49 protein-coding genes and 2 pseudogenes (2 of these 51 only partly in view) are annotated in these 56,224 nt (G+C 72.3%); 21 read left to right on the top strand and 30 right to left on the bottom strand.

Annotated features, from left to right (window positions below):
• A protein-coding gene (locus tag K7C20_RS11245; RefSeq protein WP_078953025.1) for a DUF2000 family protein crosses the window boundary here: on the bottom strand, positions 1-175 show its start. It extends 308 nt beyond the left edge of the window; 175 of the gene's 483 nt are visible here — the first part of the coding sequence; its start codon is at positions 173-175; its stop codon lies off the left edge, out of view.
• A gap of 67 nt (positions 176-242) precedes the next feature.
• Between K7C20_RS11245 and K7C20_RS11240 the strand changes: the two genes are divergently transcribed.
• Both K7C20_RS11240 and K7C20_RS11235 read left to right on the top strand, forming a co-directional pair.
• Positions 243-1,094 carry an AraC family transcriptional regulator gene (locus tag K7C20_RS11240; RefSeq protein WP_030078219.1) on the top strand — a complete coding sequence of 284 codons (852 nt, stop codon included), beginning with the start codon at positions 243-245 and terminating at the stop codon, positions 1,092-1,094.
• 202 nt (positions 1,095-1,296) lie between these two features.
• Entirely contained in the window at positions 1,297-1,563 is a 267-nt protein-coding gene (locus K7C20_RS11235) for a hypothetical protein (protein ID WP_030078217.1), read from the top strand.
• A 334-nt stretch (positions 1,564-1,897) separates the two neighbouring features.
• On the opposite strand, the gene K7C20_RS11230 is transcribed toward K7C20_RS11235, so the two are convergent.
• The 4 genes from K7C20_RS11230 to K7C20_RS11215 all read right to left on the bottom strand — a co-directional run bounded on the left by K7C20_RS11230 (position 1,898) and on the right by K7C20_RS11215 (position 6,891).
• Positions 1,898-2,977, bottom strand: coding sequence for a DUF2330 domain-containing protein (locus K7C20_RS11230; RefSeq protein ID WP_030078215.1), 1,080 nt, complete (start codon positions 2,975-2,977; stop codon positions 1,898-1,900).
• A gap of 260 nt (positions 2,978-3,237) precedes the next feature.
• Entirely contained in the window at positions 3,238-4,749 is a 1,512-nt protein-coding gene (proP, locus tag K7C20_RS11225) for a glycine betaine/L-proline transporter ProP (RefSeq protein ID WP_048829024.1), read from the bottom strand.
• Between the two features lie 512 nt (positions 4,750-5,261).
• Positions 5,262-6,293 carry a CU044_5270 family protein gene (locus K7C20_RS11220; RefSeq protein WP_053208899.1) on the bottom strand — a complete coding sequence of 344 codons (1,032 nt, stop codon included), beginning with the start codon at positions 6,291-6,293 and terminating at the stop codon, positions 5,262-5,264.
• The gene (locus K7C20_RS11215) at positions 6,286-6,891 is read right to left on the bottom strand and encodes an RNA polymerase sigma factor (RefSeq protein ID WP_048829023.1); all 606 of its coding nucleotides are present in this window, start codon (positions 6,889-6,891) and stop codon (positions 6,286-6,288) included. Before K7C20_RS11215 ends, K7C20_RS11220 begins: the two co-directional genes overlap by 8 nt.
• A gap of 139 nt (positions 6,892-7,030) precedes the next feature.
• Here K7C20_RS11215 and ctaD point away from each other — a divergent pair.
• Together ctaD and K7C20_RS11205 are read left to right on the top strand one after the other, a co-directional pair.
• Positions 7,031-8,665 (top strand): annotated as a pseudogene (gene ctaD, locus K7C20_RS11210) (aa3-type cytochrome oxidase subunit I); the annotation flags it as partial.
• A 116-nt stretch (positions 8,666-8,781) separates the two neighbouring features.
• Entirely contained in the window at positions 8,782-9,147 is a 366-nt protein-coding gene (locus K7C20_RS11205; RefSeq protein WP_245170974.1) for a hypothetical protein, read from the top strand.
• Positions 9,148-9,224: 77 nt separating this feature from the next.
• Here K7C20_RS11205 and K7C20_RS11200 read toward each other — a convergent pair whose 3' ends face one another.
• The 4 genes from K7C20_RS11200 to K7C20_RS11185 all read right to left on the bottom strand — a co-directional run bounded on the left by K7C20_RS11200 (position 9,225) and on the right by K7C20_RS11185 (position 12,752).
• Entirely contained in the window at positions 9,225-9,923 is a 699-nt protein-coding gene (locus tag K7C20_RS11200; protein ID WP_053208663.1) for a hypothetical protein, read from the bottom strand.
• A gap of 145 nt (positions 9,924-10,068) precedes the next feature.
• A complete protein-coding gene (locus tag K7C20_RS11195; protein ID WP_053208662.1) occupies positions 10,069-10,524 on the bottom strand; it encodes a DUF6114 domain-containing protein in 456 nt (151 codons plus the stop codon).
• Complete coding sequence (locus tag K7C20_RS11190; protein WP_030088743.1) at positions 10,515-11,135, bottom strand: DUF6230 family protein; 621 nt, start codon at positions 11,133-11,135, stop codon at positions 10,515-10,517. The genes K7C20_RS11195 and K7C20_RS11190 overlap by 10 nt, the downstream gene beginning before the upstream one ends.
• 384 nt (positions 11,136-11,519) lie before the next feature.
• Entirely contained in the window at positions 11,520-12,752 is a 1,233-nt protein-coding gene (locus K7C20_RS11185; RefSeq protein WP_030088741.1) for a cytochrome P450, read from the bottom strand.
• Positions 12,753-12,987: 235 nt separating this feature from the next.
• Here K7C20_RS11185 and K7C20_RS11180 point away from each other — a divergent pair, with 235 nt between their 5' ends.
• Positions 12,988-14,157 (top strand): steroid 3-ketoacyl-CoA thiolase, encoded by a 1,170-nt coding sequence (locus tag K7C20_RS11180; RefSeq protein WP_030088739.1) that lies wholly within the window; start codon positions 12,988-12,990, stop codon positions 14,155-14,157.
• Between the two features lie 74 nt (positions 14,158-14,231).
• On the opposite strand, the gene K7C20_RS11175 is transcribed toward K7C20_RS11180, so the two are convergent.
• The 6 genes from K7C20_RS11175 to K7C20_RS11150 all read right to left on the bottom strand — a co-directional run bounded on the left by K7C20_RS11175 (position 14,232) and on the right by K7C20_RS11150 (position 21,552).
• The gene (locus K7C20_RS11175) at positions 14,232-15,125 is read right to left on the bottom strand and encodes an ECF transporter S component (RefSeq protein WP_053208661.1); all 894 of its coding nucleotides are present in this window, start codon (positions 15,123-15,125) and stop codon (positions 14,232-14,234) included.
• Positions 15,122-16,789 (bottom strand): ABC transporter ATP-binding protein, encoded by a 1,668-nt coding sequence (locus tag K7C20_RS11170; protein ID WP_030088735.1) that lies wholly within the window; start codon positions 16,787-16,789, stop codon positions 15,122-15,124. The genes K7C20_RS11175 and K7C20_RS11170 overlap by 4 nt, the downstream gene beginning before the upstream one ends.
• On the bottom strand, positions 16,786-17,979 hold the full coding sequence (locus K7C20_RS11165; RefSeq protein WP_053208664.1) for a CbiQ family ECF transporter T component: 1,194 nt from the start codon (positions 17,977-17,979) through the stop codon (positions 16,786-16,788). The genes K7C20_RS11170 and K7C20_RS11165 overlap by 4 nt, the downstream gene beginning before the upstream one ends.
• The gene (locus K7C20_RS11160) at positions 17,976-18,668 is read right to left on the bottom strand and encodes an SCO2322 family protein (protein ID WP_053208660.1); all 693 of its coding nucleotides are present in this window, start codon (positions 18,666-18,668) and stop codon (positions 17,976-17,978) included. Before K7C20_RS11160 ends, K7C20_RS11165 begins: the two co-directional genes overlap by 4 nt.
• Complete coding sequence (locus K7C20_RS11155; protein WP_053208659.1) at positions 18,668-19,999, bottom strand: prenyltransferase/squalene oxidase repeat-containing protein; 1,332 nt, start codon at positions 19,997-19,999, stop codon at positions 18,668-18,670. The genes K7C20_RS11160 and K7C20_RS11155 overlap by 1 nt, the downstream gene beginning before the upstream one ends.
• Before the next feature lie 458 nt (positions 20,000-20,457).
• Positions 20,458-21,552, bottom strand: a complete 1,095-nt coding sequence (locus K7C20_RS11150; protein WP_053208658.1) for an MBL fold metallo-hydrolase — start codon at positions 21,550-21,552, stop codon at positions 20,458-20,460.
• Between the two features lie 270 nt (positions 21,553-21,822).
• Between K7C20_RS11150 and K7C20_RS11145 the strand changes: the two genes are divergently transcribed.
• Complete coding sequence (locus K7C20_RS11145) at positions 21,823-23,274, top strand: aldehyde dehydrogenase (protein WP_030088724.1); 1,452 nt, start codon at positions 21,823-21,825, stop codon at positions 23,272-23,274.
• Complete coding sequence (locus tag K7C20_RS11140; RefSeq protein ID WP_030088723.1) at positions 23,274-23,507, top strand: ferredoxin; 234 nt, start codon at positions 23,274-23,276, stop codon at positions 23,505-23,507. The genes K7C20_RS11145 and K7C20_RS11140 overlap by 1 nt, the downstream gene beginning before the upstream one ends.
• Positions 23,508-23,694: 187 nt before the next feature.
• Here the strand turns inward: K7C20_RS11140 and K7C20_RS11135 are convergent, their stop codons facing one another.
• Positions 23,695-24,327 carry a TetR family transcriptional regulator gene (locus K7C20_RS11135; RefSeq protein WP_030088721.1) on the bottom strand — a complete coding sequence of 211 codons (633 nt, stop codon included), beginning with the start codon at positions 24,325-24,327 and terminating at the stop codon, positions 23,695-23,697.
• Between the two features lie 239 nt (positions 24,328-24,566).
• Between K7C20_RS11135 and K7C20_RS11130 the strand changes: the two genes are divergently transcribed.
• The 4 genes and pseudogenes from K7C20_RS11130 to K7C20_RS11115 all read left to right on the top strand — a co-directional run bounded on the left by K7C20_RS11130 (position 24,567) and on the right by K7C20_RS11115 (position 29,004).
• The gene (locus K7C20_RS11130; protein WP_053208683.1) at positions 24,567-25,979 is read left to right on the top strand and encodes a glycosyltransferase family 4 protein; all 1,413 of its coding nucleotides are present in this window, start codon (positions 24,567-24,569) and stop codon (positions 25,977-25,979) included.
• Positions 25,980-26,048: 69 nt separating this feature from the next.
• Positions 26,049-26,777, top strand: a pseudogene (locus K7C20_RS11125) (methyltransferase domain-containing protein); the annotation flags it as partial.
• Between the two features lie 275 nt (positions 26,778-27,052).
• On the top strand, positions 27,053-28,123 hold the full coding sequence (locus K7C20_RS11120; protein WP_053208685.1) for a prenyltransferase/squalene oxidase repeat-containing protein: 1,071 nt from the start codon (positions 27,053-27,055) through the stop codon (positions 28,121-28,123).
• A 77-nt stretch (positions 28,124-28,200) separates the two neighbouring features.
• Positions 28,201-29,004 carry a maleylpyruvate isomerase family mycothiol-dependent enzyme gene (locus K7C20_RS11115; protein ID WP_030088711.1) on the top strand — a complete coding sequence of 268 codons (804 nt, stop codon included), beginning with the start codon at positions 28,201-28,203 and terminating at the stop codon, positions 29,002-29,004.
• Between the two features lie 15 nt (positions 29,005-29,019).
• Here the strand turns inward: K7C20_RS11115 and K7C20_RS11110 are convergent, their stop codons facing one another.
• From K7C20_RS11110 to K7C20_RS11095, 4 genes are all read right to left on the bottom strand, one after another.
• The gene (locus K7C20_RS11110; RefSeq protein WP_030088710.1) at positions 29,020-30,030 is read right to left on the bottom strand and encodes an LLM class F420-dependent oxidoreductase; all 1,011 of its coding nucleotides are present in this window, start codon (positions 30,028-30,030) and stop codon (positions 29,020-29,022) included.
• 190 nt (positions 30,031-30,220) lie between these two features.
• Positions 30,221-31,093: a hypothetical protein gene (locus K7C20_RS11105; RefSeq protein ID WP_053208686.1), complete on the bottom strand. Its 873-nt coding sequence runs from the start codon at positions 31,091-31,093 to the stop codon at positions 30,221-30,223.
• Between the two features lie 201 nt (positions 31,094-31,294).
• Positions 31,295-32,224: an N-acetylmuramoyl-L-alanine amidase gene (locus K7C20_RS11100; RefSeq protein ID WP_053208687.1), complete on the bottom strand. Its 930-nt coding sequence runs from the start codon at positions 32,222-32,224 to the stop codon at positions 31,295-31,297.
• Positions 32,225-32,243: 19 nt separating this feature from the next.
• Positions 32,244-32,909 (bottom strand): class I SAM-dependent methyltransferase, encoded by a 666-nt coding sequence (locus K7C20_RS11095; protein WP_053208688.1) that lies wholly within the window; start codon positions 32,907-32,909, stop codon positions 32,244-32,246.
• Between the two features lie 642 nt (positions 32,910-33,551).
• On the opposite strand from K7C20_RS11095, the gene K7C20_RS11090 reads away from it, so the two are divergent.
• From K7C20_RS11090 to K7C20_RS11080, 3 genes are all read left to right on the top strand, one after another.
• Positions 33,552-35,735, top strand: a complete 2,184-nt coding sequence (locus tag K7C20_RS11090; protein WP_030088702.1) for an acyl-CoA dehydrogenase — start codon at positions 33,552-33,554, stop codon at positions 35,733-35,735.
• A 113-nt stretch (positions 35,736-35,848) separates the two neighbouring features.
• Positions 35,849-37,042 carry a lipid-transfer protein gene (locus K7C20_RS11085; RefSeq protein WP_053208689.1) on the top strand — a complete coding sequence of 398 codons (1,194 nt, stop codon included), beginning with the start codon at positions 35,849-35,851 and terminating at the stop codon, positions 37,040-37,042.
• A gap of 537 nt (positions 37,043-37,579) precedes the next feature.
• The gene (locus tag K7C20_RS11080) at positions 37,580-39,025 is read left to right on the top strand and encodes an MFS transporter (protein ID WP_030077003.1); all 1,446 of its coding nucleotides are present in this window, start codon (positions 37,580-37,582) and stop codon (positions 39,023-39,025) included.
• 35 nt (positions 39,026-39,060) lie between these two features.
• On the opposite strand, the gene K7C20_RS11075 is transcribed toward K7C20_RS11080, so the two are convergent.
• From K7C20_RS11075 to K7C20_RS11060, 4 genes are all read right to left on the bottom strand, one after another.
• A complete protein-coding gene (locus tag K7C20_RS11075) occupies positions 39,061-39,666 on the bottom strand; it encodes a response regulator transcription factor (protein ID WP_030077005.1) in 606 nt (201 codons plus the stop codon).
• Positions 39,663-40,991 carry a sensor histidine kinase gene (locus K7C20_RS11070; RefSeq protein WP_245171878.1) on the bottom strand — a complete coding sequence of 443 codons (1,329 nt, stop codon included), beginning with the start codon at positions 40,989-40,991 and terminating at the stop codon, positions 39,663-39,665. The genes K7C20_RS11075 and K7C20_RS11070 overlap by 4 nt, the downstream gene beginning before the upstream one ends.
• A gap of 174 nt (positions 40,992-41,165) precedes the next feature.
• Positions 41,166-41,894, bottom strand: coding sequence for an ABC transporter permease (locus tag K7C20_RS11065; RefSeq protein WP_030077008.1), 729 nt, complete (start codon positions 41,892-41,894; stop codon positions 41,166-41,168).
• Positions 41,894-42,880, bottom strand: coding sequence for an ABC transporter ATP-binding protein (locus tag K7C20_RS11060; protein WP_078953630.1), 987 nt, complete (start codon positions 42,878-42,880; stop codon positions 41,894-41,896). Before K7C20_RS11060 ends, K7C20_RS11065 begins: the two co-directional genes overlap by 1 nt.
• Before the next feature lie 567 nt (positions 42,881-43,447).
• Between K7C20_RS11060 and K7C20_RS11055 the strand changes: the two genes are divergently transcribed.
• The 3 genes from K7C20_RS11055 (at position 43,448) to K7C20_RS11045 (ending at position 46,479) form a co-directional block, all read left to right on the top strand.
• The gene (locus tag K7C20_RS11055) at positions 43,448-44,323 is read left to right on the top strand and encodes a MaoC/PaaZ C-terminal domain-containing protein (protein WP_030077012.1); all 876 of its coding nucleotides are present in this window, start codon (positions 43,448-43,450) and stop codon (positions 44,321-44,323) included.
• 89 nt (positions 44,324-44,412) lie between these two features.
• Positions 44,413-45,489, top strand: coding sequence for a Zn-dependent alcohol dehydrogenase (locus tag K7C20_RS11050; RefSeq protein ID WP_030077014.1), 1,077 nt, complete (start codon positions 44,413-44,415; stop codon positions 45,487-45,489).
• 30 nt (positions 45,490-45,519) lie between these two features.
• A complete protein-coding gene (locus tag K7C20_RS11045) occupies positions 45,520-46,479 on the top strand; it encodes a 3-oxoacyl-ACP reductase (RefSeq protein WP_053210451.1) in 960 nt (319 codons plus the stop codon).
• Between the two features lie 112 nt (positions 46,480-46,591).
• On the opposite strand, the gene K7C20_RS11040 is transcribed toward K7C20_RS11045, so the two are convergent.
• Together K7C20_RS11040 and K7C20_RS11035 are read right to left on the bottom strand one after the other, a co-directional pair.
• Entirely contained in the window at positions 46,592-46,759 is a 168-nt protein-coding gene (locus K7C20_RS11040; RefSeq protein ID WP_167352554.1) for a hypothetical protein, read from the bottom strand.
• A gap of 160 nt (positions 46,760-46,919) precedes the next feature.
• Positions 46,920-48,341: a hypothetical protein gene (locus K7C20_RS11035; protein WP_053210452.1), complete on the bottom strand. Its 1,422-nt coding sequence runs from the start codon at positions 48,339-48,341 to the stop codon at positions 46,920-46,922.
• A gap of 230 nt (positions 48,342-48,571) precedes the next feature.
• Here K7C20_RS11035 and K7C20_RS11030 point away from each other — a divergent pair, with 230 nt between their 5' ends.
• Genes K7C20_RS11030 through K7C20_RS11020 form a run of 3 tightly spaced genes read left to right on the top strand, consistent with a single transcriptional unit; the run spans position 48,572 to position 51,381 of the window.
• Entirely contained in the window at positions 48,572-49,447 is an 876-nt protein-coding gene (locus tag K7C20_RS11030) for a Nif3-like dinuclear metal center hexameric protein (protein ID WP_209444040.1), read from the top strand.
• Positions 49,444-50,187: a zinc ribbon domain-containing protein gene (locus K7C20_RS11025; RefSeq protein WP_209444041.1), complete on the top strand. Its 744-nt coding sequence runs from the start codon at positions 49,444-49,446 to the stop codon at positions 50,185-50,187. The genes K7C20_RS11030 and K7C20_RS11025 overlap by 4 nt, the downstream gene beginning before the upstream one ends.
• 3 nt (positions 50,188-50,190) lie before the next feature.
• On the top strand, positions 50,191-51,381 hold the full coding sequence (locus K7C20_RS11020) for a bifunctional RNase H/acid phosphatase (protein WP_030077020.1): 1,191 nt from the start codon (positions 50,191-50,193) through the stop codon (positions 51,379-51,381).
• A 124-nt stretch (positions 51,382-51,505) separates the two neighbouring features.
• Here the strand turns inward: K7C20_RS11020 and eda are convergent, their stop codons facing one another.
• Positions 51,506-52,249: a bifunctional 4-hydroxy-2-oxoglutarate aldolase/2-dehydro-3-deoxy-phosphogluconate aldolase gene (gene eda, locus K7C20_RS11015; RefSeq protein ID WP_078953628.1), complete on the bottom strand. Its 744-nt coding sequence runs from the start codon at positions 52,247-52,249 to the stop codon at positions 51,506-51,508.
• A 70-nt stretch (positions 52,250-52,319) separates the two neighbouring features.
• Positions 52,320-53,117, bottom strand: a complete 798-nt coding sequence (yaaA, locus tag K7C20_RS11010) for a peroxide stress protein YaaA (protein WP_030077024.1) — start codon at positions 53,115-53,117, stop codon at positions 52,320-52,322.
• A gap of 158 nt (positions 53,118-53,275) precedes the next feature.
• Between yaaA and K7C20_RS11005 the strand changes: the two genes are divergently transcribed.
• The gene (locus tag K7C20_RS11005; protein WP_053210453.1) at positions 53,276-54,760 is read left to right on the top strand and encodes an RNB domain-containing ribonuclease; all 1,485 of its coding nucleotides are present in this window, start codon (positions 53,276-53,278) and stop codon (positions 54,758-54,760) included.
• On the opposite strand, the gene K7C20_RS11000 is transcribed toward K7C20_RS11005, so the two are convergent.
• On the bottom strand, positions 54,747-55,418 hold the full coding sequence (locus K7C20_RS11000) for a hypothetical protein (protein ID WP_030077026.1): 672 nt from the start codon (positions 55,416-55,418) through the stop codon (positions 54,747-54,749). The two genes, K7C20_RS11005 and K7C20_RS11000, sit on opposite strands and share 14 nt — an antisense overlap.
• Positions 55,415-56,224, bottom strand: partial view of a MerR family transcriptional regulator gene (locus tag K7C20_RS10995; RefSeq protein WP_030077029.1) — the 3' portion only. The gene runs 3 nt beyond the window's last position; only the last 810 of its 813 coding nucleotides appear in the window; its start codon lies off the right edge, out of view; its stop codon occupies positions 55,415-55,417. The genes K7C20_RS11000 and K7C20_RS10995 overlap by 4 nt, the downstream gene beginning before the upstream one ends.

Raw genomic sequence — 56,224 nt, 5'->3', positions numbered from 1 at the left:
AGGCGTGTGCGATGCCGCTCGCGAGGAAGGCGGTGACGTTCAGCTTCTGCCAGACGGCGAGGTCGTCCCGGACGATCACGGCGATCTTGGTGTCGAAGCGGGGCGCGGCCGGGGCCGTGCAGGGGGGTGCGGTCGGTGCGGTCGGTGCAGTCGGTGCAGTTGGTGCAGTCGTCATAAGGGGAGTCTCGTCCGGCATCCGGACTGCCGTATTGAACGCTGGTGCGGCGCGGCAGACTGGGGTGATGAGCAGGCAGCAGGACGGGGACTGGGCGCGGTACTGGCGCGATCCGGACCGGCCCCTGGAGGCGATGCACGCGCACTTCGTCCGGCATGTCTTCCACCCGCACAGCCATGACGCCTATTCGTTCGCCGTGACGGAGACCGGCGCCCAGCGCTTCACCTGCCGCGGTGCGGGCCACACCAGCGCCGCCGGCATGGTGATGGCGTTCAACCCGGACGACCCGCACGACGGGGAGTCCGCCGTCGAACTCGGCTTCACCTACCGGATCATGCACATCGGCCCGGACGTCGTACGCGCCGTGCTCGACGATGTGACCGACGGCCGGGGCGCCATGCCGCTGTTCGACCGCCCGGTGGTCGACGATCCGGTGCTGGCCCGCGCCCTGCGCAGACTGCATCCGGCGCTCGTCGGCGGGGCGGATCCTCTCGTACGGGAGGAGCGGCTCACCGCGGCCGTCGAAGCCATGGTGCGGCGCAATGCGTCCCGCGGCGTCGCGAGTGCCGGGCTGCGCGAACTGCCCGTGGGCGCACAGGCCGGGGCGGCCCGCCGGGTGCGCGATCTGCTCAGGGCGGCCTACGACCAGCCGCTGACCGCCCAGGAACTCGCCGATGCCGCGGGGTGCAGCCGCTTCGCGCTCTACCGGGCGTTCCGGGCCGAGTACGGCATGGCGCCCAGCGACTTCCAGCGGCTGCTGAGGCTGCGCCGCGCCCGCGCCCTCCTCGTCGACGGCCGTGCCACGTCCGAAGCCGCCACCGAGGCGGGCTTCGCCGACCAGGCGCACTTCCACCGCTGGTTCGTGCGCTGCTTCGGCGTCACACCGGGGGCGTTCCGCCGGGCCGGTGCGCGGGTCTGACACGGGCGCGTCCGGCCCGGTCCGCGCCGCGTGTCTCCCTCTGGCCCTCCGCGGTGCCACCCTCCCCGGTGCCACCCTCTGCTACGGCAGCGTGCTACGACAGCCTGCTACGGCAGCGCGTTTACCGGGCTGGCGGCTGAGGGGGCGACGCCGGCGGGTACGGACCGGGGGCGCTGGACTGCTGCTGGTAGGGGCCCGGCGGGTGGAAACCCGGTGCGCCGGGCTGCTGTTGGTAGGGACCGCGCGGCTGCGGCACAAATCCGCCGGGGCCGCCGTAGCCACCGGAATTCCCCGGGGGCGGGCCCTGACGGCGGTTCTTCTTCGCGACCAGCAGGAGCACCACCAGGATGACGACGAGAACGACCACCGCACCGGCAACGATGCCGAGGGCTCGGTGTACCCCGTCTCGAAGGACATGTTCACCACCTTCGCGCCGTGGTCCACGGCGTACCTCAGCGGTTTGGCGTAGGAATCGTCTCTTCGTGCCCGCTGAACTCTGCCTCCTCGTCCTCGTCCGGGAAGTCCATGCCCACGGGAAGGATCTTGGCGTCGGGGCCAGGTCCTTCACGCCCCGGGGCCCCCGGGACCATGCCCGTGCCCGGCGATGAGCGAAGCCATGGCGGTGCCGTGTTGCCGTCTGCCGTCCGCCTGTTTGTCAGGCGCACCTCATGCGCGTCACGTCATGTCAGCAGGCCGACAGCGCAAGGCCACTGGCCGGATACCGCAGCGCCCCAGGCGCGGGACGGCCGGTGTCGCCATGAGGTCCGGGGACGCGCTACCCGTGAGCACGTACGCCGGCCCCGTCACCCCAGCGGCGGCGGCACCCGCCCCGCAGCAGGCCGCGGGGCGCCAGGGGACCGGCGTCCGCGCAGCCCGATCAGCAGCGCGGCAGCCGCGAGCAGCAGCACCTGGAGTCCGCCGGCCGCGAGTAGCCAGGCCGGGACACCGCCCACCACCAGCAGCGCATCCGTGTAAGTGATCCGCTGGTACGGGGTGTCCCCGGCGGTGCGGAGGAGTTCGTGGTCGCCGGTGATGCGATGGGGCTGCGGGAAACGCTGGTCGATGGCGGTCAGGAACGTCCGGCGCGGGCCGCTGAGGTCACGCAGCGCCCCCTCGGGTGTGATCCGTCCCGCGAAGAAGACCTCCGGCCTCGTCCCGCCGATGGCGCTGCGCGGCTCCATCCGATGGGGTGCGAGCACGTAAAGACCCAGCGACTGCGGTGTCTTGGCGAGGCGGGAGAGCCGCATGGGGTAGATGAGCTGGTCGCTGGCGAAGGACAGCCGCAACGGTTCGAGGGCCCCCGACAGCGGGCGGTGGGCTTCGGCCGGGGCGAGCCGGATGGCCACGTACTCCCATCGCTGCTGCACATACGGGCGCAGTGCGCTAGCAAGGGAGGCGGGGAGCTGGAAACCATGGGATTTGAGCCAGTTGCGCAACGCCGCCGGGTCGGTGGCGGTCAGCCGGGCGACGTCGAAGGGCCCCAGGCGCTCACGGCCGACCACGCCGACTCCCGGGCCACGGGCGCCGGGAGGGGGCGCCGCGGCGCCGTCGTACGTCCCCCCGAACGGCCAGTCGCCGCTGCGCGGCCAGAAGTAGTGGCGCTCCTCGACGACCGGTGCGGTCAGAGTGGTGAGCCGGTCGAACAGCTCGCGGTCGCCGAGCCGCACCGTGGCCCGGTGCGGGACCGGCATGATCCACGCGACGTCCGGCGCCGTGCCGTCCACCGTCAGGCTCATGACGATCTGCTCGGACTTCCCGTCCCAGTGCACCACCGAGGTCTCGCGGTTCACCGCCATGGTCGTCTTCGGGTCGTGCACCATGGCACCGCAACCACAGGCGTACGCCGGCCTGGCCAGCGACACCAGCTGCACGGCCAGCAGCATCAGCACCACCAGCAGCGCCCGGCGCCGCCCCGTAGTGGCACGCACCGCGGCAGCCGCGTCCGTCCCCCTGCCCCTCATTCGTCCCCCGATCAGCACTCGCCGCTCCACGTGGCCGGCAGCGACACAGACGGCGACGGCGGTACGGCTGGTTCCGCCCGGCCGTGACCCCCCTGAACTCCGCGCCGTGCCAGGGAAGAACGCCGAGGGCCCGGCCGGAAATATCCGGCCGGGCCCTCGTGTGCCCAAGGGAGTGCTGCGCGTCAGGCAGCCGAGTCGGCCGTGGCCGGACGGCGGGCCGCACTGCGGATCTCGCGCGCCTCCGCCTCGGTCTCGACGGCCGGCGGGGAGCCGGGCAGCGGCTTGCGGGCGCTCTCCGACATCAGCAGGACGGCGATGCCGCCGATCACGGCCGCCGCCATCATGTAGTAGGCGGGCATCATCTTGTTGCCGGTCGCGCCGATCAGGGCCGTGACCACCAGCGGCGTCGTACCGCCGAAGAGCGACACGGAGACGTTGAAGCCGATCGACAGGGAGCCGTAGCGGACCTTGGTCGGGAACAGCGCGGGCAGCGTGGACGGCATCGACGAGGTGAAGGTGACCAGCAGCAGTCCGAGCGCGGCCATGCCGAGCGCGATGGCCACCAGCGACCCCTGCCGGATCAGCAGCAGGGCGGGGACGGAGAGCACCAGGAAGCCGAGGCAGCCCGCGGCGATGACCGGGCGGCGGCCGAAGCGGTCGGTGAGCCGGCCCGCGAACGGCTGGACGCCCATCATCAGGACCATCACCGCCAGCACGACCAGCAGCCCGTGCGTCTCGTCGTACTTCAGCTCCGAGGTCAGATAGCTCGGCATGTACGACAGCAGCATGTAGTCGGTGACGTTGAAGACCAGGACCAGTCCGACGCACAGCAGCAGCGACCGCCACTGACCGAAGATCATCTCGCGGACGCCGATCCGCTTCTCGACCTCGCGGCGCGCCTTCTCCTTCGTCCGCGCCTCCTTCTCCAACTGGGCGAAGGCCGGGGTCTCTTCGAGCCGCATCCGCAGGTAGAGGCCGATGATGCCCATCGGTCCGGCGATCAGGAACGGGATGCGCCAGCCCCAGGAGTTCAGGTCCTCGGTGGACAGCAGCGCGGTCATCAGCGTGACCAGGCCGGCGCCGCCGACGTAACCGGCCAGGGTGCCGAACTCCAGCCAGCTGCCGAGGAATCCGCGCTTCTTGTCGGGCGCGTACTCGGCGATGAAGGTGGAGGCGCCGCCGTATTCGCCACCGGTGGAGAAGCCCTGTACCAGGCGGGCGGCGAGCAGCAGGATGGGCGCCCCGACGCCGATGGAGGCGTAGGACGGGATCAGGCCGATGGCGAAGGTGCCCGCCGCCATCATGATCATGGTGATCGCGAGGATCTTCTGCCGGCCGATCCGGTCACCGAGCGGCCCGAACACCATGCCGCCGATGGGGCGTACCAGGAACGCCGCCGCGAACGCTCCGAACGTCGACAGCAACTGCGCGGTCGGATTCCCGGACGGGAAGAAGACATGTCCGAGGGTGACCGCGATGTAGCTGTACACGCCGAAGTCGAACCACTCCATCGCATTGCCGAGCGCGGCCGCCGACACGGCGCGTTTGACCATCGCGGGGTCGACGACGGTCACCTCGCCCGATGTCTCGTATGCCGGATCCGCCTTCCGGTCCTCCTGGGGACCGGGTGCGGTATCGGCACGGCTGCCGACGGGATGACGGGGCCCGGGTGCGACGGGGGAATGCGTCGGCACGTGTTCGCTCGCCTGCGCTCTCTTTGGACGACAACATGACTTCGCCCGCCATGGGGTGGCGGGCCGCGGCCCGCCATGCGGCGGCGGGCAAAGGTCGACCATAGGGGCAGACCGGATCATCACGGACAGTGCGCGGTCGACCGCGCAGGTGGCCGTATACCCGCTCCTTGCAGGGGAAACGCCCTTTCGCGAAGCAATCCACGGCACTTATGTCTGTGATCCATATCGCGGTGATCCGCTGCAACCGTCGGACGATTGTGAGGTGTGTCACGGGGCCTGGGTGCTGGGGGCGCCGTGGGGCGGCCCGGAGGCGGGAGCGCCGCGGCAGGGCGCGGCCCGGGACGCGAAACGGCGCGGCGGCACAATCCTGACCGCCGCGCCGATGTGGATCGTCGCGTTCCCTCAAGGATCAGCCATGGCCGCCCGCCCCGCCACTCGGGGCGGGCGCGCGGGGCGGGGCCCGGCCGGGCCGTGGGGGCATCAGCCGACCGGGCTCGCGACCCTCCGCCGCCTCACGGCATCCACGCCTCGTACGACATCACCTCCCCCGACTTGATCTTGAACTCCGGCTCGTCCTTGGCGAAGGTCACCTCCAGCCCCAGGAGTTCGCCGGTGCGCGGATCGAAGATCACCATCTGGCGGGTGGAGTTCGTGGCGCCGTCGGGGCCGTCGTACACATAGGCCTGCCCGCGCCGGCCCAGCCGGTCGGTGACCACGCCCGCCTGCCGCAGTCCGCCCGCATCGGCCAGCATCCGGACGACGGCGGCCGTCTCCCGCGGGCCCGGGGTCCACTCCTGGCGGAAGGAGGAGAGCGCCGACAGGAGCTGCGGGGTCGTGCGGGTGCCGCCCGGCCCGCCGTACAGCCACGACAGCTGTTCGCGCAGCGCCGCGGGGTCGGTCGACGGCCTCGTACGGGAGGCGAGGCCGCTGTGCTGGGCTTCCGAGCCCGCCGGATAGGTCTTCCGGTGCAGGACCTTCCCGTCACTGACGGTCTGCCAGTGCCCGTCGTTGTCGTGGATCACCGGGCGGCCCGGATGCCGCGGGTCGGTGGCCACGACCAGCTCCGAGCCGCTGCCGTCGTCGTTCCAGTGGGTGATGCGTTCCTCGGGCACGGTGACGGGCGGCGCGGCGTCCGGGCCCGACTCCATGCTCATGTACCAGCTCTGGAGATGGCTGCCCCGGAGCGGGCCGTCCGCGGCACCGGCCGTGCGCGCCCTGGCCTCCGCCCTGCGGGCGAGGACGTCCAGCGAGACGGACGGCGCATCGGCGTGCAGCGGGAGGGCCACGGGCGCGGCGACGGCGGGGCTGCTGCCGGCGCCGGAAAAGGTGAGCGCCAAAGCGGCGGCGCCGGCCAGCGACGCGGCGGTCAGGCCCATCACCAGACGGCGCCGGCGCACCGGACGCGGACGGCTGACGGGGACGGCGTCGGACGTCAACGCCTCCAGACGGGCCTCGGCCCGCGCGGTCAGCGGACGGTCGCGCCAGGGCCCCTCGTCGGCGGAGACGGGGTCGGCCTGCCGCAGCAGCTCCAGTTCCTCAGTCATGGCGGCGGCCTCCCGCTCGGGTCGGTACGGGGTGGGGGAAAGCTCGGGGCGGATCGGACTGCGGCGGGTGCGCATCGGGTGGCCGGATATCGCCGCGCGGCCGCATCCGCTCGATCTGCGTACGGAGCCGGCCGCGCGCCCGGTGCAGCCGCATGGCCGCCGCGCTCCGACCGCACCCGAGGGTCACCGCCAGCTCCTCGATGGTGAGTTCCTCCCAGGCCGTCAGCCGCAGCACCTCCTGGTCGGCGGGGGAGAGCCGGGCCAAAGCGTCGTGCACCCAGGAGCCGGGCGGCTCCGCGTCCGGGCTGTCCACGGACTGCCGCTGCTGCGCCGCCTCGTGATTGCCGAGCCGGTGCAGCAGCCGCCGGTAGCGGCCCAGCCCCCGCACCGTATTGGCCAGACAGTTCCGTGCCACCCCGTACAGCCAGGGCAGCGGCGCGTCGGGGAGCTCGGTGCGGCGTCTCCAGGCTATGGAGAAGACCTCCGCCACCACTTCCTCGACCTCGTGGGCCTGCCCGTCCAGCCGCCGCGCCACAAAGCGGCTGACCGCCCAGTAGTGCGCGCGATAGGCCTCGGCGAAGGCGTCGTCCGTGCTCATGAACCGTTGGTGTCCGGCATGGCCCCGATCTTCACACCCTGCCGGGGTGAGACTTGCCACCGGTTGGCAGGGCCTGTTTTCCCTCGCCGGCGGTGACGTTCGTGGCGGCTCCGGACACCTACCGGGCATGACGTTTCCCGTGAAGTGGCTGACGACCACCGACCACAAGACGATCGGCACGCTCTACCTGGTCACCGCGTTCGCCTTCTTCTGCCTCGGCGGAGTGATGGCCCTGCTGATGCGCGCCGAACTGGCCCGCCCCGGCCACCAGATCATGTCGAACGAGCAGTTCAACCAGGCGTTCACGATGCACGGCACGATCATGCTGCTGATGTTCGCGACGCCGCTGTTCGCCGGTTTCGCGAACTGGATCATGCCGTTGCAGATCGGCGCGCCCGACGTGGCCTTTCCCCGGCTGAACATGTTCGCCTACTGGCTCTATCTCTTCGGTTCGCTGATTGCGGTGGGCGGGTTTCTGACGCCTCAAGGGGCGGCGGACTTCGGCTGGTTCGCGTATGCGCCGCTCTCCGATTCCGTGCGTTCCCCCGGTATCGGTGCCGATATGTGGATCATGGGTCTGGCCTTCTCGGGTTTCGGCACGATCCTCGGTTCGGTCAACTTCATCACGACGATCATCTGCATGCGGGCGCCCGGCATGACGATGTTCCGGATGCCGATCTTCACCTGGAACGTGCTGCTGACCGGTGTGCTGGTGCTGCTGGCCTTCCCGGTGCTGGCGGCGGCGCTGTTCGCGCTGGAGGCGGACCGTAAATTCGGTGCGCATGTCTTCGATGCGGCAAATGGCGGGGCGTTGCTCTGGCAGCATCTCTTCTGGTTCTTCGGCCATCCAGAGGTGTACATCATCGCGCTGCCGTTCTTCGGCATCATTTCCGAGGTCATTCCGGTGTTCTCCCGGAAGCCGATGTTCGGTTACATCGGTCTGATTGCGGCGACGATTTCGATTGCCGGTCTTTCGGTCACGGTGTGGGCGCACCACATGTATGTGACGGGCGGCGTGCTGTTGCCGTTCTTCTCGTTCATGACGTTCCTGATCGCGGTGCCGACCGGTGTGAAGTTCTTCAACTGGATCGGCACGATGTGGAAGGGCTCGCTGTCCTTCGAGACGCCGATGCTGTGGACGATCGGGTTCCTGATCACCTTCACGTTCGGTGGTCTGACCGGTGTCATCCTGGCCTCGCCGCCGATGGACTTCCATGTGTCCGACTCGTACTTCGTCGTGGCGCACTTCCACTACGTGGTCTTCGGCACGGTCGTCTTCGCGATGTTCGCCGGCTTCCACTTCTGGTGGCCGAAGTTCACCGGCAAGATGCTGGACGAGCGGCTCGGCAAGATCACTTTCTGGACGCTGTTCGTGGGCTTCCACGGCACCTTCCTCGTCCAGCACTGGCTGGGCGCCGAAGGTATGATCCGCCGCATTCCCGACTACCTCGCGGCCGACGGCTTCACCGCCCTGAACACCATCTCCAGCATCTTCTCCTTCCTCCTCGGGCTCTCCCTCCTGCCGTTCTTCTACAACGTCTGGAAGACGGCGAAGTACGGCGAGAAGATCGAGGTCGACGACCCGTGGGGCTACGGCCGCTCGCTGGAGTGGGCGACGTCCTGCCCGCCGCCGCGGCACAACTTCCGCACCCTGCCGCGTATTCGCTCCGAATCCCCGGCGTTCGACCTGCACCACCCGGAGATCGCCCGCGGAATCGAGGCCCCGGCGAATACCGAGGACGCGTCGGCCACCGGAATCGGAGCGCGCACATGAGCGAGGGCAGGCGCCGCGGCGAAGGAATGCGGAGGGGTAAGGGGATGGGGACGGCCGGGGAAATGCGGAGGGGCGGGGAAATCGGAACCGATACAAGAAGGGGGAGGAGTACCGACATGTGGATGGACCAGGACCAGGACCAGGACCACGACCATGACCAGGCCATCAACGAGATCGAGGGATTTCTCCTCTGGGAGGCGGAGAAGGACCGGGCCCGCACCCGCGCACAGGCCTTCTGTGCCGGTCTGCCCTGGCTCACCCATTCCCAGCGGCGGGACGTGGAGCTGCGCTACTGCCAGGACCAGCGTGACGCCTCGCGGGCCTATCTGGAGCGCATCGCGGTCCGCAGCGCCACTCTGCGGACCGAATACGAAGGCGTCTACCGGGCCCTGCGGCGACGGCTGGTCACCGGACTCCTGAGCGGCTCGGTGGCCGTTGCCGTGCTGCTGGCCATGGCGGCCATCGGCCTGACCGCGCGCTGAAGGCCAACGGCCCACCACGGGACGGGGAACGGGTGACGCCCGCGCGCGGCGGCCGTCACCCGTGGCGGGGCCACCGCTCAGCCGGTGACGGTGATCTGGGACGCGGGGTCGGTGGTGTCGCTGACCTGGTACGCGGCGTTGAACGTCGAGCTGGTCGAGCTGGTCGGGCAGCCGAAACCGCCTGTCACCTTCACCGGGACCGACGCGTTGGCGAAGGCGAGCGTGGACGGCGCGCCGTTGGTCCAGGTGCCGTTCACCGTCGCCGCCGAGGTGGGCGCCGCGGTCACCGTGCAGGACGCAAGACCGCTGGTCTTGAGCACGAACCCGCCGACGGGGATGGTCAGTCCGGCGGTCACCGGCGCCCCGTTCTGCATGGCCACGCCCCAGGTACCGCTCGTGGTGACGGTCGCGCTGACACCGGGCATGCTCGTCGTACAGGAGCCGTAGGTCGCCGGGGTGGTGGAACTGCTCACCGGGCCGTCCGGGTTGTGGTTGCCGGGCGCGTCGGGGACCTGCCCGCTGGAGGACGAGGTCGCACATGTCACGGTCACCGAACCGGCCTTGAAGGTGGCCTTGCCGCTGAGCGCGGCGGTGAAGCCGTGACCAGCGGGGCTCACGGTCGTGGCCGCCGCCGCGGCGGACGGCGTCCCGGCGGGCTGTGCCGTCGCCGCGGTCGTCATGGCGAGCGACAGGCCGAGGGCCGTGACGATCCCGGTGCCGGCGGTGAGTAAGGCGCGCTGACGGGGCGTACGCCGGGCGGGCTGCGTCATCGTCATCGTGGGTCTCCTTATGAGGGGTGGTGCCGGAGGAGTGGTGCGGCGGGTGGTGCGGGCAGCGCTCGGTCCCGTACGCGGACGAGGGTGTGGGGGTACGCGTACGGGCGGCGCCGCGCGACGGGCGGCAGGGACTACGGCCCGCCGGCTACGGCTCGCTGGGTGCGGGTGCGGGTGCGGGTGCGGGTGCGGGTGCGGGTGCGGGTGCGGGTGCGCCGGGCTCGGCGGCGGCCTCGGGTGTGGCTGCGGTTTCGGGTTCCGCGGGCACGACCGGCTGCCAGGCAAAGATCATCGAGCCGCCGAGAATCCCGATGACGGTGCCGATCAGAAAGCCGCCGAGGTTGGACATCACCAGCGCGGCCGCCGCGCACAGCACGGTGAGCACACCGGCGAGGCCCCGGTAGTGCGGCGCGAACCACGCCGAGAGCCCCATCACGATCATCACCAGCCCCATCAGCACCGACGGGATACCGGCGATGCCCTGCTGCAGCATGATCTTCAGCGGCGCCAGGGGGATGGCGCAGATCTCGGCGCCGGCGATGACGGCCGCCAGACCGCCCCAGAAGGGCCGCCCCCGCCGCCAGCGCCGCCAGGTCAGAAGCATTCCTTCTTGCCCTTGGAGATCTTCATGCTCAGGCCGGACAGTTTGAAGGTTCCCGCGTTGGTCGCCCAGGCGGTCTGCCGGAGATTGCTGATGTTGACGTCATCGGCCTGCTGGGCGAAGAGGTCCTGCATGCCCTGGGCGGTGTCCGGGCCCTTGTCGAGGGTGGAGGCGTCCCGGCCGATCTCGATGTTGTGGAAGGACGCATTGCCGGAGAGCTGGGTGGCGTCCACGAAAAGATCACTCGCCTCGACGGGCTTGCTGCCCGTTCCGGCGCTGAGGTTGAGCGAGATGTCGCCGATGACCGGCAGGTGGGTGACGACCGACTGGCACAGATGGTCCAGCTGGGCCGTCTTGATGGCGGTGACGGCGACCGGCAGGAGATCTCCCCTGGCGTTCGCGTCCACACCGCCGTACTGGGCGAATCCCTTGCCCGTGAGGCTGTCCGCGGAGACCTTGAACTGCTGTCCCGAGACGGCGAATGATGCCGCCAGCGCCCCGTTGGCCAGGGCGATGCCCAGGGCCGCGGTGCCGGCGAGAGCCGGGACGGACAGCACGGCGAACTTCCGCCAGCTGATGCGTCCCGTGACAGGTCTGCCGTGTGCGTCCTTCATAACGGTATGTCCCCTTCGAAGAGCGGTGGAGCGCACTGCCGAAACGTGTGGGGGAGTGCTGATGCGCAGGGTGCGCGTGGCACTGAAGACGCGCGGGGGAGCCGCCGTGTGCATACATGGGGGAGAACGTGCGGCTCGGGGGTGCGCGCCGCCGAGCTGTGCGCGAAAATGCCGAACTGCCGATTGTTACTGGCGAGTTGAATGTAAGTCTGCCCATGACAACTGGCAAGGTTGGCGGCGGAACCGTTTTCGGACATACCGCTGGTCCGGCTTTCGCCGCGCGTTGCTCGCCGTGCGGTCGCTCGCGGTTCGCTGCTCGCCGTGCGGCCGCTCGCCGCTCGCCGTGCCCCACGCGACGGCCCGGCCGCCCGGCTGTCCGGCCGGTCAACCGTAGTGAACCTGTAGCTCCTTGACGCCGTTGAGCCAGGCCGAGCGGAGCCGGCGCGGATCGCCCGCCAGGGAGATGCCGGGCGTCACCTCCGCCAGCGCGTTGAAGATCAGGTTGATCTCCAGGACGGCAAGGGACTTACCGAGGCAGAAGTGCGGTCCGCCGCCGCCGAACCCCAGGTGGGGGTTGGGGTCGCGGGTGATGTCGAAGACCTCGGGGCGGTCGAAGACCTCCGGGTCGTTGTTGGCAGAGGAGTAGAAGATCCCCACCCGCTGGCCCTTCTTGATCTTCGCACCGCCCAGTTCGGTGTCCTGGGTGGCGGTGCGCTGGAAGGAGACCACGGGCGTCGCCCACCGCACGATCTCCTCGGCCGCCGTCCCGGGGCGCTCGCGCTTGTAGAGCTCCCACTGGTCGGGGTGGGTGAGGAAGGCGTGCATCCCGTGGGTGATGGCGTTGCGCGTGGTCTCGTTGCCGGCCACCGCCAGCAGCAGCACGAAGAAGCCGAACTCGTCGGAGCCGAGATTGCCCTCGTGCTCCGCCGCCACCAGCTGGCTGACGATGTCCTTGGCCGGGCATTGCTTGCGTGCCGCGGCGAGGTTCATCGCGTACGAGATCAGCTCCATGGCGGCGTTGACGCCGACCTCTTCGGTGATCGCCAGTTCCGGATCGTCGTAGGCGACCATCTTGTTGGACCAGTCGAAGATCCGGGCCCGGTCGTCCTGGGGGATGCCGATGAGCTCCGCGATGGCCTGGAGGGGAAGTTCGCAGGCGACATCGGTGACGAAGTCCCCGGAGTCCTTCCGGCGGGCCTCGGCGACGATCTGCGCCGCCCGGTCGCGCAGCGCGTCCTCCAGGGCGCGGATCGAGCGCGGGGTGAAGCCGCGCTGCACGATCTGGCGGACCCTGGTGTGCTCGGGCGGGTCCATGTTCAGCATGATCAGTTTCTGTACGTCGATCTGGTCGCGGGTCATGGAGGCGTTGAAGCGGATGATCGAGGTGTTGAGGTTCGCGGAGAAGATGTCCGGTTTGGTGGACACCTCCTTGACGTCCTGATGGCGGGTGACTACCCAGTAGCCGTCGTCGCCGAAGCCGGCAATGCCGTGCGGCTGGGCGTTCCACCACACGGGCGCGGTCTGCCGCAGCTGCGCGAACTCGGGGAGCGGAACGCGGGACTGGTAGACGTCGGGGTCGGTGAAGTCGAACCCTTCGGGCAACGCGGGGCATGGCATCGGCGACTCCTGGTCCCTCGTCTGACGGCTCATCAGGTATGGGTCGCGGTGAAGGTAGTAACGAGTTCTACAAGAGGCAAGGGGTGTGGCGACTCCCGTTGCGGACAAGGGTGTTGCACGCCCCTTGCGCCCCGGGGAGCGGCTCATAAGACTGTTTGTAGAACTAGAACGCGTACTAGTTCTTCTTCCGTGGGTGCCGGGACGCCCGCGGACGTGAGGAGAGGACGAGTCAGTCATGGCCGCGGAACCCGTCATCGTCGAAGCAGTACGCACCCCCATCGGCAAGCGCGGAGGCGCGCTCGCCAATCTGCACCCCGCCTACCTCCTGGGCGAGACCTACCGCGAGCTCCTCGCCCGTACCGGCATCCAGCCCGACTGCATCGAACAGATCGTCGGCGGCACCGTCACCCACGCCGGTGAGCAGTCCATGAACCCCGCACGCAACGCCTGGCTGGCGATGGGTCTGCCGTACGAGACCGCCGCGACCACCGTGGACTGCCAGTGCGGCTCCTCCCAGCAGGCCAATCACCTGCTGGCCAACATGATCGCGGGCGGTGTCATCGACATCGGCATCGGGTGCGGCGTCGAGGCGATGTCCCGGGTGCCGCTCGGCAGCGGCTCCAAGCACGGCCCCGGCAAGCCCTGGCCCGACGAGTGGAACGTCGACCTGCCCAACCAGTTCGAAGCGGCCGAACGCATCGCCCGCAACCGGGGGCTGACCCGCGAGAACGTCGACTCGCTCGGCCTGATCTCACAGGAGCGGGCGGCCACCGCCTGGGCCGAGGAACGCTTCAAACGGGAGACCTTCGCCGTCCAGGTCCCCACCACCGAGGACGAACAGGCCGCGGGCCAGGGCATGTGGCGGCTGGTCGACCACGACGAAGGGCTGCGCGACACCAGCATGGAGGCGCTGGGCGGCCTCAAGCCCGTGATGCCGACCGCCGTCCACACGGCGGGCAACTCCTCGCAGATCTCCGACGGCGCGGCCGCGGTGATGTGGGCCTCCAAGCGCATGGCACGCGCCCTCAAACTCAAGCCGCGGGCCCGCATCGTGGCCCAGGCGCTGGTCGGCTCCGATCCGCACTTCCACCTGGACGGTCCCATCGACGCCACCCGCGCCGTGCTCGGCAAGGCCGGGATGTCCCTCAAGGACATCGATCTCGTCGAGATCAACGAAGCCTTCGCCGCCGTCGTCCTCTCCTGGGCGCAGGTCTTCGAGCAGGACCTGGAGAAGGTGAATGTGAACGGCGGCGCGATCGCCCTGGGTCATCCGGTCGGCGCCACCGGAGCCCGGCTGATCACCACCGCACTCCATGAACTCGAACGCAGGGACAAGGAATTCGCCCTGATCACCATGTGCGCGGGCGGGGCACTGGCAACGGGGACGATCATCCAGCGGCTGTAGCGGCTGTAGCGGCTGTAGCGGCTGTAGCGGCTGTAGCGGCTGTGGCGGCCGTGGCCACGGGCATCATGGCCCGGTCACGGGGCGGCGGCCCCTCGGGGCGGACCGGGAGTGAAGGAGACGGGGGCGTCGAAGGCCGCGCGGCGGGTGGCGCGGCGCAGGGCCTTGAGGACGGTGCCGCCCAGCGTGCAGGTGAGGACCACGGTGACCAGGGCCCGGGGGAGGTCCCAGCCGAGGGAGGTGGCGAGGCAGTAGGCGAGATAGCGGGCGAGGTTCTGGTCGAGCGGGTCGCCGGGGACGAAGGAGACCCCCGAGGCCATGCCGGCGATATAGGGCCAGCCCTGGAGGTTCATGATCAGACCGTAGAGGACGGCGGAGACGGCTCCATAGGCGGCGAGCACGGCCAGTTCACCGCGGCCGCGCAGCCGGTCGGGCCCCGGCAGCAGGCCGGCGCCCATCGACACCCACCCCATCGTCAGCATCTGGAACGGCATCCAGGGGCCGACCCCGCCGGTCAGCAGCGCGGACGCGAACATCGCCACGGAACCGAGCACGAACCCGAAGCCGGGGCCGAGCACGCGTCCCGACAACACCATCAGGAAGAACATCGGCTCGATACCGGCCGTCCCCGCGCCCAGCGGGCGCATCGCGGCCCCGGCCGCGGCCAGCACACCGAGCATGGCGATGGCCTTGGCGTCCAGGCCGGTGTCGGCGATGGTCGCCACGACGACGGCGAGCAGCATCGGCAGCAGCGCGGCGAACAGCCAGGGTGCGTCCTTGGAATGGGCGAGTCCGGAGGCGGAGTCGGCCAGCAACGGCCACCCGAAGGCCATCACACCGATGGCGGAGATGACAACCAGGGCGGCGACGGAGCGGGGACCGAGCCGTACGGCACGGACCTGGCGGCCGGGGCCGGCACCGGAGCCGGTGCGGGGCCCGTCGCCGTCCGTCCGGTGCGGGTGCGCGGTCATGCGGTGGCCTCCAGGGCGTCGGCCACCTGGGGAACGGTCAGCCAGGGCAGCGGCGCCAGGACCTTGGCGACCTGCGGGGCGAAGGAGGGGGAGGACACCACGACCTCCTCGGTGGGACCGTCGGCGACGATCTCGCCGTCGGCGAGGATGACGACACGATGGGCCAGTTCGGCGGCGAGTTCCACGTCATGGGTGGCCAGGATGATGGCGTGGCCCTCGGCGGCCAGTGTGCGCAGCACCTCGATCAGACGGGCCTTGGCGGCGTAGTCCAGGCCGCGGGTGGGCTCGTCGAGGAGAAGCAGCGGAGGACGGGCGGTCAGCACGACCGCGAGGGCGAGGGCGAGCCGTTGGCCCTCGGACAGGTCGCGGGGATGAACGGAGTCCGGGACATCCGGCAGCAGTTGCGTCACCAGGGCCCGGCAGCTGCCGGCGGCGGCGCCCGCGTCCTGGTCGGCCGCGGCGCATTCCGCGGCGACGGTGTCCGCGTACAGGAGGTCACGAGGTTCCTGGGGGACCAGGCCGACATGCCGCAGGAGGGTGCGGGGGCTGGTGCGGTGCGGTGTGGCGGCGCCGACCCGCACGGTGCCGGAGTCCGGTGGGTGCATGCCGACGAGGGTGGCCAGGAGGGTGGACTTCCCCGCACCGTTACGCCCCATCAGGGCAAGGGTCTCGCCGCGCCGCACGGTGAGATCCACCTGGTGCAGCGCCTCGATCCGCCCGCGGCGGACACTGAGCCCGGAGACGGCCGCGGCCATCTCGGCCGGGGAGCCTGCGACAGCAGGTGCCGGCGCCGTCAAAGCGTCCCCCCCGCCCCCACTCCCACCGAGCCCCGGCGCCTTGGGCCTGACCCCCGTCAGCCGTTCGCGCAGGGGTGCGGCCTTGCGGCGGGCATCGCGTACGGAGAGGGGGAGGGGGGACCACTGGGCGAGGCGGCCGAGGGCCACCACCGGGGGGTGGACGGGGGAGACGGCCATGATGTCGGCCGGGGTGCCCATGACGGGGGGCGCGCCGGGAGCGGGGAGCAGGATGACGTGGTCGGCGTATTGGACCACGCGCTCCAGGCGGTGTTCGGCCAGGAGCACCGTGGTGCCGAGGTCGTGGACCAGGCGCTGGAGTACGGAGAGGACCTCTTCGGCGGCGGCGGGGTCGAGTGCCGAGGTCGGCTCGTCGAGGACCAGGACCTTGGGGTGGGTGGTGAGGACCGACCCGATCGCCACCCGCTGCCGCTGGCCGCCCGAGAGGGTGGTGAGGGCGCGGCCGCGCAGGTCGGCCAGGCCCAGCAGGTCCAGGGTTTCCTCGACGCGGCGGCGCATCACGTCGGGGGCCAGGCCCAGCGACTCCATGCCGTAGGCGAGTTCGTCCTCGACGGTGTCGGTGACGAAGTGGGCCAGCGGGTCCTGGCCCACGGTGCCGACGACATCGGCCAGTTCGCGCGGCTTGTGGGTGCGGGTGTCCCGGCCGTCGACGGTGACCCGGCCGTGCAGGGTGCCGCCGGTGAAGTGCGGGACCAGGCCGCAGACGGCGTTCAGGACGGTGGACTTGCCGACGCCGGAGGGGCCGACCAAGAGGCACAGTTCGCCCTCGGGGACGGTCAGGTCGATGTCCTGGACGGCGGGCGCCGCGGCGTCGCCGTAGGTGACCGAGACCTGCTCGAACCGGATCACTGGGTGGGCTCCTTCATGCGCGGATCGACATCGTGGGCACGGCCACGGGACGCGGCCCGGTCCGCCCGGTCCGCCCGGTCGGCTCGGCCCGCACGGTCCGCACGGTCCGCGCCCGGCGGGAGCGGGGCGACGAACGCGGGCAGCAGCCCCACGAGCACGGAGACGGCCGGCCAGAGCGGGAGGACGGGGGCGGTGAGCGGGACGGCGGGCGGGTGGAGGGCGGCGGGCGCATAGTCGTTCGCCCAGATCATCAGGGCGGCGACGGCGATGCCGGAGCCCGCGACCAGCCAGGCGCGGACACCCCACCGGTCGGGCCGGTAGCGGCTGCGCACCGACCGGCGGCCGCCGAGCCACAGTCCGGCGAGCGCCGCCGCCAGCCCGGCGAGCAGCAGCGGCAGCCCGTAGCCGCCCCCGGTGTCGCCCAGCAGCCCGTACGTACCCGCGCAGATGCCGAGCAGCCCGCCGAGGGTGAGGACGGAGGTGAGGTGCCGTACGCCCGGCGGTACCTCGGCGCTACGGCCGTAGCCGCGCGCGTCCATGGCCGCTGCCAGCGCCACCGAGCGCTCCAGCGCGCCCTCCAGCACGGGCAGTCCGACCTGGAGGAGCGCCTTGACACCACGGTCGGGGCGGCCGCGCAGCCGCCGGGCGGCGCGCAGCCGCTGGACGTCGGCGACCAGGTTCGGTGCGAAGGTCATCGCGACGACGACCGCGACGCCCGCCTCGTAGAGCGCACCCGGCAGGGACTTCAGCAGCCGGGCAGGGTTGGCGAGCGCGTTGGCGGCGCCCACGCAGATGAGGAGGGTGGCCAGTTTCAGCCCGTCGTACAGCGCGAAGACCATGCCCTCCGCGGTGACCCGGCCGCCGATCCGGACGCCCTTCGCCCAGTCCGGCAGCGGTACTTCGGGCAGCGTGACAAGGGTGTGGGTACCGGGAATCGGCGAGCCGAGGAAGAAGGCGAAGGCCAGCCGGATGGCGATCACGACCAGGCCGAGCTTGACGAACGCGCCGTACGAACGCGCCCACGGCGCCTCCGTACGGCGGGCCGCGACGACATTTCCGGCCACACCCACCAGCAGCCCCAGCAGCAACGGATCGGTGGTGCGGGAGGCCGCGGTGGCCAGACCGAGCGCCCACAGCCACCAGGCGCCGGCGTGCAGCGCGGTGGTACGGGTCGCCTGCGGGGCGCTCATCCGCGTCGGCGGCGCGCCTGCCACACGGCCGCTGCGCCCAGTACGACGACGGCCGCGACACCGCCGACCAGCCCGGCGGACGGGCCGCCGTCACCCCCGCCGGTCGCGTCACCCCCGCCGGTCGCGTCGCCCTCGTCCGCCGCCGCGCCCGGAGACGGCGAAGCGGAGGACGCGGGCTCCTTCGCGCCCTTCACCTGGTCCGCGCACCCCGACTTCGGATAGCCGGCGATGGCGCACAGCAAGGCGTTGGAGTCATAGCGCAGCGGCCGGGCGACCGCCGCCAGCGCCTCCCCCGCCGAGGCGTCCTCGGCCACCTGGGCGCACGCCGTCCTGGCCTTCGGCGGCTGCTCGCCGCCGGGCGCGTCCGCCGCCGTGCCGAAGTCGATGGCGATGCCGATCCGCTTGCGGCCGTCCTTGGCGGGCGTGTCGTGGCAGATCGCGTCGAAACCGGCGGCCGCGCGGGGCTTGCCGGCCGCGGCGGAGTCGGCGCTGACGGCGAAGCGGAAGCCCTCCACCGCGCCGTCGGCCGGCCGCACGGTGGCGGGCCCCTCGGTGGCGTACGCCCAGGAGCTGCCCTTCCCGTCCCAGAAGGACCAGTAGCGGTACTCCTGCGCCTGGGCGGGCCCGGCGGCCAGACCGGTGACCGCACCGGCCAGCAGCACGGCTCCGGCGATCTGGGTACGCCGCATCAGAGCCGGCTCTTCTTACGGCTGCTGAGCAGGAAGCCGATGCCGGCGCCGATGGCGAGGCCGATGCCGATGACCCACACCACGCCCAGGCCGCCGCCGTCCTTGGAGCCGTCGGCGTCCTTGGTGTCCTGCTTCGCCGCGGCGGCCGGCTCGGGGCCGGTGGCGTTGAGCGCGGCCACCAGGTCGGTGCCGCCGAAGGAACGCGGGTCGGTGCCGGTGGCGTGCGCGACCAGCACCAGCTGGGCGTACGCGGCGGGGCCGCTCTGCTTCGCCCAGTCCGCCGAGTTCTTCTCCAGCCACTTCAGCGGCTTCGCGGCCGCGGCGCCGTGTGCGCCGGCCGCCAGCGCCACCACGGCGTCGGCGGTGTTGCCGACGTCGGGCTGCTCCTTCGCGCCCGGCATCGCGGAGAGCAGCTGCTGTCCGTTCTTGTCGAGCTGTGCGACGAGGTAGCCGTCGCCGGCCTCGGCAGCCTGTGCCGGGTCGTCGGCGCCCGCCTTCTTGTCCCCCTTGCCTTCCTTGTCCCCGTCCTTGCAGTTCAGCGGCTTGACCGGGGTGTCCGCGCCCTTGCCGGCCGGCTCGACGACGAAGCCTTTGCCGCGCGCTCCGGTCGCCGCGGCCGCGGTGGCGTCGGCGTTCGGGGCCGCTCCCTTGAGCTGGAAGGCGAACGCGCCGCGCCCGTCCCCCTTCGCCGCACAGCCGAGCTGGAAGGTGAGCAGCCCGTCGTAGGGGGTCTTGCCGCCCTTCTTCGACGTCACGGACTGCGGCTTCTCGCCCGCCGCCGCGAGCGCGCCGATGACCACGGAGGTGGAGTTGGCATCGCTGGCCGAGCCGGCCGTCGAGCTCCAGCCGCCGTCGTCGTTCTGCACCGACTTCAGCCAGCTCACGGCCTTCTTCACGGCGTCGCCGTGCCCGCCCAGTGCGGCCAGCGCCTGCACCGCGGCGGCCGTCGGGTTGGTGTCCCGCAGGGTCTTGGCGTCGCAGGGCTTGCCCGGTTCGGCGCGGAAGGCGGTGAACGAGCCGTCGGCGCACTGCTGACCGGCCAGCCACTTCACGGCGGACGCCGCGGGGCGCACGCCCACGGTGTCCTGGGCCAGCAGCGCGAGCGACTGCCGCCAGACCCCGTCGTACTGCGGGTCCTTGGAGCCGTACAGCCCCTCGGGCAGCTTCTTGGGCGACATGGACGGGGAGTCGGCGGAGTCGGCGTATGCGACGGGGGCAGCGGCCGCGCCCAGCACCAGCACGGCCGCCAGCGCCGTGGCGGCGCGGCGCGCCAGGAAGGCGACGGAAGGCGTCAAAGGGGCCTGGTGAGCCATGGAAGCCATGGGGGCCATCGGGTCGGTGCCTCTCGGGTCGGGTCGCGGCGGATGCTACGCAGCCGCGCTCGGCCGGCCACCCGCGCGCCGATCCATGGATCGGGCACGGTGGCACCGGGCTCAGCTCCGTATACCTCGACGGTGCCGCGCACCGGCCGTCCGCACGGGCGGCGGCTTCGGTGGCGGGAGCCTTGGTCGTGCCCGGTCGGGTGCTCCGGCTCGTACGGCCGTCCACGCCGGGCCAGGGGCGCGGTGCGCAGGGGCCGTCCTCACGGTTGCGGGTCAGCGCCGGATTTCCACCGGCTTCCCCCGATCGGGTACGGATGAAGTTGTCCCGCACACCTTAACCGGCGCCCGGCAGGGCACTCGCTCGCACGTACGAGCCGGCACCGCGCCGGTTCGGAAACCAGCCGCGCACGGGAACGAACCAGCGCTGCCCCGCCCCCAGGGCATGACCGAACCCCGCACCCCCGCCCTCACACCGCCTGGTACCGCACCGGATCCGACCCGGGCACCCGCTCCGCCTGCCCCTGCTTCACCAGACGGCGCAGATGGGCCTCCGCCTCCGAGACGGCGATAGTGCGGGAGGCGTAGGGGATCTGGTCCCAGGGGCGGTTCCACTCCATGGCCATGGCGAGCTGCCAGGGAGTGCGGGGCTCGCGGAGCAGCGCCCGCAGCTGGGAGAGCCGTGCTTCGTGGTGGGCGAGGAGCTCGCGGACACGTCCGCCGGCGTCGGTGAAGGCGTGCTGGTGGGCGGGCAGCACCTCGGCGGGGGCGAGCCGGCCGACGCGCGCGAGGGAGTCGAGGTAGTCGCCCAGGGGGTCGGTGGCACTCCCCGGGCTTGCACCTTCTCGCCCGCTCTCGGCGCCGTAGGGGGAACCCCCGTCGCCCTCCGGGTCCTCGTACAGGCCGATGTGCGGGGTGATGCCGGGGAGGAGATGGTCGCCGGAGAAGAGCCGGCCGAATCCGCGGGGCCCGCCCAAGGGGTGCTCCTCCTCCAGATGGAGGCACACATGCCCCGGGGTGTGCCCGGGTGTCCAGAGGGCGCGCACCCGGCGCCCCGGCAGACCGAGCAGCTCGCCGGGGCCGATGTCGCGGTCCGGCAGTGCGGCCCCCTGTCCGGGCAGCTTCCGGCCGCGCCCCTCGGCGCGCGCCTTCCGCAGTGGTGCCAGATGTCCGTCCGGTGCGCCCGCCGCCGCGAGCCGGGCGGTCAGACGGTCGAGCCACCGGCCGGGATCGGCTTCGCGGGTGCGGCGGACCACGGCGGTGTCCGCGGCGTGCATCGCGATCCAGGCGCCGGAGGCCTCCCGCACCTTGGCCGAGAGTCCGTGGTGGTCGGGGTGATGGTGCGTGATCAGGACGCCGTGGAGATCGGCGAGGGCGAAGCCGCAGGCGCCGATGCCGGCGACGAGGGTGTCCCAGGAGTCCGGGTCGTCCCAGCCGGTGTCGATGAGCACCGGCCCGCGGTCGGTCTCCAGGAGGTGGACGAGGGTGTGGCCGAGCGGGTTGTCCGGGATGGGGACGGCGATGCTCCACACCCCGCCCTTGTGGTCGGTCACCTGCGTCGTCATCCCGGTCCCCTCTCGGTGTGGCATACACCTGGTACCCGGCCCTCACTATAACTAGAACTGGTTTCATTGCGGCTCGAAGTACCCCTTCGCCTCTGGGGAGTTGGGATTCGGCCTGCGTCGTGGACTCCTCCAACTGGAACTGGTATCAGTTCTGCTGAGTGCGTGATCCTGATGCCACGTCAGGAACCGTCCCGGGGCCGACTCGTCGGGGAGCCCCAGGAACCGTCAGGGATCGCCGAACAGGCGGCCAACCCGCAGGAGGCGGCAGCGATGAGCGACCTCGTCGAGCACGGAAAGCTCTACATAGGCGGTGGGTGGGTCGATCCGGCCGGCCGGGACACGATCGAGGTCGTCTCGCCCCACACCGAGCAGGTCATCGGCCGGGTGCCGCACGCCTCGCGCGCCGATGTCGACCGCGCGGTGGCCGCGGCCCGTACGTCCTTCGACTCCGGGGTGTGGGCGAACGCCCCGTTGGCGGACCGGATCGCGGTGGTGACCCGTATCAAGGACGCCTTCGCCGCCCGCAGCGAGGAGATCGCCAAGGTCATCAGCTCCGAGAACGGCACGCCCTTCACCTCGGGCCTCATGGTGCAGTCGCTGGCCGCGATGCTGGTGTGGGACGCGGCGCTGACGGTGGCCCGTGACTTCCCCTTCGAGGAGCGGCGGAACGGGGTGCTGGGTCCGCTGCTGGTGCGGCGGGAGCCGGCCGGGGTGGTCGCGGCCGTGGTGCCGTGGAACGTCCCGCAGTTCACCGCCGCCGCCAAGCTCGCACCGGCGCTGCTGGCCGGCTGCTCGGTGGTGCTGAAGGTGTCCCCGGAGACCCCGTTGGACGCGTACCTCCTCGCGGAGATCGCGACGGAGGCCGGGCTGCCGGAGGGCGTGCTGTCGATCCTGCCCGCGGACCGTGAGGTGAGCGAGTACCTGGTCGGGCACCCCGGCGTGGACAAGGTGTCGTTCACCGGCTCCGTGGCGGCGGGCAAGCGGGTCATGGAGGTCGCGGCCCGCAATCTCAGCCGGGTCACGCTGGAGCTGGGCGGGAAGTCCGCGGCGGTGATCCTGCCGGACGCGGATCTGGACGCGGCGGTGGCCGGCATCGTGCCGTTCGCCTGGATGATCAACGGTCAGGCCTGTGTGGCCCAGACGCGGATCCTCGCCCCGCGCAGCCACTACGACGAGATCGCCGAACGGTTCACCGCGGCGGCGTCCGCGCTCACCGTCGGCGACCCGCTGGATCCGGCCACCGAACTCGGCCCGCTGGTCGCCCGCCGCCAGCAGCAGCGCTCACTGGACTACATCGAACTCGGCCGCAAGGAAGGCGCCAAGCTCCTCACCGGCGGCGGCCGGCCCCCGGGGCAGCCGACGGGCTGGTACGTGGAGCCGACCCTCTTCGGCGAGGTCGCCAACTCCATGCGGATCGCCCGCGAGGAGATCTTCGGCCCGGTCATCTGCCTGCTGCCGTACGACGACGAGGCGGAGGCGGTACGGATCGCCAACGACTCCGACTACGGGCTCTCCGGGTCGGTGTGGACCGCCGATGTCGACCACGGCATCGCCCTCGCACGGCAGGTGCGCACCGGTACGTACTCGGTGAACACCTTCAGCCTCGACATGCTCGGCCCGTTCGGCGGCTACAAGAACTCCGGCATCGGGCGGGAGTTCGGGCCCGAGGGCTTCGGCGAATACCTGGAGCACAAGATGATCCATCTGCCGGCGGGTGCCTGATGGGGGACCGCTGGCAGGTGGAGGTGGACCGGGGCGTCTGCATCGGCTCGGGGATGTGCGTCGCGGCGGCGCCGGACGGCTTCCGGCTGGACACGGCCCGGCAGTCGCACCCGGCGGCGCCGGAGACGGACGCCGACGAGAGCGTGCTGGCCGCGGCCGAGGGGTGCCCCGTCGAGGCGATCACCCTCACCGTGGCCGGCAGCGGCGAGGCGGTCTTCCCGCCGGAGGAGTGAGCGGCCGGGGGCGGGGCGGGGAGGCCCGTAGGGGGTGTGGGGGGTGGTCCCGTAGGGGGTCGGCGGACCCCTTGCGGGCCAACTACCCCTGGCGGGGGCGGGGTTAACGTTGGCGGTCCGGTGAGGTCGGGGTTAACTCTCGGTCCGGCGGGGGCGGGGTCACGTTCGCGGTCCGGCGGGGGCGGGGTTAACGCTCGCGGTCCGGTGAGGTGAGGTCGATCAGCCGGCAGACCGTCTCGATGTCTATCTTCACCTGGGCGATCGAGGCGCGCCCCGACAGCCAGGTGATCAGTGCCGAGTGCCAGGTGTGCTCGATGACCCGGACCGCGGAGAGCTGTTCGGGGGTGGCGGGGCCGTCCAGTCCCATCGCGTCGAGGATGATCGCGGTGGTCAGCCGGGAGACGGTGTCGACCTCGGGGCTGACGGAGCGGTCGGCGAAGGTCAGTGCGCGCACCATCGCGTCCGCGAGATGCGGCTCGCGCTGGAGTGCGCGGAACGCCCGCATCAGGGTCTGGGCGACCCGTGCGCCCGGGTCCTGCTCCGACGGCGGACGCTTGCGCAGCGTCTCGTGCATGTGCTGGAGCTGGTCCTGCATGGTGGCGACCAGCAGATGCACCTTGGAGGGGAAGTAGCGGTAGAGGGTGCCCAGTGCGACGCCCGAGGACTCGGCGACCTCGCGCATCTGCACGGCGTCGAAGCCACCGCGGGACGCCAGCTTGGCGCTGGTGTGCAGGATACGGCGGCGCCGGGCCTCCTGACGCTCGGTCAGGGGAGGACTCGCGGGAAGCGTCGGCCTGGCCGCCTTGGATTCCGTAGTCATATTTCCCATTCCGTGGCATTCCGTCCGCGATGCGGCGAGTGCCGGTGGTGTGATCGGCACAGCATGGCAGGGGGGCGGGTGGTGGCGCGAATCACCTGGTGCGGCTCTTTTCGCATCGTTCTCGGCCGGTAGATTCGAAGCTCGGTGAACTGATGAGTAGCCAATCAGTTCTGAAACTTGTTCTAGATTACCGCCAGCGGTTACGCTCCGGCGAAAGTCCAGTGAGAAGGGGGCCGAGCGTGACCGCAGAGGCCGTCCAGGCAGCCGCGCCTCGCCCCGCAGAGGCCCCCTCGGCCTCCGCCCCGTCGAACGGCGAGCGTCCCCTGCGCATCGCGATGCTCACGTATAAGGGGAACCCGTTCTGCGGCGGTCAGGGCGTCTATGTACGCCACCTCTCGCGCGAACTGGCCCGTCTCGGCCACACCGTCGAGGTCATCGGCGCCCAGCCCTACCCCGTCCTCGACGACGGGGTGACCCTGACCGAGCTGCCCAGTCTGGACCTCTACCGGCAGCCGGACCCGTTCCGTACGCCGAAGCGCGGCGAGTACCGCGACTGGATCGACGCCCTCGAGGTCGGCACGATGTGGACCGGCGGCTTCCCCGAGCCGCTCACCTTCTCCCTGCGGGCCCGGCGCCATCTCGCCGCCCGCCGTGGCCAGTTCGATGTCGTCCACGACAACCAGACCCTCGGCTACGGCCTGCTCGGCGGCCCCGGCGCGCTCGGCGCCCCGCTGGTCACCACCGTCCACCACCCCATCACCGTCGACCGCCGGCTCGACCTGGAAGCCGCCGACGGCTGGAGGCGCCGCGCCTCCGTCCGCCGCTGGTACGGCTTCACGCGTATGCAAAAGCGCGTCGCCCGGCGGCTGCCGTCCGTGCTGACCGTCTCCGGCTCCTCCCGCCAGGAGATCGTCGACGACCTCGGGGTGTCCGCCGGCCGGATCCATGTGGTGCATATCGGCGCCGACACCGACCTGTTCGCGCCAGATGCGTCGGTGCCCGAGGTGCCGGGGCGGATCGTCACCACCTCCAGCGCGGACGTGCCGCTCAAGGGCCTGATCCACCTGGTCGAGGCGCTCGCCAAGGTGCGCACCGAGAACCCCGACGCGCATCTGGTGGTCGTCGGCAAGCGCGCCGACGACGGGCCGGTCGCCGCCGCCATCGAGCGGCTCGGGCTGTCCGGCGCGATCGAATTCGTCAAGGGCATCACCGACGGCGAACTCGTCGATCTGGTCCGCAGTGCCCAGATCGCCTGTGTCCCCTCCCTCTACGAGGGCTTCTCGCTGCCCGCGGCCGAAGCGATGGCCACCGGCACCCCGTTGCTGGCGACCACCGGCGGCGCCATCCCCGAGGTCGCCGGGCCGGACGGCGAGACCTGTCTCGCGGTGCCGCCGGGTGATGCCGACGCACTGGCGGGCGGGCTGCTCCGCCTCCTGGGCGACGAGACGCTGCGCCGCCGGCTCGGCGCGGCCGGCCGGGAACGGGTGCTGTCCCGCTTCACGTGGCGCCAGGCCGCCCTCGGCACCGCCGAGCGCTACCGCGAGGCCATCGCCCTCCAGGGCGGCCGGGCCGCCACCAGAACCTCCCTGCGGGCCGCGTCCGCAGGGGCCGCCGGCGCCGCGCCCGCCCCGAGCCCCGCCGGACACGTCTAGCGGCCCGCCCGGCCCTCCTCCTTCTTGCAGCCACCACCGCCACCAACCGCCGGACGAAAGCAGAACGCCGTGCTGACCGTCGACTTTTCCCGTTTCCCGCTCGCTCCGGGCGATCGTGTACTCGATCTGGGGTGCGGCGCCGGCCGGCATGCCTTCGAGTGCTACCGGCGCGGCGCGCAGGTCGTCGCCCTCGACCAGAACGGCGAGGAGATCCGCGAGGTCGCCAAGTGGTTCGCCGCGATGGAGGAGGCGGGCGAGGCCCCGGCGGGCGCCTCCGCCACCGCCATGGAGGGCGACGCGCTGAACCTGCCGTTCCCCGACGACAGCTTCGACGTCGTGATCATCTCCGAGGTCATGGAGCACATCCCCGACGACAAGGGGGTGCTGGCCGAGATGGTCCGGGTGCTGCGCCCCGGCGGCCGGATCGCCGTCACCGTCCCGCGCTACGGCCCCGAGAAGGTCTGCTGGACGCTCAGCGACGCCTACCACGAGGTCGAGGGCGGCCACATCCGCATCTACCGCGGTGACGAGCTGCTCGGCAAGATGCGGGAGGCCGGCCTGGAGCCGTACGGCACCCACCATGCGCACGGGCTGCACAGCCCCTACTGGTGGCTCAAGTGCGCCTTCGGGGTGGACAACGACAAGGCGCTGCCGGTGCAGGCGTACCACAAGCTGCTGGTCTGGGACATCATGAAGAAGCCGCTGGCCACCCGGCTCGCCGAGCGGGCGCTCAACCCCGTCATCGGCAAGAGCTTCGTCGTCTACGCCACCAAGCCGCATCTGCCCGAGACGGCGGCCGCCACCGGTGCGGACGAGTCGGCCGGCGAGGCCACCGCCGGTCCCGCCGACGAGACCGCCGCCGCTCCCGCCACGAAGGCCACGAAGGCCACGAAGCCGGCGGCCAAGTCCTCCGCGCCGCGCCGGAAGTCCGCGCAGGGCGCCACGTCCGGCGCCACGTCCGGCGCCAAGTCCGGCCCCACGTCGGGAACCGCATCGGGCACCAAGGCTCCGGCCGAGCCCGCCTCCAAGTCGTCCGCCAAGTCTTCCGCCAAGACCTCCGCCGGGGCCGCCAAGTGACAAGTCCCGGGCGTACCGAACGGCTCGTCCTGCCGGGGGTGCTCACCGCCGAACAGGCGGCCCGCACGGTGGCCGGCATCCTCGCGACCCAGCGGTCGGACGGCGCGATCCCCTGGTTCCGCGGCCACCACCTCGACCCGTGGGACCACACCGAGGCCGCCATGGCCCTGGACGCGGCCGGCGAACACGAGCGTGCCGAGGCCGCGTACGACTGGCTGGTACGGCATCAGAACCCGGACGGGTCCTGGTACGCGGCCTACGCCGACGGTGACGCCACGGCGCCCACCGACCGCGGCCGGGAGACCAACTTCTGTGCCTACATCGCGGTCGGCGTCTGGCACCACTACCTGTCCACCGGCGACGAGACCTTCCTCGACCGCATGTGGCCCGCGGTCCACTCGGCGGTCGAATACGTCCTGGAGCTCCAGCAGCCCGGCGGCGAGATCGGCTGGAAGCGTGAGGACGACGGCACGCCCGTCAACGAGGCGCTGCTGACCGGCTCGTCGTCCATCTACCAGGCGCTGCGCTGTGCGCTCGCCCTCGCCGAACAGCGCGAGGAGCCGCAGCCCGACTGGGAGCTGGCGGTCGGCAGCCTCGGCCATGCGATACGCAGCCACCCCGAGCGGTTCCTCGACAAGGCCCGCTACTCCATGGACTGGTACTACCCGATCCTGGGCGGCGCGGTCCGCGGCGCCGAGGCCAGGGCACGTATCGACGCGGAGTGGGAGCATTTCGTCGTGCCCGGCCTGGGCGTGCGCTGTGTGCTGCCGAACCCCTGGGTCACCGGCGGCGAGAGCGCGGAACTGGCGCTCGCGCTGTGGGCGATGGGGGAGTCCGAACGGGCCGTGCAGATCCTCAAGTGGATGCAGCACCTCCGCGCCGAGGACGGCATGTACTGGACCGGCTACGTCTTCGACGACGACGCGATCTGGCCCCGCGAACTCACCTCCTGGACAGCCGGTTCGCTTCTGCTCGCGGTGGCCGCCCTGGGCGGCGACGAGGCCACCACCTCGGTCTTCGGAGGCGAGCGGCTGCCGGAGGGACTCGCTCCGGACTGCTGCCGGTAGGAGGACCGGCGGGAGGCCGGCGGGGGCGCGCCAAAAGGGGAGGACGGGCCGAGGAGGGGCGCACTACTGTGCGACGCATGACTCTCCAAGGCTCCCTCACCCACGAGGAATACTGCGCTCAGCTCCTCGCCGAGACCGGCAGGCTCCGGGAGATCGTGCGGACAGCCGACCTCTCGGCGACCGTGCCGACCTGCCCCGACTGGACGCTGGCCGATCTCGCCCGGCATGTCGGGGGTGCGCACCGCTGGGTCGGCGCGATCGTCGCCACCCGCGCTGCGAAGAGCGTCGACCCCGCGGACGTCCCCGAGGGCGCCGGGCCCGAGGGCGAGGACGCGGCGGCGCTGGACGCCTGGCTGGCGGCGGGCGTCGAGCAGACCGTGGCCGCGCTGCGGGAGGCCGGCCCCGATACGGAGGTCTGGAGCTGGACGTCGGAGCAGAACACGGGGTTCTGGGCCCGCCGGATGACCCATGAGACGGTCGTCCACCGGGCGGATGCGGCGCTCACCGCCCGTGTCCCCTTCGACGTCCCCGCCCCGGTCGCAGCGGACTGCCTGGAAGAGTGGCTTCAGATCGGTGAACTGCCGATGGTGGCGGCCCGCTTCGCCGAGCGCGGGGCCGGACTGCTCGGCCCCGGCCGGACGATTCACGTCCACGCCACCGACGCCCCGCCCGGCGTGGATGCCGAGTGGCTGCTCGACCTCACGGGGGAGGCGCCCACCCACCGCCGCACCCATGAGAAGGCGGCGGCCGCGCTGCGCGGCCCCCTCGCCGATGTGCTCCAGGTCCTCTACCGCCGGTTGCCCGCCGACAGCGACCGGGTCGAGGTGCTGGGCGAGCGCGCCCTGCTCGACCAGTGGCTGACGTACGCGTCCTTCGGGTGAGCGGCACGGCCGCGGTCAGGAGTTGAGCTCGGCCAATACCCGTAGCGTGTGCGGGTCCGGGGCGGTGATCAGCAGATCGGTGACCGGTCCGGTGCGCCACAACTCCAGGCGTTCGGCGATCCGTTGGCGCGGGCCGACCAGGGAGATCTCGTCGGCGAAGGCGTCCGGTACGGCGAGTACGGCCTCTTCCTTGCGGCCTTCGAGGAAGAGCTGCTGTACCCGCCGGGCCTCCTCCTCGAAGCCCATCCGTGCCATCAGATCGGCGTGGAAGTTCCTGGCGGCGTGCCCCATCCCGCCGATGTAGAAGCCGAGCATCGCCTTGACCGGCAGCAGCCCCTCGGCGACGTCGTCGCAGACCAGGGCGCGTGCCATGGGGGCGATGAGGAAGCCGTCCGGGGCATCCGCCAGCGAGGCCCGGTAGACGTCGGTGCGCTGCGGTGACCAGTACAGCGGCAGCCAGCCGTCCGCGATCCGGGTGGTCTGGGCGATGTTCTTGGGGCCCTCGGCGCCCAGGAGGAGCGGGATGTCCGCGCGCAGCGGGTGGGTGATGGGCTTGAGGGGTTTGCCGAGGCCGGTGCCGTCCGGGCCGCGGTAGGGGTGCGGATGGAAGAGCCCGTCCGAGGCCACCGGCCCCTCCCGGCGCAGGACTTGGCGGATCACGTCCACGTATTCGCGGGTGGCGGTCAGCGGGCTCTTGGGGAACGGCCGCCCGTACCACCCCTCGACGACCTGCGGTCCGGACAGCCCCAGCCCCAGCAGCAGCCGGCCGCCGGAGAGATGGTCGAGGGTGAGGGCGTGCATCGCGGTGGCGGTGGGGGTGCGGGCCGCCATCTGCGCGATGCCGGTGCCCAGTTTGATGCGGGAGGTGTGGGCGGCGATCCAGGTGAGTGCGGTGAAGGCGTCCGAGCCCCAGGCCTCCGCGGTCCACACCGAGTCGTAGCCCAGCCGCTCGGCCTCGCGGGCGAGTTCGAGGTGCCGGGGGTCCGGGCCGCGGCCCCAGTAGCCCAGTGCCAGACCGAGTCGCATACCGATCGCCTCTCTTCGACGGGCGGTGGCCGGGTGGTGCCGCAACGCCGGCGTCACCGCCGGAGTTGATCCTGACGGCGCGTCAGGATTGCTGGTGCCCGCGCACTGTACGGCCCGGCCGCGGGCAGCGCAACGGCCCCCCGCCCGTGAGGGCGAGGGGCCGCGAAAAGGACCGTTGTGCGTCCGGGAGTCAGCCGCGCTGGATGCCGGTGGTGTCCTGCAGGACACCGCGACGGCCGTCCTGGGTCTGGGCGATCAGGGCCTGGCCGCGCTGCTCCACCGCGAGGTACCAGGTGCCGGGCGCCAGTTCGGCGATCGGCGCCGGCGAGCCGTCCTCGCCGTACAGCGGGCGCGCGACGGGGACCGCGAACCAGAACGGCGCGAAGTCCGTGGCGGAGCCGGCCGCGGGGGTGGCTCCCGCGGGGGCGGCCGCCGCCTGGCCGCCGGCCGTGGCGTCGGCCGGTGCCTGCTGGCCGTAGGGCTGGCCGGGCTGGGGCTGCTGCTGGCCGCCCGGGTAGCCGTAGCCGTGGCCCGCCTGCTGCTGGGCGCCGGGGTAGCCGTAACCCGGGTTGGGGCCCGCCCCGTAGGGGGTGGCGGCCTGCGGCTTCGGGGCGCCGACCAGGGCGACCTTGAGGGCCGGGACGAGCGGCGTGGCGACGGCGCCACCGGCCAGGGCCAGGGCGGCGATCAGGCCGATGATCAGGCCGGCGCCGGCGCTGGGGGCGGAGATGATGGTCCAGAGCGCCGTCCAGGCCGCGAAGATGGTGAGGGCGACACCGAACTGGGCGAGGTCGAGACCGGCGACCTTGCGCGGCTGCTGCTGCGGCAGCGCACGGCTGACGATGATGATCGCCGCGCCGATCACCCCGGCCAGGTACACGCTCATGAGGGTGTTCAGCGACTCCCAGGCGTTGATGCTGGAGTAGTCCTGGGCTTCGCAGTACTTGGCGAGCGCGCCGGAGCAGTCCGGGCCGCCGGTGAGAGCGAGGAACGAGGCGATGAACAGCAACACCGCTGCTCCGATCACCACGCCGTCACCTCGAGTGAGGGAGCGGATGTTCACGTAAGGGTCCTTTGTCGGTTTCGTGGGTCCGGTCGTCGCTGTCGCGGTGCGCGCAGTGCGAGGCACGGCGGTGGCCACCCATCGTAAAGGGGAACCTGTCGCCGAATCCTGCGGGCCGTCCTGTTCGTTTCCCCGCGCTATCGACGCGACGTATCGGGACCGGTATCGGGTGGGTTTCGGAAGCCGTTGGCGGCAGCCCGGTCAGTGCGTCAAGAAGTCCGTAATGCCCTCGGTGATCCCGCGGGCCGCTTTTTGCCGCCACCGGGGGTCGGTCAATTGCGCGGCGTCCTTCGGGTCGCGCATATTGCCGCACTCGATGAACACCTTCGGCACCGTGGAGAGGTTGAGGCCGCCGAGATCGGAGCGCACGTCGAGCCCGGTGCCCCGGCCGATGTAGTTGGACGGTGCGCTTCCGGTGGCCGCGCGGAACCGGCCGGCCAGACGCTTCCCCAGTTGCTTCGAGGGCGCGACGATCGCGGCGGTGTCGGCCGGGCCGTCCGTCACGCGCGCGGGCAGGATGACGTGGAAGCCGCGGTCGCCGGCGCCCGAGCCATCGGCGTGGAGGGACAGTGCGGCATCGGCATGCGCCTTGTTCCCGATGGCGGCGCGCTCGTCCACGCACGGCCCGTACGGGCGGTCGCCGTTCTGGGTGAACACGACCTCGGCGCCCGCGTCCTGGAGGAGCGTGCGGGCGCGGCGGGCGACGTCCAGGGTGAACGAGGCCTCGGCGTAACCGTCGTTGGTGGAGGTGCCCGTGGTGTCGCACTCCTTGCGGTCGTTGCCTATGTCCACCTGGCGGGCGATCTCCTGGCCATGGTCGCGGTTGTGCGGGTTGTGTCCGGGGTCGATCACCACGACCTTGCCCTTGAGGCTGCCGTGCGGACCGCCCTTGCCGGAGTCACCGCCGGAGCCATGGCCGTGGGAGCCCCGGCCGCTGTCCTTGCCGGCCGGGCCGTGGCTGTTCTCCGCCGACCGGCTCGGAGCGGGCTGCCCGGCCCTCGGCGGCCCGCCGCCGTCGCCCGACGACCGCCAGACCAGCCAGCCTCCCAGGCCGACCACCACGGCGGCCGCTATGACGAGGAGGGTGCCGCGCAGGCGGCGGTGCGGGGGGAGAGTACTGCCGTTCGACACGTCGGCGATCGTAGCCCGCTCAGATACCGGCCCCGGTGCGCCGCAGTACGCGCAGCGACCCGTGGGCGGAGATCTCGGTGAAGGCGCCGGACTCCAGGGCCCTGCGGTAGATGCGGTACGGGGCCTGGCCTGTCCACTCGTCGACCGGGTCCGGGAACACGTCGTGGATCACCAGCAGGCCGCCGGGCGCGAGGTGCGGGGCCCAGCCTTCGTAGTCGGCGGTGGCGTGTTCGTCGGTGTGCCCGCCGTCGATGAAGACCAGGCCCACCGGCGTCTGCCAGATCGCCGCGACCTGCGGGGACCGGCCCACCAGGGCGATCACGTGCTCCTCCAGGCCCGCCGCGTGCAGGGTGCGGCGGAAGGCGGGCAGGGTGTCCATCCGGCCGACCTCGGGGTCCACGACGGTCGGATCGTGGTACTCCCAGCCGGGCTGCTGCTCCTCGCTGCCCCGGTGGTGGTCGACGGTGACGGCCATGACCCCGGCGGCACGTGCGGCGTCCGCGAGCAGGATCGTGGACCGGCCGCAGTAGGTGCCGACCTCCACCAGCGGCAGCCCGAGTGCCGCCGCCGTCGCCGCCGCCGCGTACAGCGCGAGGCCCTCGTCCACGGGCATGAAGCCCTTCGCCGCCTCGAACGCGGCGAGGATCTCCGGCTGCGGGGCGGTCGGAGCCGTGGGAGCGGGCATGGGCTTCCTCCTGTGGTGCGGTCAGGGCCTCATCGTGCCGTACGGAGTGGGGCGGCCGGTGTGCGGGTCCGCCTCTCCCGGGCATTCGGATATCGGAACGGGGTTCCTTTCTCCGTGCGTCGGGGAAGCCGGCTCTTCCGGTCGGTTCCGGCCGGGTTCCCGCCGGTTTCCGGTCTGTTCCCGACGTTTTTATCGCCGGTCGTTTCCCTGATGCCCGAAAGCGACAATTCGCGGCGGGGGAGGGGGTGGGGAGGGAATGGCGGCTCGCGGTGGTGTGCGGCGCCTAGCACCGGAATTCACCGGACCGTTTCCGGTTCGCATCCGAAACGTTCCCTGGGGAGTCCCGGACGGTTCGGAACGGGCCAGGGCGGGCCCGGACGGTCCGGGCGGTCCGGACGACCCGGGCGGTCCGGGCGGTCCGGGCGGTCCGGACCGTCCCTGGCGGCGGCGGGCCGTCGCCTGCCGGGGCGTCGGAGGGGTGGAGCGCGCGCTCCGGGCTCCGCGCGCTCGGGGCTCCGCGTTCCGCGCTCGGGGCTCCGCCTGCCGTGCTCCCCGCGCTCCGGGGTGCCCGGCCCCACCCCGCCCCGACTCCGACCTTCCGTGACCTTCCGTCATAATGAAACGTGTTCTAGTCTGCCCCGCATGGGCATCGGAATCACACCGGAGCAACGTGACCTGGCCGAGGCAGTGGGCGGGTGGGCCGCCCGTGCCGTGCCGCCCGACGAGGTGCGCAAGCTGCTCGACACCGCGCACGGGCAGCAGGGGCGGCCACCGTACTGGGAGCAGCTCGCCGCGCAGGGCCTGCTCGGGCTCCATCTGCCCGAGGCCGACGGCGGCGGTGGCGGTGAACTGCTCGACCTCGCCGTAGTCCTGGAGGAACTGGGCCGTATCCCGCTCCCCGGCCCGTATCTGCCGACCACCCTCGCCGCCGAACTGCTGCACCGCGGCGGCGCCCACCGGCCCCTCGTACGGGCCCTGGCCGGCGGGGAGCTCATCGCCGCCGTCGCCCTCGGCCCCGGCTCCCTCACCGCCACCGCGCACGCCGACGGTTACGTCCTGGACGGCGCCGCGCCCCCGGTTCTGGCGGGCGCCGACGCGGATCTGATCGTGCTGGCCGCGCGGACCTCCACGGACACCCTCTGGCTCGCCGTCGACGCCGGGACCCTGTCCGTACGCGCCCAGGAGAGCGCCGATCCGACCCGGCCGACCGCCGAGGTGAGCGCGGAAGGGGTGCCGGTGCCCGGCGAGCGGCTGCTGGCCGTCGACAGCGACCTCGTCCGGGACGTCGCCGGGGTGCTGTTCGCCGCCGAGAGCTGCGGGACGGCCGCCCGGTCGCTGGGCACCGCCGCGGAACACGCCAAGGTGCGCGAGCAGTTCGGCCGTCCCATCGGCCAGTTCCAGGCGGTCAAACACCTCTGCGCCGACATGCTGGTCCGCTGCGAGCAGGCCCGCGCCCTGGTCTGGGACGCGGCCCGCGCGCTGCACGAGCCGCCCGAGGTCCGCGGACTGGTCGCGGCGCTGGCCACCGGGACCGCCCTGGACGCCGCCTTCAGCTGTGCCAAGGACTGCATCCAGGTTCTCGGCGGCATCGGCTTCACCTGGGAACACGACGCCCATCTCCATCTGCGGCGGGCGACCGTGGCCCGTCAGCTGCTCGGCAGCGGTGACACCCACCGGCTGTGCGCCGCCCGTTACGCCGCCGACGGTGCCCGGCGCGCACTGCACCTGGAGCTCCCCGCCGAAGCGGCGGAGCACCGGGCCGCCGCCCGCACGGTCATCGACGGGGTCCGCGGCCTCGACCCCGCGGCCGTACGGCGCGAACTCGCCCCCACCGGCTATGCCGCGCCACACCTCCCCCGGCCCTACGGACTGGGCGCCGGCCCCGTACAGCAGCTCGCGATCCAGCAGGAGTTGGCCGCCGCCGGGGTTCGGATCAGCGATCTGGGCATCGCCACCTGGGTGGTCCCCTCGCTGATCGCCCACGGCACCCAGGAGCAGCAGGAGCGCTATCTGCTGCCGTCGCTGCGCGGCGATCTGCTGTGGTGCCAGCTGTTCTCCGAGCCCGAGGCCGGTTCGGACCTGGCCTCCCTGCGGACCCGCGCCGAGCGGGTGGACGGCGGCTGGCGGATCAACGGCCAGAAGGTGTGGACCTCGGCGGCGCAGTGGTCGAGCCACGGCATCCTGCTCGCCCGCACCGACCCCGACGCGCCCAAGCGCAAGGGCCTGACCTTCTTCCTCGTCGACATGAAGACGCCCGGCATCGGCATCCGCCCGCTGAAGGAGATCACCGGCGACGCCCTGTTCAACGAGGTCTACTTCGACGACGTGCTGCTGCCCGCCGGCGCGGTGGTCGGCGAGGTCGACGACGGCTGGAAGGTGGCCCGCACCACGCTCGACAACGAACGCGTCCACATGGCCGACCAGTTGACCTTCGACACCGGGTTGGAGGCGCTGCTCGGCCGCGCCGCCGCGCTGGACGCGTCGGTGCGGGCGAAGGCGGGCGCGCTGGCCGCCGAGGCGCACGCCCTGGGCTGTATCTCCCTGCCCACCACCCTCCAGCAGGTCTCCGGGCTGGAGCCGGGAGCCGGCGCCAGCATCCGCAAGCTGGTGCAGACCCCGCACCAGCAGAAGGTCGCCGAGCTGGCGCTGGAACTGCTCGGCCCTGAGGGGGCGGTGCGCGAAGGGGCCGGTGAACGGGCGCTGCACGGCTTCTTGATGTCGCGCTGTCTGACCATCGCCGGCGGCACCACCCAGGTGCAGCTGAACGTCGTCGCGGAGCGGCTGCTCGGCCTGCCCCGGGACCCGGAGCCCCGCCCCCTGATCTGACTCCCCGGTCCGACTCCCCGATCCGACTCCCCGGGCCCGACTCCCTGATCTGAGTCCCTGATCTGAGTCCCCGATCTGGGTCCCCGGATTCGGCCACTTCCAGGAGGATGTGTATGGCTCGCAAGGCGTACGTCGTCGGCGTCGGCATGACGAAGTTCGAGAAGCCCGAGACCCGCGAGTGGCAGTACTGGGACATGGCGAAGGAGGCGGGCGGCAAGGCGCTCGCGGATGCCGGGATCGGCTACGAGGCGGTCGAGCAGCTGCCGGTCGGCTTCTGCTACCAGGCCTCGACGGCCGGTCAGCGTGCCGCGTACGAACTGGGCCTGACCGGCATCCCCGTCTACAACGTCAACAACAACTGCGCGACCGCCTCGACCGCGCTGATGATGGCGCGCCAGTTCGTCGAGGCCGGGATCAACGACTGCGTCCTGGCGCTCGGCTTCGAGAAGATGAAGCGGGGTGCGCTGGGCGGGGGCGCGGACAGTGGGGATTTCCAGACCTCCCCGGTGGCCCGCCACTACGGGGTGATGGCTGCCGCCCACGGGTTCGAGATGACCCCGCCCACCGCCCAGATCTTCGGCAACGCGGCCCGCGAGCACATGGAGCGCTACGGCACCACCGCCGAACAGCTCGCCGCGGTCGGCGCCAAGAACCACCGGCACTCGGCCCACAACCCGAACGCCCAGTTCCAGGACGTCTACACGGTCGAGGAGGTCCTCGCCGCCAAGACCATCCACCGGCCGCTGACCAGGTTGCAGTGTTCACCGACGTCCGACGGCGCGGCCGCGGCCGTGGTCGCCTCCGAGCGGTTCGTCCGCGAACACGGCTTGGCCGACCGGGCGGTGGAGATCGCCGCCCAGGCCATGACCACCGACACCGAGGAGAGTTTCGCCTCCGGCTCCTGTATCGATGTCGTCGGCAAGCCGATGACGCGGGCGGCGGCCCGGCAGGTGTTCGCGGCCGGCGGCATCGGCATCGAGGACGTGGACGTCATCGAGCTGCACGACTGCTTTTCGGTCAATGAGCTGCTGACGTACGAGGCGCTGGGCATGTGCGCGGACGGGGAGTCGGGGAAGCTGGTCGCCGACGGCGCCACGACCTACGGCGGCCGCTGGGTGGTCAACCCGTCCGGCGGGCTGATCTCCAAGGGGCATCCGCTGGGCGCGACGGGGCTGGCACAGACCGCCGAGCTGGTCTGGCAGCTCCGCGGCACGGCGGGCGAGCGGCAGGTCCCCGGCGCCCGGGTGGGCCTGGCCCACAACATCGGGCTGGGCGGGGCCGCGGTGGTGACGCTGCTGCGCAGGTGAGGAGCGCGGTGCCGGTGAGGGGCGCGGTGCCGGTGACGTTGCTGTGCCGGTGAGGGGCGCGGTGCCGGTGACGTTGCTGCGCAGGTGAGGAGCGCCGGGCCGGGGAGGAGTGCTGCGCAGGGGAGGTGGATCGCCAGGTCGGAAGTGATCGCGCCGCGCAGAGCGGATTGCCAGGCTGGGGGTGATCGCCGCTCAGGGGTGGATCGCCAGGCCGGGGCATCGGCTGCGCCGGCGATGCGGACCGCCGCGGTAACCACGCTGATTTTGTGGGTAGTTGGTCTGCTGGGGGCCCAGCCACCCCCTACGGGCCCGCCACCCCCGCCCCGTACGGGCCCAGCCCCGAAGCCTTTGCCAGCCCCGAAGCCTTTGCCCCGCCCCCGCTGCCCCCGCCCCCGCCGCCTCCCTCCTCCGTCTGCCCCTCTGCCCCTTCGCGTGCCCTTCTGCCTCCCCCCTCCTCTCCGTCTTACGACCTAGGTCTCCTGTCAGGTGGCATGTGCACCGATATACCGATGCGGGATTCAAGCGGCGAATGCGAGCATGGACGGCATGCCGCCGATAGCCGCCTCCGCCACCGTGCCCGACACCACGCGACGGACGGCCGCACCGGCCGGGCTGGTGATGCTGTTGGTGTGCGCCGGGCAGTTCCTGGTCGTCCTGGACGTCTCCGTCGTGAATGTGGCACTGCCCGCCATGCGGACCGGGCTGGGCCTGAGCGAACTGGGCCTCCAGTGGATCGTCAACGCGTATGTGATCACCTTCGCCGGGTTCATGCTGCTCGGTGGCCGGGCCGCGGACCTCTTCGGCCGTAAGCGGATCTTCGTCCTCGGGCTGGCGCTGTTCACCGTCGCGAGCCTGGGCGGTGCGCTGGCCCAGCAGCCCTGGCAGCTGATCGCGGCCCGGACGATCCAGGGCGTCGGCGCCGCCGTGCTCTCGCCGGCCACCCTGACCATCCTGACCACATCGTTTCCGACCGGCCCGGCCCGTACGCGCGCCATCGCCACCTGGACGGCGGTGGGTGCCGGCGGTGGCGCGGTGGGCGGTCTGGTCGGCGGGGTGCTCACCGAGTATCTGTCCTGGCGCTGGGTGCTGTTGATCAATGTGCCGGTCGGGGCCCTGGTGCTGGCCGGCGCGGTGCTGTGGCTCACCGAGAGCCGGCAGGGCGCCGGGCGGCGGCTCGATGTGCCCGGCGCGGTGCTGGTGACCGGCGGGCTCGCACTGGTGGCTTACGGGATCGTGCAGACCGAGACGGACGGCTGGAGGTCGGCGTCCGCGCTGCTGCCGCTGGCGGCCGGGCTGGTCGTGATCGCGGCCTTCCTCGCCGTCGAGGCGCGCGCCAAGGCCCCGCTGATGCCGCTGGGTCTCTTCCGGCTGCGCTCGGTCCACTCGGCGAACGGGGCGATGGTGCTGGCCGGCGCCGCGATGTTCTCCATGTGGTATTTCCTGTCGCTCTATGTGCAGAACGTGCTGGGCTACCGGCCCCTCGAGGCCGGGCTCTCCTTCATCCCGCACTCGCTCTCCATCGTCCTCGGCTCCAAGATCGCACCGCGGCTGATGAACCGGCTGGGCGCCAAGACCCTGGCCATCGCCGGTGCGGTGATCTCCGCGTCCGGTATGGCGTGGCAGGGCACGATGGACGTCGACGGCACCTACCTCGGCACCATCCTCGGGCCGGGCATCCTGATGGCGCTGGGCGCGGGCCTGACCGCGACCCCGATCGCGGCGATCGCCACCTCCGGTGCCGACCCCGCCGACCAGGGGCTGGTCTCCGGCCTGATCAACACCTCCCGTCAAATGGGCGGCGCGCTGGGCCTGTCGGTCCTGTCGACCGTCGCCGCATCCCGTATCGAGGCAGGCCACGGCCCGAAGGCCCTGGCGGACGGTTACGGTCTGGCCTTCCAGGTCGGCGCGATGATCCTGCTGGGCAGCATCCTGCTGATGGTCATCGCACTGCCGCGACGACGGGCGGATGCCGCCCACGGCTGAGGCGGCAACAGGTCGTGCGGGCCCGCTCCTTCCCGCTAGAGCCAGCCGTTGCGCCGCGCCGCCCGCACCGCCTCCATGCGGTTGCGGGTACCGGTCTTGCCGATCGACGCGGAGAGGTAGTTGCGGACGGTGGCCTGGGAGAGGTGGAGTTTGCCGGCGATGTCCGCGACCGTGGCGCCGTCCACGGCAGCGGTGAGGACGTCGCGCTCGCGCTGGGTCAGGGGATTGGGGCCGGCGCTCAGCGCGGCCGCGGCGAGGCCGGGGTCGATGACCCGCTCGCCGGCGAGCACCCGGCGGATCGCCGCCGCGAGCTCCTCCACCGGACCGTCCTTCACCAGGAAGCCGGACGCCCCGGCCTCCATGGCGCGGCGCAGATAGCCGGGCCGGCCGAAGGTCGTCACGATCAGCACCTTGCACGACGGCAGCTGTTGGCGCAGATCGGCCGCGGCGTCCAGGCCGCTGCGGCCGGGGAGTTCGATGTCCAGGAGGGCGATGTCGGGGCGGGCGTCCAGGGCGGCGGCGACGATCTGATCGCCCGCCGCGACCTGGGCCACGACCTGCATGTCCTCTTCCAGGTCGAGCAGCAGCGCCAGCGCGCCCCGCATCATTCCCTGGTCCTCCGCCAGCAGGACCTTGATCACCTGTTCAACTCCTCCACGTCCACCATATCGCCCGTGCCGACCGGTAGTTCGGCCGTGACACGGAAGCCGCGCCGGCCGTCCGGGCCGCTGCGCAGGGTGCCGCCCGCCGCGGCCAGCCGCTCGGTCAGCCCCTTCAGCCCGGTGCCGCCCACCGGTCCCGAACGGCCGGACGGTGCCGAAGCGTCCGCAGCGTCGGCGTCGAACGGACGGTCCGGTCCGCTCGTACCGTCCGCGCCGTTCGCCTCGTCCGCGCCGTTCGCCTCGTCCGGGCCACTCACCCCGTCCGGGCCACTCACACCCGCCGAGCCCCGCGCGCCCTCTCCCGCCAGGCCGCCGCCGGGGGCACCGCCGTGTCCGGGGGCGCGGTCGCGAAGCCAGGGCAGGCCCGGTGCCGTGGCAACACCGGAGCTCAGGGGACCACGGCCGTCGTCCGTGATCGTCAGCCGTACCCGTTCGTCGTCGGCGTGGACGTCGATCTCGCAGCGGGTGGCGCCGCTGTGCCGTACGGCATTGGTGACGCCCTCACGGACCACCCAGCCCAGCAGTGCGCCGGCCTGCGGGGGCAGCGGCGGACCGGCCTGCCGTACGACGGGCTCGATACCGGCGGCCTCCAGCACCGAACGGGCCCGGTCCAGCTCGGTGGTCAGACTGCCCTCGCGATAGCCCGTGACCGCCTCGCGGATCTCGGTCAGCGCCTGCCGGCCGACCGCCTCGATATCGGCGGCCTGGGCGAGTGCCGCGTCCAGATTGCGCGGGGCCAGCCGGCGGACCGCCTCGGCCTTGACCACCACCACGGACAGGGTGTGCCCCAGCAGGTCGTGCAGATCGCGGGAGAAGCGCAGCCGCTCCTTCTCGACGGCGCTGCGGGCCAGCTCCTGGCGGGTGGTGTTCAGCTCCTGGATGGTGTCGAACAGGCTCAGGACCGTGGCCGTCACCATGCCGGACAGGAACGTGCCGTACCCGATGCCGAACGAGCCCCAGGGGCGGTCGTCGTGCACGCCGGCCAGATACCCGGCCGTACCGCTGAGCGTGATCAGCCAGAGGGCGAGCTTCTTGCCGCGCAGGGCACGCACCGTGCCGGAGGCCAGTGACAGCAGCGGGAAGAACAGGAACCAGTTGCCGCCGAACCCGAGGGCGATGGTGAAGGTGACGGCGGTGAGCAGACCCAGGGCGTACAGCGGATGGCGGGAGTCGCGCAGCCGTGGGTTGAAGGAGGACCAGACGACGGTGATGTAGAGGGAGTTGAAGGCGAGCAGTCCCAGGCCGGCCAGCCAGGGGTTGCCGGTCTTGCCCTGGATGATGTTGGAGAAGGCGCCCAGGCCCATCAGCAGCCAGGGCAGGAAGGCGTACTTGCCCGGCCCCTGGTCGGTCTTCCTGCCCGGCCACCTCGGCCGGCACGCGCTGTCGCCGGCGACCTCCGCGCCGCCGGGACCGCCTTCGCCGGCGACCCGCTGTTTTCTGTGCTGCACTGTCGCTTCCCTGGTCTGCACCATCGTCGATCACACCGTTCGTGCGGCCCGACGGTACGCGTACACCGCGTAACCGCCGAAGAGTGCCAGCCAGGCGGCCAGTATCGCTACTGTGCCCAGCCCCGGTGCGCCGCCCTGGGTGACGCTCTGACCGAGCTCGGCGAAGCGGTTGCCGGGCGTCCATGGGGACAGCGAGCGCAGCCAGCCGGGGAACAGCTCGGCAGGGAACCACAGACCGCCGATGATCGACAGCAGCAGCATGCAGCCCGTGTTGACCACTCCCGTGGACTGGGCGGAGAGGCGGTAGCCGTTGCCGAGGCCGAGCAGGGTGAAGGGGGCGGTACCGATCCACAGCAGCCCGGCCAGCGCGGCCCACTGCCAGGCCGGCATCCGGACGTCGTTGACCAGGGCGCCCACCAGCAGCACCGAGGCGATGGCCGGCAGCACCGTCACCGAGCCGGTCAGCCCGCGGCCGACCACCACCCGCACGGGGCTCAGCGGGGTGATGCGCAGCTGCCGCAGCCATCCCAGCTGCTTGTCCTCGGCGACGCCCGTGCCGGTGCCGATCGCCGCGCCCAGCGCGCCGTAGGCGGCCATGCCGACCATCGAGGCGGTCTTCCACTCCATGCCGGCGCCGCCGGGGCCCGCGCCGATATTCGTCATCAGCACATACATCAGCACCGGCATCCCGATACCGAAGATGACAAAGCCCTTGTCGCGCAGGGTGCGGCGCACTTCGAGACGGATGTAGTCGAGCATCACGCGAGCTCCTTCGCGGGCCGGGTGCCGGCGGCGTCATACGCCGGAGGACGGGGGGCGGCTGCACCGGAGGTGAGCGCGAGGAAGGCGTCCTCCAGGCCGGCGGGGGTGACCTGCAGGGCCCGGACGAGCTCGAGCCCGGCCAGTGCCACGACCGTTGCGTCGGAGTCCGTCGTCCGCAGCAGCGCGCGGTCGCCGCGCACTTCCACGGCGCTCACGCCGGGCAGTCCGGGCAGCGGCCCGGTCGCCGCGCCCGCGAGGTCGAAGGAGACCAGCGAGCCGCCGGCCCGCCGCTTGATCGCCTCGCCGCTGCCGTCGGCGACCACCCGGCCGCCGTCTATGACCACGATCCGGTCGGCGTGGTCGTCCGCCTCCTCCAGATAGTGGGTGGAGAACACGATCGTGTTGCCGCGGCGGGCATAGGCCCGCATCGAGCGCCAGAAGGCGCGGCGCGCCTCGACGTCCAGCGCCGCGGTCGGCTCGTCGAGCACCAGCAGCTCGGGGTTTCCGGCCAGCGCCACCGCGAAGCGGACCCGCTGGGCCTGCCCGCCGGACAGCCGGTCCACCCGCCGCCCGCCGAACTCCCCGAGGCCCGCCAGCTCCAAGGCCTCGGTGACGTCCATGGGTCGGGGGTACGTGGCCGCGACGAAGGTGATCAGTTCGCGGACGGTGACCCGCGGGATGGCCTTGCCGTCCTGGAGCATGGCGCCCACCCTCCCCGCCCGCACCGCGGTCTCCGGCGTCCCGCCGAACAGCAGCACCGTCCCCGAACTGGGCGGCAGCAGGCCCAGCAGCATGTTGAGGGTGGTGGACTTTCCCGCGCCGTTGCGCCCGAGCAGGGCCACCGTCTCACCCGCCGCGATCTCCAGCTCCAGCCCGTCCACGGCCCGCACCGCGCCGTAACTCCGCGTCAGCCCGGAGAACGCCACCGCCGCGGCTCCGCCCGCCGTGTGTGCCGTGCCACCCGGCCTTGTCGCCCGTGCCATGCCCACCCCCGCCTCTCGTCCGATGCCTATGACGTTACGGAGAGTTGCCGAGCGGCGGCAGATGCGAATGTGTGTGATCTGCCCTGACAAATGTCATGGGCGGGCATGAGGAATGTCATGAGCTGCGGTCCGCGTCGAGGGGCCCGCGTGCTCGGTGTCAGAGGTCCGTGCCCGGCGGCACGTCACCTGCTGCCGCGGAACGGCCCGGTCCGGAGCCCGCATCGGCCCCGGAGCGGCCCCACGGCGGACCCGCAGCGGCCCCACGGCGGCCCCACGGCGGACCCGCAGCGGCCCCACGGCGGACCCGCATCGGAAGGCGTCCCGGACCCCCCGCCGAAACCCTCCCCGGAACCCCATCGAGACGCGTATCTGACAAAGCGTCAGAGGTCTTCCGGGTGCCGGACGGATCAGCTATACATGAGAGCCATCGGCTAGAACGCGTTCTAGAAGTGCGACATGTGTGCTGTCGGAGCGCGGCCGCGCCGACCAGATACGACCCCGGCACGGTCGACGGTGCGGACGGCCGGGCCGGGGTCTTCACATCGTGGTGAAGGAGCAAGCAGCCCCATGCCCATCGACGCCGCCAAGGCCACCTCCGCCGAGCCGCGGACCACCGAACTCGCCTGGGACCACAAGGACGTCCAGCTCTACCACCTCGGCATCGGCGCCGGCGCGGCCACGCCGGAGAAACCCCACCCGGCCACCGACCCGCACGAACTGCGCTACACCCTGGAGAGTGCACTGCACGTCCTGCCCGGCTTCGCCACCGTCGCGGGCGGCGGGATGGCCCTCGCCGGCGGACTCTCCGCCCCGGGCATCGAGGTCGACCTCGCCGCGGTCCTGCACGGCGGCCAGACCGTCACCGTGCACCGCCCCCTCCCGGTGAGCGGCCGCGCCACCCAGACCTCGTCCGTCCCCGCCGTGTACGACAAGGGCAAGGCCGCCGTCATCGTGCTGCGCTCCGAAGTCGCCGACGACGACGGACCCCTGTGGACCTGCGACACCCAGATCTTCGTCCGCGGCGAGGGCGGCTTCGGCGGCGACCGCGGCCCCTCCGCCCGCCTCGAACTCCCCGACCGCGCCCCCGATCTGAGCACCGAACGCCACATCCGCGAGGACCAGGCGCTGCTCTACCGCCTCTCCGGCGACTGGAACCCGCTGCATGCCGACCCCGAGTTCGCCAAGCTCGCGGGGTTCGACCGGCCGATTCTGCACGGGCTGTGCACCTACGGGGTCACGCTCAAGGCCGTCGTCGACACGTTGCTCGGCGGCGATGTCGCCCGTGTGCGGTCGTACACGACCCGGTTCGCCGGGGTGGTCTTCCCGGGGGAGACGCTGCGGATCCGGCTGTGGCGGGAGCCCGGCCGGGTCCAGGTGTCGGTCACCGCCGCCGACCGGGACGAGGCGCCGGTGCTGGCGGACACCGTAGTGGAGCACAGCTAGGGGGTGCCTCCCCTTGGGACCGATCCCCTAGACAGCCTTGCCGGTCCGGGCGGGGGCCGGCGTGTCGTCCGTACGAGAGGAGCCGTGACATGCGCGCAGCCGTACAGCACGAGACAGGTCAGGACAAGCTCGAAGTCGTCGACGACATCGAGGCGGTGGGGTTTGGACCCGGCAAGGTCAGGATCCGGATCCGGGCGACCGGACTGTGCCACTCCGATCTCTCGGCGATGAACGGGGTGCTCCCGCAGCCCGCCCCCTTCGTCCCCGGGCACGAGGGCGCGGGGGAGATCCTCGACGTCGGCGACGGCGTCACCGGGCTCGCCCAGGGCGACCGCGTCCTGATGTGCTGGCTGCCCGCCTGCGGCAGCTGCCCGTCCTGCAAGCGCGGCCAGACCCATCTGTGTCTGGCCGGCTTCATGAACGCCGGCACGCCCAACTTCCGGCGCCCCGGCGGGGATGTCTTCGGCTTCGCCGGCACCGGCACCTTCACCGAGGAGGTCGTGGTCGCCGCGAACTGCGCGGTCCCGATCCCGGACGACGTCCCCTACGAGATCGCCGCGCTCATCGGCTGCGGAGTCACCACCGGACTCGGCGCGGCGCTCAACACGGCCAAGGTGGAGGCGGCGTCCTCGGTGGCGGTGATCGGCTGCGGCGGCGTCGGCATCTCCACGATCCAGGGGGCGAAGGCCTGCGGCGCGGCCCAGATCGTCGCCGTCGACCCGGTGCCCGCCCGGCGGGAGGCCGCGCTGCGCTTCGGGGCGACCGAAGCCGTCGCCCCGGAGGAGTTCGCCGACGCCAAGACCCGGATCACCGCGGGGGAGGGCTTCGACTATGTCTTCGAGGTGGTCGGCAAGTCCGCCACCGCCCGTACCGCCTACGAGATGACCCGGCGCGGCGGCACGTTGTGCGTGGTCGGTGCGGGCGCCATGGACGACACCTTCCAGGTCAATATGTTCGAGTTGTTCTTCGACGAGAAGCGGATCCTGCCGTCCCTGTACGGCGGCGCGGACGTGCTGCGCTCCTACGAGCGGGCCATCGCCCTGTGGCGGGCCGGCCGGATCGACCTCGAAGGCCTGATCACCCATCGCGTCCGGCTCGCCGAGATCAATGACGCGCTCGACCAGATGCGCTCCGGCACCTCACTGCGCACCTGCATAGAGATCTGACGTGCTCCCGGACGACTGGAGAGGACAGGAATGGCACAGCCACTGGAGGGCCTGACCGCGATCGTCACCGGTGCCGGGCGCGGCCTGGGCCGCGCCGAAGCCCTTGAACTCGCCCGCCTCGGCGCATCCGTCGTGGTCAACGACTACGGGCAGCCGGGCCGCGACGGCTCGGGCGAGGCCTCCGCGGCACCCGCCGAGGAGGTCGCCGCCGAGATCCGCGCGACGGGCGGCCGGGCCGTCGCCCACCTCGGCGACGTCGCCGACCACGAACACGCCCGTGCACTGGTGCAGCTGGCGGTCGAGACGTACGGAAGGCTCGACATCCTGGTCAACAACGCGGGCATCCTGCGCGACCGGATGGTGTTCTCGATGACCGAGGACGAATGGGACTCGGTGATCCGTGTGCACCTCAAGGGTCACTTCAATACCACCCACTTCGCCTCGGCCCACTGGCGCGAGCGCTCCAAGGCGGCCGGCGGTCCCGTCCACGGCCGCATCATCAACACCTCCTCCGAGGCGTTCCTCGCGGGCTCGGCGGGCCAGCCCAACTACGCCGCGGCAAAGGGCGGCATCGTCGGCCTGACCACCTCCACGGCGCTGGCGCTGGGCAAATACGGCGTGACCGCCAATGTGATCTGTCCGCGCGCCCGCACCCGTATGACCGAGGACGTCTTCGCCGGCCTTCCCGCTCATCAGGAGGGCCGGGAGCCCGGGGGCGGCGGGCTGGACGTGCTCGCGCCCGAACATGTCGCCCCGCTCGTCGGCTATCTCGCCTCGCCGGCCGCGGCCCGGGTCAACGGCCAGCTGCTGGTCGTGCACGGGGGCATGGTCGCGATCGCCGAACGCCCGCGGATCGCCGCCAAGTTCGACACCACGAAGGACCTCTTCAGCTTCGAGGAGCTGGACGAGCTGCTGACGCCGTACTACGCGCAGCGCCCGCCGGACGAGACCTTCGCGGCGGCCGAGGTGCTGGCGCTCAAGCACGGCTGACGGTTCCCCGGGCCCACCATGCACACACGGCCGTGGCCGCCGCCCGCGAATGATGCGGTGCGGTGGCCACGGCCGTGCGTGCGGCCGGCGGTCAGGATCCGCCGGACCGGCCTTACGCGTCCTGGCGCTGCTTTTCCCGGCGGTGCCGGCCATGGGCGGCGGAGTCGGACTCCTCGGCGGCGGCCGGGCCACGGTGCTTGCCGGAGCGTGCGGCCTCGGCGGCCTGGGCGGATGCCTCCTGGGGGCGCGCCTGGGTCGTGTCGGTACGGGCTTCGGACATGAAAAGAGTCACTCCGTCAGTTTGCTTACAGCTGTACGCGTCGGGACCTCGCCCGACGACCGCCAAGGCTGACCCGAGCGGCACTGTCGGTGGCCGGTCAACCGGCTGCGTAGCCCCCGCCCGAAATTCTAACGGGGCCGGAAATCACGCTCCACCGGGTCTACCGGGCCGCCTGAGGTGCCTGTTGCAGGGGTACTGGCCTGCGCATTCCGAGATGCGCGGGAACGTGCCGCGGTTCCGCGCCCGCGGCCTGCGGTTGTGCAGATGCTGTGGAGCGGTTGTCAGCATCCCCTGCATCCAGGACAATCCCCCCGCCGCTTCCGGCAGCCGCCCCGGACGGCGGCCCCTGCATGGGCTGCACCGGCTGCATGGACTGCACCGGCTGCACCGACCCCAGAGGCTGCCCTTGCCCCACCGGCCCCGCCGCTTCCACCGGCCCCGCCGCTTCCACCGGCCCCGCCGCTTCCACCGGCCCCGGTGTATCCATCAACCACGGCGTCTCCACCGGCCCCGGCGTCTCCACCCACCGCACCCCCCGCACCGGCCGCACCGGCTCCACACACTCAACCGGCCCCAGCGGTACAGCCATCCGCGCCACCCCGCACGGCTCCGCCTCCGTGGCGTACGGCAGCAGCAGTTCGCCGCCGGCCGTCCACAGTCCGGCCCCGGCCAGCCACCCCTCCGGCGCCGGGAAGTGCCGCAACTGCCGCTCCGAGGGCCGCCAGATGCCCAGCCACGTACCGTTCGCCGCCTCCCTGCGGAACGCCACCGCGCAGCTCTCCGGCGCCAGCATCTGCCCCGGCTGCACCGCGAACGGGGTGAGAGTTCCCTCCGCGGGCCGCAGGCACTCCGGGAAGCGCACCGGCCGGCTGCTGCCCAATACGCCCCAGCCCAGCCGGTCGTGCCCCGGTGCGTCGGACCGTACGAGCAGCAGCCCGCTGTCCGGATCGGCGAGCAGCAGCCGGTCGTTGCTCTCGTCGGTGATCTGCAGCAGCAGGCCGGTCTCGCCGCCCCGCTCCAGATCGACCACCACGGTCTTCGTCCGGCCGTCCAGCTCCCGGTCCAGCGCCAGCAGCCGGCCGCTCCGGTCCAGCCAGACGCCGCCCGTGCAGCGTCCCGGGATCCGGGTGACCCGCTCGGGGCCGTCCGCGCCGCCGTGCAGCAGCCACAGCGTGGTCGTCCGCGCCTCGGGTGCCAGGGCGTAGCCGAGTGTCCCGCCGGGGGCGGGTGGCAGCAGGGTCAGTTCGGGGGCCGGTACGGCGCCCAGCAGGAGCTCGCCGGTGCCGGGGCCCGCCGGATAGAGCAGGGAGACGGCGAAGCGGTCGGCGACCCGGCGCAGGATCAGCACCCGTCCGTCCGTGAGCGGCAGCAGCGCGCTGTCCGGCTCCTCGGGCTGGGTGCCCTGCAGCGGCACGGCGTACGGCTCGGGGCCGCTCAGCGTCCAGCGCTCCGGAAACCAGCTCCCGGCGGCGTCGTCGTGACGGGCGAGCCGGGCGGCGTACGAGCCGTCGGCGGCGATCGTCAGCGCCGCGCGGTGCGGGCTGTCCGACGCCGTGGCGGCCTCAGTGGCACAGATCGTCATCGGGTGGTCACCTCCAGTCGGCAACCGAAGGTAGTTTTCGCACGTCCGGCCGATCGCCGGGAGTTGCCACACTTCACGCATAAGGGTGGCAGTTGTCCGGTTCGCCGGTGCCCGACGGGGCGATTGTGCTTCAGGTTTCAAGCAAGGGAGCGGCGGACGAGGGGGAGGGGGCGGGGGAGAGGACCCGAGGGCCCGGCGCCAAGTCACCGCTGGCAGGTAACCTTCCACCCGTGCCCGTACTGTCTGAAGTCCTCACCGCGCTCGACGCCCTCTGGCCCCCCGAGCGGGCCGAAGGGTGGGACGCCGTCGGCACGGTCTGCGGAGATCCCGACGCCGAGGTGCGCCGGGTGCTGTTCGCCGTCGACCCGGTCCAGGAGATCGTCGACGAGGCGGTGCAGCTCGGCGCCGACCTCCTCGTCACCCACCACCCGCTCTATCTGCGGGGTACGACGACGGTCGCGGCCTCGACCTTCAAGGGCAAGGTCGTCCACACCCTCATCAAGCACGACATCGCCCTGCACGTCGCGCACACCAACGCCGACACCGCCGACCCCGGTGTCTCCGACGCCCTGGCCGGCGCCCTGGACCTGCGCATCGTCGGTCCGTTGGTCCCGGACCCGAGCAATCCGGCAGGCCGCCGCGGCCTGGGCCGGATCTGCGAGCTGACGCATCCGATGACCCTCGCCGACCTCGCGTCGTACGTCGCAGGCCGGCTGCCCGCCACCGCGCAGGGCATCCGGGCGGCCGGCGACCCGGACCGCGAGATCCGGACCATCGCCGTCTCCGGCGGCTCCGGTGACAGCCTCTTCGATGACGTACGGGCGGCAGGTGTGGACGCCTTCCTCACCGCCGACCTGCGCCACCACCCGGCCTCCGAGGCCACACAGGACGCACGGAACAGCCCTCCGGCGCTGCTCGACGCCGCCCACTGGGCCACCGAATGGCCGTGGTGCGAGCAGGCCGCGGCCCAGCTCGACGCGGTCTCCGACCGGCACGACTGGGGACTGCGCACGCATGTCTCCCGTACGGTCACCGACCCCTGGACCGCCCACGCGGCCTCCACCCCCGTCTTCGCCCCGACCCACACCACAGGAGCCCCACGCTGAACGCCGCGCCCGCCGACCAGATCCGCCTTCTGGACATCCAGGCCCTGGATGTCCGGCTCACCCAGCTCGCCCACCGCCGCAACAACCTGCCCGAGCTGGCCGAGCTGCAGACCCTGGAGGCCGACCTCATCCAGCAGCGCGACCTGCTCGTCGCCGCGCAGACCGAGGAGAGCGACACCAGCCGCGAGCAGACCAAGGCCGAGCAGGACGTGGACCAGGTGCGCCAGCGCGCCGCCCGCGACCAGAAGCGCCTGGACTCCGGCGCCGTCACCTCCCCCAAGGACCTGGAGAACCTCCAGCGCGAACTGACCTCGCTGGCCAAGCGCCAGGGCGACCTGGAGGACGTCGTCCTGGAGGTCATGGAGCGTCGCGAGAGCGCCCAGGAGCGGGTCACCGAGCTCACCGGCCGGGTCGAGGCAATCCAGGCCAAGGTCGACGACGCCGCCACCCGCCGGGACGCCGCCTACGCCGAGATCGACGCCGAGCGCGCCACGGTCACCAAGGAGCGCGAGCTGACCGTCGCCGACATCCCGGCCGATCTGCTCAAGCTCTACGACAAGATCCGCGCGAAGGAGGGCGGCGTCGGCGCTGCCCGTCTCTTCCAGCGCCGCTGCGAGGGCTGCCGGCTGGAGCTGAACATCACCGAGGTCAACGATGTGCGGGCGGCCGCCGCCGACGCCGTGCTGCGCTGCGAGAACTGCAGCCGCATCCTGGTCCGTACGCCCGACTCGGGCTTGTAGGCCGTGTCGCGCACGCTGATCGTCGAGGCGGACGGCGGGTCCCGGGGCAACCCGGGGCCGGCCGGCTACGGCGCGGTCGTCCTCGACCCGGAGACGGGCGAGGCGCTGGCCGAGGCCGCCGAGTTCATCGGTACCGCCACCAACAACGTCGCCGAGTACAAGGGCCTGGTGGCCGGTCTGCGGGCGGCGCATGCGCTCGACCCGCAGGCCCGTATCCGGGTGCGGATGGACTCCAAGCTCGTCGTCGAGCAGATGTCGGGCCGCTGGAAGATCAAGCACCCGGACATGAAGCCGCTGGCCACCGAGGCCGGCTCGGTCTTCCCGTCCGGCCAGGTCACCTACGAGTGGATCCCCCGCGCGCAGAACAAGCACGCCGACCGGCTCGCCAACGAGGCGATGGACGCCGGGAAGATCGGCAGGCAGTGGGAGCCGCGCGACTCCAGGGCGGCGCTCGCCACCGCCGCGGTGCCCGCCCGCAGCGCCGCCGCACAGGCCGCCGACGAGGCCGCGGACACGGCGGAGGAGACCGTGTCCGCGAGCGCCCCGTCGGTCGGCTGGGGCCCCGATGTCGGCCCGCCCTCGACCTTCGTCCTGCTGCGGCACGGCGAGACCCCCCTGACGCCGGAGAAGCGCTTCTCCGGCAGCGGCGGCACCGACCCCGCACTCTCCGCCGCCGGGCGCCGGCAAGCCGAGGCGACCGCCGCCGGCCTCGCCGCCCGCGGCACGATCCAGGCCATCGTCAGCTCACCGCTGCGGCGCTGCCGGGAGACCGCAGGGGCGGTCGCGGACCGGCTCGGTCTGGAGGTCCGTATCGAGGAGGGCCTGCGCGAGACCGACTTCGGGGCGTGGGAGGGACTGACCTTCGCCGAGGTGCAGGAGCGTTACCCGGACGACCTCGACGCCTGGCTCGGCTCCGCCAAGGTGGCGCCCACCGGAGGCGGCGAGTCCTTCGCGACGGTCGCCCGCCGCGTCGCCGTCGCCCGCGACAAGCTCCTCGCCCGGTACGCGGGCAAGACCGTCCTGCTGGTCACGCACGTCACCCCGGTCAAGACGCTGGTCCGGCTGGCGCTGGGCGCCCCGCCGGAGTCGCTGTTCCGGATGGAGCTGTCCGCGGCGTCGCTCTCCGTCGTCGCGTACTACTCCGACGGCAACGCCTCGCTGCGACTGCTGAACGACACCTCGCATCTGCGATAGCGCCCCTCGTCGCGGCGTCACGAGCGGGCGCCTTCGGGAGCGCAGTACGCCAGGCAGGTACGGGAAAGGGCCCGGCACACCGACCACCGGAGTGCCGGGCCCTTCCCGTGCGCGCGTCCGGCCCTCAGGCCGCCAGTGCCGCCGCCTCCCGGGCGAGCCGGCGCACCCGGTCCCAGTCCTTCGCGGCCAGCGCCTCGTCCGGCAGCATCCAGGTGCCGCCGACGCAGCCGACGTTCGGCAGCGCCAGATAGGACGGCGCCGAGGCCAGGCCGATGCCGCCGGTCGGGCAGAAGCGGGCCTGCGGCAGCGGCGCGGCCAGCGACTTGAGGTAGGCGGTGCCGCCCGCCGCCTCGGCCGGGAAGAACTTCATCTCGGTGATGCCCTCCTCCAGCAGGGTCACCACCTCCGAGGCCGTCGAGACGCCCGGCAGGAACGGCACACCGGAGTCCTTCATCGCACCCAGCAGCCGCGGTGACCAGCCCGGACTCACCAGGAAGCGGGAGCCGGCCGTCAGGGCCGCCTCGACCTGGCCGGGGGTGAGCAGGGTGCCCGCGCCGATCACCGCCTCGGGGACCTCGTCGGTGACGGCCCGGATCGCGTCCAGCGCGGCGGGCGTCCGCAGGGTCACCTCGATCGCGGGCAGCCCGCCCGCGACGAGCGCACGGGCGAGCGGTACGGCGTCGGCCGCCTCGTGCAGCACGACGACGGGAATGACGGGGGCGAGCCCGAGTACCGAGGAGGTGGGAGAAGGCGAGGGCTTGGACGGGGGTCCCGCCTGCTCATCGGGGTCCCCCCGCTCAGGTGAAGCCGGGAGCGGGGGAGGAGTGGAGGGATCGGGGGAGGAGGCGGCGCGAGTCACGCCGCCCATAGTGCGCCCACTCGCCCACCCTCCGCAACGAACGTTGCGCATGCTGCAACATCAGCCCTGCGGGTGCGCCCTACAGCTCCGTCACGATCACATCGACGGCCCACGCCTTGCCGTCCTTCGCAGGAGGCTCCGCCTCCACCGCATAGCCCAGCCCCCGCAGCGCCTCCACCAGCTCCGCGGGACCCGCCGGCTCCAGCCCCGCCGTCAGCAGCTCCCGCACCAGCCGCCCCTTGGTCGCCTTGTTGAAGTGGCTGACCACCGTCCGCTTCTCCACCCCGGCCACGGTCTTCGACTGGAGCACCCGCACCGTCGCGGTACGCCCGGCCACCTCGCCCTTGGGCTTCCAGGCCGTCGCATACGCCGCCGACCGCAGATCCAGCACCAGTCCCTCTCCGGCGACCGCGGGCATCACCTCCGCCATCGGCGCCCGCCAGTAAGCACCCAGCGCACCGAGCCCCGGCAGCTTCACGCCCATCGAGCAGCGGTAGGAGGGAATGCGGTCGCCGATCCGTACGGCGCCCCACAGCCCCGAGAACACCAGCAGCGACCGCTCGGCCCGCTTCCGCGCCGCCGCGTCCAGAGAGGCCAGGCCGAGCGCGTCATAGAGCACCCCGGTGTAGATCTCCCCGGCCGGCCGCGTCCCGGCCGTCCGCAGCCCCGCGTTCTTGGCGATCTCGCCCTTGAGGCCCTCGCTGAGCCCGAGCACCTCCTGGGCCTTGGTCTCGTCCGCCGCGCACAGCTCGACCAGCTCCTCCAGCACCGCCGCACGCGAGGCGGCCAGCCCCGGCAGCGACAGCGCACCGGCGTCCAGCGGCGCCCCGGCCGCTCCCGTGGCCTTCCCTTCGGACGGCGGCAACAGCACGAGCACGGTGTTTCTCCTTCACGGCGGTACGGGCGGGGATGCGGCCCCGGGAAAGCGTATGGCCTGCGACGGGCGGACGGAGAACCCGCGAGCCGCCCCGTGCGGCCCGGGGCCGCCGCCCGCACGCCGCGCCGGGAACGGCCGCCCGCCATACGCTCGACTTCATGCCCCGTCTCCATATGCATGTGACCGACGCAGCCGAGGCCCCGCTGCGCGTCGCGCTGCGTGAGCTGCGCGGGAAGCTGGAAATCCCGGACCACTTCCCGCCCACGGCACAGGCCGAGGCGGACAGCGCAGCCCGCGCCCCGCGGATCCTGGCGGCCGACGGCGCGGTGGCGACCGAGCACACCCTGGAGGACGCCACCGAGCTCCCCCTCTTCACCCTCGACCCGCCCGGCTCCCTCGACCTCGACCAGGCCATGTTCCTGTCCCGGCGCCCCGGCGGGGGCTACCGCGTCCACTACGCCATCGCCGATGTCGCCTCCTTCGTGACACCCGGCGGCGCCCTGGACGCCGAGGCGCACCACCGCGTGACGACCCTCTACTTCCCCGACGAGCGGGTGCCGCTGCATCCGCATGTGCTGAGCGAGGGAGCCGCCAGCCTGCTGCCCGACCGGGACCGCCCGGCTGTCCTGTGGCAGCTCGACCTGGACGCGGACGGGGCCCTGGCCGCCGCCTCCGTACGCCGCGCCCTGGTCCGCTCCCGTGCCAAGCTGGACTACGCCGGAGTCCAGCGGATCCTCGACGACGGGACGGCCGAGGAACCGCTCGCCCTGCTCCGCGAGATCGGGCTGCTGCGGGAGAAGCTGGAGGTCGACCGGGGCGCGATCTCCCTGAACGTCCCCGAGCAGGAGATCGTCGAGCGGGACGGGTGCTACACCCTCGAATACCGCGCCCCGCTCCCGGCCTACGGCTGGAACGCGCAGATCTCCCTGCTCACCGGCATGGCCGCGGCCGAGCTGATGCTCGCCTCCGGCACCGGCATCCTCCGTACGCTGCCCACCGCCCCTGACGGCTCGGTCGCCCGGCTCCGGCTGACCGCCCGCGCCCTCGGTGTCGACTGGCCCCACCACACCTCGTACGCGGCGCTGATCCGCACGCTCGACCCGCGGCGTCCCGCCCACGCCGCGTTCCTCCAGGAGTGCACCGCCCTGCTGCGCGGCGCCGGCTACACCGTCTTCGACGGCACCGCGCCCCAGGCCTCCGAGGCGGTGCACGCCGCGGTGGCCGCCCCGTACGCGCATGCCACCGCGCCGCTGCGGCGGCTGGCCGACCGCTACACCTCCGAGCTGTGCCTGGCCGCCTCGGCCGGCCTCGAACCGGCCGAGTGGGTGCGCAGTGCGCTGCCCGCCCTGCCCCGTGAGATGGAGACCGGCACCCAGCGCGCCAACCTGGTGGAGCGGTCCTGTGTCGACCTCGTCGAGGCGGCGCTGCTGCGGGACCGGGTCGGCGAGGTCTTCGAGGCGCTGGTCGTCGAGATCGAGGAGAAGGACCCCACCCACGGCACCGTCCACCTCTACGACCCGGCCGTCATCGGGACCGTCGAAGCCGCCCCGGAAGGCCCCGCGCTGCCCCTCGGCCGCCGCATCCCGGTCCGCCTCGCCGAAGCCGAACCGGGCCGCCACCCGGTCCGCTTCACCCCTGCCTGACCGCGGCCCCGCCCGTCTCCGGCGATGTGTCCCGGCCCTTCTCCGTCGCCGCGCCGCCGCCCGCCTCCGTCAGCCGGGCCCGCAGGGCCGCCACCGCCGCCCGCGCGTCGTCGGCATGGAACCGCACCGTCCGCACTGTCTCCCGCTGCCCCAACAGCCGGACGGCCACGACCGGTTCGGACAGCTCGACGGTGACCGAGGTCTGGCCGCCGACCCTCAGCTCCGCCACCTCGTCACCGTCCTTCTCCGGCGCCGTGGTGAACCGGAGGTCGTAGCGGACGGCAGCGATCCGCTCCAGCGGTATCCGTATCTCCCGGCGCGCACCGTCCCGCAGCCACAGCGTGTCCGCCGTCAGGACATGCGGCCGGGTGACCGCCGCGGCCTGGAACCCCAGGATCGTCAGCACCGTGTAGACGTCGACGACCAGCATCACCGCGTGCACCCCCGGAAGACCGGCGAGCAGCACGCTGACCCCGACCGTCTCCACCACACACACGAACGTGAGCCCGTACACGAGCGCCGCCTGGGCCGCCGCATACCCCAGGGCCAGGTCGCCCGGCGCCACGCCGATCCGCTGCCGCGCCACCCACCGTCCCAGGCTGATCTGCCACCGCGCCTCATGGGCGGCCAGCCGGCGCAGTGCTGTCCCCCGGCTCACCCCACACGCTCCGTGAGCAGCTGGATCGCCCTGCGTACGGCCTGGGCCTGCGCGGGCGTGAACTGCGCGTAGTAGGCCGCCATGAAGCCGCCGTCCGCCTCCGCGCCCGCCCCGGCCGCCCGCTCCCAGTGCTCCCGGCCGAGCGCGGCGATCACCGCGTCCGGAATGCAGTCGGCGAGTGCCTGCGCGGCCTGTTCCACCCGCGGATCATCCGTCTCCGCCTCCGCCAGCGCATCGAGCAGCCCGTACACCTCGTACGTCCGGTCCATCGCCCCCGGTGCCGCGGTCATCTCCGCGAGCAGCTCCACCATCCGCTTGTTCCCTCCCTCGCCACCCGTCGATTCGAGCAGCGCCAGCACCTCCCGCTCCTTCGCCGCCATCGCGGGCTCCGGACCGGAGCGCGCGGCCGAGGTGCGGGCCATCTGCGCGAAGAGCGCCGCCAGTTCGTCCGACACGGGGCCCTCGGCGGGCAGCCCGCCGTGCTCGTCCGCCTGCCGCCGCACCGCCGCCAGCCGGCTCCGCCGGGCCCGGATCTCCTCCTCCTGGCGGGCCAGATCCGCGTCCAGTTCGGCCAGCACCTCGCGCAGCTCGCGCCCGGCGTCGTCGGCGAGGACGTCCCGCACCTCGTCCAGCCCGAGCCCCAGCTCCGTCAGCCGGCGCACCCGCGCGAGCGTGACCGCGTCCCGCAGCCCGTATTCCCGGTAGCCGTTGGCGCGGCGTTCCGGCTCGGGCAGCAGTCCGAGGTGGTGGTAGTGGCGTACGGCACGGGTGCTGACGCCGATCAGGCCTGCGAGCTCACCGATTCT

It is taken from the genome of Streptomyces decoyicus (assembly GCF_019880305.1).
GTDB classification, from domain to species: domain Bacteria; phylum Actinomycetota; class Actinomycetes; order Streptomycetales; family Streptomycetaceae; genus Streptomyces; species Streptomyces decoyicus.
Note: the sequence above shows the minus strand (reverse complement) of the source record. Positions and strands in the feature narration are given on the sequence as shown.

Excerpts from the sequence above, each read along its gene's own strand:
- K7C20_RS11240 (WP_030078219.1), top strand. The coding sequence starts at position 243 with ATGAGCAGGCAGCAGGACGGGGACTGGGCGCGGTACTGGCGCGATCCG.
- K7C20_RS11230 (WP_030078215.1), bottom strand. The coding sequence starts at position 2,977 with ATGCTGCTGGCCGTGCAGCTGGTGTCGCTGGCCAGGCCGGCGTACGCC.
- K7C20_RS11220 (WP_053208899.1), bottom strand. The coding sequence starts at position 6,293 with ATGACTGAGGAACTGGAGCTGCTGCGGCAGGCCGACCCCGTCTCCGCC.
- K7C20_RS11215 (WP_048829023.1), bottom strand. The coding sequence starts at position 6,891 with ATGAGCACGGACGACGCCTTCGCCGAGGCCTATCGCGCGCACTACTGG.
- K7C20_RS11205 (WP_245170974.1), top strand. The coding sequence starts at position 8,782 with ATGTGGATGGACCAGGACCAGGACCAGGACCACGACCATGACCAGGCC.
- K7C20_RS11200 (WP_053208663.1), bottom strand. The coding sequence starts at position 9,923 with ATGACGATGACGCAGCCCGCCCGGCGTACGCCCCGTCAGCGCGCCTTA.
- K7C20_RS11195 (WP_053208662.1), bottom strand. The coding sequence starts at position 10,524 with ATGCTTCTGACCTGGCGGCGCTGGCGGCGGGGGCGGCCCTTCTGGGGC.
- K7C20_RS11190 (WP_030088743.1), bottom strand. The coding sequence starts at position 11,135 with ATGAAGGACGCACACGGCAGACCTGTCACGGGACGCATCAGCTGGCGG.
- K7C20_RS11185 (WP_030088741.1), bottom strand. The coding sequence starts at position 12,752 with ATGCCATGCCCCGCGTTGCCCGAAGGGTTCGACTTCACCGACCCCGAC.
- K7C20_RS11180 (WP_030088739.1), top strand. The coding sequence starts at position 12,988 with ATGGCCGCGGAACCCGTCATCGTCGAAGCAGTACGCACCCCCATCGGC.
- K7C20_RS11175 (WP_053208661.1), bottom strand. The coding sequence starts at position 15,125 with ATGACCGCGCACCCGCACCGGACGGACGGCGACGGGCCCCGCACCGGC.
- K7C20_RS11165 (WP_053208664.1), bottom strand. The coding sequence starts at position 17,979 with ATGAGCGCCCCGCAGGCGACCCGTACCACCGCGCTGCACGCCGGCGCC.
- K7C20_RS11160 (WP_053208660.1), bottom strand. The coding sequence starts at position 18,668 with ATGCGGCGTACCCAGATCGCCGGAGCCGTGCTGCTGGCCGGTGCGGTC.
- K7C20_RS11155 (WP_053208659.1), bottom strand. The coding sequence starts at position 19,999 with ATGGCCCCCATGGCTTCCATGGCTCACCAGGCCCCTTTGACGCCTTCC.
- K7C20_RS11150 (WP_053208658.1), bottom strand. The coding sequence starts at position 21,552 with ATGACGACGCAGGTGACCGACCACAAGGGCGGGGTGTGGAGCATCGCC.
- K7C20_RS11145 (WP_030088724.1), top strand. The coding sequence starts at position 21,823 with ATGAGCGACCTCGTCGAGCACGGAAAGCTCTACATAGGCGGTGGGTGG.
- K7C20_RS11140 (WP_030088723.1), top strand. The coding sequence starts at position 23,274 with ATGGGGGACCGCTGGCAGGTGGAGGTGGACCGGGGCGTCTGCATCGGC.
- K7C20_RS11135 (WP_030088721.1), bottom strand. The coding sequence starts at position 24,327 with ATGACTACGGAATCCAAGGCGGCCAGGCCGACGCTTCCCGCGAGTCCT.
- K7C20_RS11115 (WP_030088711.1), top strand. The coding sequence starts at position 28,201 with ATGACTCTCCAAGGCTCCCTCACCCACGAGGAATACTGCGCTCAGCTC.
- K7C20_RS11110 (WP_030088710.1), bottom strand. The coding sequence starts at position 30,030 with ATGCGACTCGGTCTGGCACTGGGCTACTGGGGCCGCGGCCCGGACCCC.
- K7C20_RS11095 (WP_053208688.1), bottom strand. The coding sequence starts at position 32,909 with ATGCCCGCTCCCACGGCTCCGACCGCCCCGCAGCCGGAGATCCTCGCC.
- K7C20_RS11090 (WP_030088702.1), top strand. The coding sequence starts at position 33,552 with ATGGGCATCGGAATCACACCGGAGCAACGTGACCTGGCCGAGGCAGTG.
- K7C20_RS11085 (WP_053208689.1), top strand. The coding sequence starts at position 35,849 with ATGGCTCGCAAGGCGTACGTCGTCGGCGTCGGCATGACGAAGTTCGAG.
- K7C20_RS11080 (WP_030077003.1), top strand. The coding sequence starts at position 37,580 with ATGGACGGCATGCCGCCGATAGCCGCCTCCGCCACCGTGCCCGACACC.
- K7C20_RS11070 (WP_245171878.1), bottom strand. The coding sequence starts at position 40,991 with ATGGGCCTGGGCGCCTTCTCCAACATCATCCAGGGCAAGACCGGCAAC.
- K7C20_RS11065 (WP_030077008.1), bottom strand. The coding sequence starts at position 41,894 with ATGCTCGACTACATCCGTCTCGAAGTGCGCCGCACCCTGCGCGACAAG.
- K7C20_RS11060 (WP_078953630.1), bottom strand. The coding sequence starts at position 42,880 with ATGGCACGGGCGACAAGGCCGGGTGGCACGGCACACACGGCGGGCGGA.
- K7C20_RS11055 (WP_030077012.1), top strand. The coding sequence starts at position 43,448 with ATGCCCATCGACGCCGCCAAGGCCACCTCCGCCGAGCCGCGGACCACC.
- K7C20_RS11050 (WP_030077014.1), top strand. The coding sequence starts at position 44,413 with ATGCGCGCAGCCGTACAGCACGAGACAGGTCAGGACAAGCTCGAAGTC.
- K7C20_RS11045 (WP_053210451.1), top strand. The coding sequence starts at position 45,520 with ATGGCACAGCCACTGGAGGGCCTGACCGCGATCGTCACCGGTGCCGGG.
- K7C20_RS11040 (WP_167352554.1), bottom strand. The coding sequence starts at position 46,759 with ATGTCCGAAGCCCGTACCGACACGACCCAGGCGCGCCCCCAGGAGGCA.
- K7C20_RS11035 (WP_053210452.1), bottom strand. The coding sequence starts at position 48,341 with ATGACGATCTGTGCCACTGAGGCCGCCACGGCGTCGGACAGCCCGCAC.
- eda (WP_078953628.1), bottom strand. The coding sequence starts at position 52,249 with ATGGGCGGCGTGACTCGCGCCGCCTCCTCCCCCGATCCCTCCACTCCT.
- K7C20_RS11005 (WP_053210453.1), top strand. The coding sequence starts at position 53,276 with ATGCCCCGTCTCCATATGCATGTGACCGACGCAGCCGAGGCCCCGCTG.